Origin of the sequence: Myroides sp. C4067, from assembly GCF_038039665.1 — a bacterium.
Lineage (GTDB): Bacteria > Bacteroidota > Bacteroidia > Flavobacteriales > Flavobacteriaceae > Flavobacterium > Flavobacterium odoratimimum.
Genome location: NZ_JBBPHJ010000005.1, coordinates 115,344 through 173,014, shown reverse-complemented (window position 1 = coordinate 173,014; position 57,671 = coordinate 115,344). Strand labels below are relative to the sequence as shown.

The window sequence follows — 57,671 nt, the reverse complement described above, 5'->3', positions numbered from 1 at the left end:
ATACCAGTTTTAGTATAGAATACTAACTCTAAACCGTCTACTTTCTTAGCAGAAGCTAATGCAGATGCAGCAGCTGAGAAATCAGCAGAAGCACTTACTTTAGAGTTTGTTCCAACAACAGCAAAACCATCGTGTACTAATTGATTCCAAGTTTTATCAGCTACATAAGACTTACCTACATTCTTAACATAGTCATAGTATGCAGTATTGCTTCCTGACCATAATAACAATGAATCTTGTAATTGTCTAGTGTCAAATAATGGACGGATTGTAGGTTGAGTTACAGAGTAGTGACCTTTTCTAATCATTACATCTCCCCAAGATTCTAAGTAGTGTGGAGCTGCAGCAGCAACAGTAGAAAGTAAAGCTGTTTCATCTTCTTTCAATGAGAAAGAAACTGACGTTTTTACTTTTTTCAATCCTTCTACGAAAGCAGCAGAATCAGCTAAAGTATACACTGGGTTAACACCTGACATAATCAACGTGTGAACTTTACCAGCGTTCATATCTTTTACTAATTGTCCTACTTGAGTAGCATTACCTTGTCTAACATATTTTGTTTGCTCTGGTAAGAAAGCTTCAGATTGTAACGCTTCGTTGATTGCAAATACTAATAATTGAGCATTTACATCATCAAGACCTGTTACAACAACTCCTTTATTTCCAGCAGATTTAAGTTGACTAGCTGCTTTTTTAATAGCATCTTCATACTTATCTACAGCTGGAGCAGAAGCGCTTCCTCCTACGATAGCATTGTATAACTTAACTAATGCAGCTTTTTGATTAGCTACAGTTAATGGAATTCTCACGTCAGCATTAGCTCCTGATAAAGACATATTTGCCTCCATTTGGATATGCTTAGACATTTTTCCATTTTTAGGAATACGTTTTTGAGCGTAAGCTGAATCGTATCCTCCTCCTTGCCAATCTCCTAAGATATCAGCACCTACAGAAACGATTACATCAGCAGCACCGAAATCGTAATCTGCTAATCCACGTACACCATAAGCCTTCTCATAAGCATCTGCAGCAGCAGATGAAGATACAGCATCATATACAACGTGTTTAGCTGTTGGGTTAGCAGCGATAAACTCTGCTATAATTTTATCAGTAGATGGGCTAGCCATTGTATTCGTTAATAATACAACGTTTCCTCCATTTGCTTTTGCATCTTGTAGACTTGCTCTAACTTTTGCATCTACCTCATCCCATGAAGCACTTTTACCACTGATTTTAGATCCTTTCAAACGAAGGCTATCATACATTGATAAAACTGATGCGTTCACACGAGCGTTAGCTCCTGAGTAAGCATTAGCTAGTCTGTTATTATCAACTTTGATTGGACGCCCCTCACGAGTTTTGATCAGAACGTTTACAAAGTCAAATCCATCAGCAATAGTCGTTGCATAATAATCTGCAACACCAGGAATAATCTCTTCTGGCTGTACTACATACGGAATAGATTTCACAACAGGTCCCTCACATGCAGCTAAAGTTGCTGCTGCAGTAGAAAAACCTACATATTTCAAAAAGTCTCGACGAGTAGTTGATGAAGAAGACAATTTACTTTGATCTCCAAGAAATTCATCAGTAGGAATTTCTTCAACAAACTCATTGTTTCTTAGCGACTCAACAATAGAACTATTTTCATTCAGCTCCTCAACACTTTTCCAGTATTTTTTGTTTGATGCCATTGTATATATATATTAGCTTCTTATTCTTAATTTATTAATAGTGACATTTACCACACTCTAAACCTCCCATTTGAGCTACAGTCAATTTCTCAACTCCGTACTTCTCTGATAATTCTTTGTGAATTTTAGCGTAGTACTCATTGCTCTCTAACTTAACGTCAGTTTTTCTGTGACAGTCAATACACCATCCCATTGTTAATGGAGAGTGTTGTCTCATAATTTCCATTTCTTCAACTGGTCCGTGACAAGTTTGACATTCTAAACCTGCAACATTTACGTGTTGAGAGTGGTTGTAGTATGCGAAGTCAGGAAGATTGTGAATTCTAACCCACTTAACTGGCTTCTCTTTTCCAGTATATTTATTTGTCGAAGGATCCCATCCTACTGCATCATATAATTTTTGAATCTCTGCAGTATAGAACTCTGGAGTGTACTTACCGTAGTCTTTTCCAGCTTCACCTGTAAACTCATTGATATTCTCATGACAGTTCATACAAACGTTCAATGAAGGAATACCTGAAGTTTTACTAGATCTTGCAGCAGAGTGACAGTATTTACAGTCAATACCGTTATCTCCAGCGTGAATCTTGTGAGAGAAGTGAATTGGTTGTACTGGCTCATACCCTTGGTCAACACCTACTTGCATCATCCATCCATACGCGAAGTACGATCCGAATAACACTAATACGATAACAGAAACAATCACTAAAAATTTATTTTTAACGAATGCTGTACACAATGGAATTGATTTACGTACTTCAGGAGTTAATCCATTAACCTCTACTACTTTGTTTAATACTCTCTTAACGAAGAATAACATAGTTACTAGAAGCATCAATACAACAACTAAAGCTCCTAATACAATAATATTAGAAACACCATCATTGTTAGCTTGACTAGTAGCTCCACCTTGCCCATCAGTTGGAGGTGCAGGAGCAGCTTTCTCTTCTGAAGTATAAGCTAAGATATTATCAATGTCTTCGTCTGACAATCCAGGGAAGTCATTCATAACAACCTTATTCCAGTCGTTAAATAATTTAACAGCAGCAGCATCTCCAGATTTAATCAATGAAGAACTACTTTTAATCCACTTGTGTAGCCAAGCTACATCATGTCGTTCAACTACTCCACGAAGAGCTGGTCCAGTAGAATTTCCATCCAACTTGTGACATGCTGCACAGTTAGAGTTAAACAATTCCTTACCTTTTGCCACATCTTGAGCAAACGAAATTGTAGTAAACGATAGCATTAACGCTAAACAAAAGAATAAAATCTTTGAAAACGAATTATGGTTACCCACTTTTTTCATAGTTATAAAATGATTTTCAACTAAACTTGGTCTTATTTAACAGCCAATTAGACCGCTATCTTATACACCTTATTTACAAACTCCGACAAAAATACAATTTATGAGTTACTCTTAAAACCTTTACTATGCTTAAAATACAATTTATATACGTTCTAAATAACATACGATTACCTCATTATCAAGATAATTTGTAAATTTGCCATAAACATTATTCATTATGAGATTTTTAAGAAATTTTCTTGTCTTAATTCTAGTTCTATTTACTAATCACGTAATTATAGCTCAATCGTCTAAAACCACTTTAAACGAACCCTCAGCCATAAAAGAACTACTAAATAAGAAGAAAAACACAAATACGTCAACAACTGTTAACGATAAATACAAAATTCAGATTTTTTACGGCAAAAACGCAGAAGCGAGAGTTGCCTTAAACAACTTTAGAAGACTTTATCCAGATGTTAATGCTACGATAATTTATACCAATCCTTCTTACAAAGTTTTAGTAGGAAATTATAAAACTAGACTAGAAGCAGAACGCAACCTGAGAGCTATTCAAAAAGACTTTGAACTCTCACTTTTATTGCGCCCAGGCAAATAAATCACACCATATAATACAAAGGGTTATTAGTTAAATCTAATAACCTTTTTTTAATTAAAAAGAAAGCCCCAACATCACTGTTGAGGCTTTTTATTTATCTGTGATTCTAAGTACACTTTAAGACTTAAATCATTCCGTAATTTATCCAACTAAGTTAATAATCTTACCAGGAACAATAATTACTTTCTTAGGCTCTCTACCCTGAAGTTGAGCTACTGTTCTTTCGTCTGCTAAGATGATTGCTTTAATCTCTTCTTCTGATAAATCTAATGGTAACTCAATCTTAAATCTCATCTTTCCATTAAACGACACAGGATACTCTTTTGCACTCTCTACTAAGTAAGATGCATTGAATTCTGGGAACTCTGCATACGTCACAGATGTAGTATGTCCTAGCATAGACCATAATTCCTCTGCAATATGTGGAGCATAAGGAGATACCACAATTGCTAATGGTTCTAAAATAGCTCTGTGATTACATTTTAGCTGTGACAATTCATTTACACAAATCATAAACTGTGAAACTGAAGTATTGAAAGAGAAGTTCTCTATATCCTCAGTTACCTTCTTGATTGTTTTGTGAAGTGATTTATACATCTCTGCTGTTGGCTCATCATTTGTCACGATCACACCATTATCATCAGCATATAATCTCCACAATTTCTTTAAGAAACCGGCTACCCCAGAAATACCAGCTGTATTCCATGGTTTAGCTTGTTCTAATGGCCCTAAGAACATTTCGTATAGACGAAGTGTATCCGCTCCATACTCATCACAGATATCATCCGGATTCACCACGTTGAAGTAAGACTTAGACATCTTCTCAACTTCATGTCCTACGATATACTTACCATTGGCATTTAATACAAACTCTGCATTTGCATAATCAGGTCTCCATGCTTTAAATCCTTCTGTATCTAATTCTGATGAAGAATTAACTAATCCAACATAAGCATATAGCTGTTGAACCTTCTCATCCTTGATCATATCTTTAGAAATGAATTTATTTGTGCCCTCTATTCTATAAACAAAGGCAGAAGTACCTAAAATCATTCCTTGGTTAATCAATTTCTTGAAAGGCTCTTCTGTTGGAGCCACTCCCATATCTTTTAAGAATTTGTTCCAGAAACGGCTATATAATAAGTGTCCTGTAGCATGCTCACTACCTCCTATATATAAATCTACATTTTGCCAATACGCTAATGCTTCTGGAGAAGCGATATCTTCTGTATTCTGAGGATCCATATAACGCATCCAGTACCAAGAAGAACCAGCCCACCCAGGCATTGTGTTTAACTCTAGAGGGAATACCGTTACCCCATCTATCTTTTCGTTTTCTACTACTCTATTATTAATAGTATCCCACGCCCATACAGCTGCATTACCTAAAGGTGGTTGACCATCTTCTGTTGGTAAATACTTCTCTACTTCAGGAAGAACGATTGGCAAGTATTTTTTGTCAATCATCTTAGGAAGGTTGTTCACATAGTACACTGGGAATGGTTCACCCCAATAACGCTGACGTGAAAATACTGCGTCACGCAAACGGTAGTTTGTCTTTCCTTTTCCATGTCCTATTTTCTCTAATGCTTCGATAGCCTTAAGAGTAGCTTCTTTAAACCCTAATCCATTTAAGAAATCAGACTCTACTAATAAGAAACCTTCTTTCTCTGCATACGCCTCTTCTGAGATATCTTTGTCAAAGATATTTTTGATTGTAATACCGAAGTGTTTTGCAAAAGCATAGTCTCTTGTATCTCCAGCAGGAACAGCCATTACAGCTCCTGTACCGTATCCAGCTAACACATAATCACCTATCCAGATTTCAATAGATTCTTTTGTGAACGGGTGCTCCGCATACGCTCCCGTAAACACACCAGAGATAGTCTTCACATCAGCCATACGGTCACGCTCACTTCTCTTAGAAGTAGCATCTATATAAGCTTCTACAGCTTCTTTTTGTTCTGCTGTAGTAATCTTTCTTACTAAATCGTGCTCTGGAGCAAGAGTCATAAAACTCACCCCAAAGATAGTATCAGGTCTAGTAGTGAACACTTCTATCGTATCATCACTTTCTTTCAAGTTAAATACTACAGATGCTCCCACAGATTTCCCTATCCAGTTTCTTTGGCTCTCTTTAATACTCTCTGTCCAGTCGATATCTTCTAGCCCTTGAAGTAGACGCTCTGCATAAGCAGAAATACGCATACTCCATTGCTTCATTTTTTTTCTAACTACAGGGTGTCCTCCTCTTTCAGACAGACCATCTTTAATCTCATCATTCGCTAATACCGTTCCTAAAGCAGGACACCAGTTAACTTCAGTTTCTGCTAAGTAAGTCATTCTATATTTTAATAGAATCACCTCTTTCTCATCAGCTGATAACGCATTCCACTGAGCAGCGCTAAAGATCTCGATCGCATCATCAGACACAGCCTGTACATTTGCATTCCCCTCTTTTTCGAAGATAGCTACTAATGTATCTATAGATTCCGCTTTATCACTTACTTTATTATACCACGAATTGAACAATTGGATAAAGATCCATTGTGTGTGTTTATAATAATCCGCATTCGAAGTACGCACCTCTCTACTCCAGTCAAATGAAAAACCGATCTTATCTAATTGTTCTCTATAACGATCAATATTTACTTCTGTAGTCACAGCAGGATGTTGTCCTGTCTGGATAGCATATTGTTCAGCTGGCAACCCGAAGCTATCATATCCTTGTGGATGAAGAACATTAAAACCTTTTTGACGTTTATAACGAGTAAAAATATCCGAAGCTATGTATCCGAGTGGGTGCCCCACATGTAATCCTGCTCCAGATGGGTAAGGGAACATATCTAATACGTAATACTTAGGCTTGTCAACATTATTTTCTGTTTTGAAAGTTTGGTTTTCTTTCCAAAATTTCTGCCATTTAGCTTCAATTTCGTTTGGATAATACTTCATACTATTATATATATCAATTTTTATACTTTGGTTAGTTCTTCGATCACACTATAATAACCCAGAAAACTGATCTTGAATCTTAAGCAAACAAAACCATTTTTCTAACACCATTCTAAGTTTGACAAAAAAAACCGTCAATTCAGGCAAAAATAAACTATATTTATAACAATTAGAAAACTTTAATCGTTATTGTCTCAATAAAAACATTTTTGTTTGTTATTTTTACGCACTTAAAATTTGATATATGGCTAGCTCTTATGAAAAATATCAAAAGCGAAAACTAATTTCGTCTTATTTTTCAGTTATACTTAGTATTTTCTTGGTCCTATTCCTATTAGGATCGCTAAGTCTATTCGTTATTAATTCTAAAAAAATCTCTGACAACTTTAGAGAGAATATACCTATGACTATATTCTTTGAGAAGAATACTTCTAAAGCTGAATTAGAGAAATTTGGAAAGAAACTAGAAAAGCACACCTATATAAAGGAACATCGTTTCGTATCTAAAGAAGATGCTGCCAAAGAACACCAAGAGACATTAGGTGAAGACTTCGTCGATTACTTAGGATTCAACCCATTACAAGACTCTTACGATATCCACTTAAAAGGAGAATATGTTGTTAATGACAGTATAGATATAATCCTTAAAGAATTCAATGCTAATACAGCGATAAGCGATATTAAATATGACAAACAACTAGTAGATTTAGTCAATGAGAATGTAGATAAGATCACGAAGTGGGTGCTTATTATAGCAGCTTTTCTTACGGTTATATCTATGCTATTAATCAATAGTTCTCTACGTCTATTAATTTTCTCTAGTCGTTTTACGATTAAGACCATGCAAATGGTAGGAGCTACAAAGCGCTTCATCAGACGCCCATTTATCAGACATAGTATGAAGCTAGGGCTAATAGGTTCTATATTAGCTATCATTGCTATTACTGCCCTTACATTCTATGCAGACAGTAAACTACCTGATCTAAATATCAACCCTAAAGAAGATTATATGCCTCTAGTGATCGTATCCTGTGGAATATTAATCTTAGGAGGAATCATCACTAGTATCAGTACATTCTTTGCAACACAAAGATTCTTAAACCTAAAATCAGACGAACTTTATTAAATATGAAAGATCAAGATCAAAACCAGAACGTGCTTCTTTTTACGAAGAAGAACTATATTATACTACTGGTAAGTATAGCTTTAATCGCACTTAGTTTTTTCTTAATGGCTGGTGCTACTAACGATGTTCCTACAGAGTTTAATGAAGACATCTATAGCTTTAGACGTATTCACCTAGCTCCTACAGTATTCTTTATCGGGATAGGAGTAGCAGTTTATGCAATATTTAAAAAAGACAATAAATAATATAACTACATTAAATGGATTTAATACAAGCTATCCTCCTAGCCATAGTAGAGGGATTAACAGAGTATCTACCAGTATCTTCTACTGCACATATGATATTCGTAAGTTCTGCTTATGGTATTCAAGAAGACGAATTCGTAAAATTATTTCAAACAGCTATACAGTTTGGAGCTATTCTAGCCGTAGTGGCACTATACTGGAGAAAGTTCTTTGACTTCAGCAAACTGAACTTCTATAAAAAACTAGTCTTAGCAGTTATCCCTGCTCTAGTATTAGGTAAGCTATTTGACGAAGCCATTGACAAGGTATTAGGAGAGACTATCTATATCGCGATTATGTTGATTATTGGTGGTTTTGTATTAATCTTTATAGACAAATACTTTAAGAACCCTAAGACAGTTCGCGAAGAAGACATTACTGTTAAACAAGCTATTACTATTGGGTTTTGGCAGTGTCTTGCGATGATGCCAGGTACGAGCCGTTCTGCTGCATCTATCATTGGAGGTATGCAACAAGGACTTTCTAGACAAGTAGCTGCAGAGTTCTCATTCTTCTTAGCTGTGCCTACGATGGCAGCTGTGACTGTGTACTCTATTGTACTAAAAAAATATGAATCAGGAAGAATCGGATATGAGATACTACTTGACAATCCTGATAATATGAAGTTATTCTTATTAGGGAATGTTATTGCATTTATTGTATCAATTGTTGCTATTAAATTCTTCATCGGAATCATTAAAAAGTACGGTTTTAAACCTTGGGGATACTACAGAATTATAGCTGGAGCTATACTATTATTATACTTCGGATACCTTAAATAAGAATGATACAATACAATACAGAAGCCTTTCAGAGTGGGCAAATACTATTAATAGACAAACCGCTGCACTGGTCATCATTTCAGGCAGTAAACAAAATTAAATGGCTATTAAAAAAGCACTTTGACTTAAAAAAGATTAAAGTAGGACATGCAGGAACTTTAGATCCTTTAGCCTCAGGACTTCTTATCATCTGTACAGGTAAAGCCACAAAACAAATCAGTGAATTACAGGGACAAATAAAAGAATATACAGGGACCATCACACTAGGGGGTACTACCCCATCTTATGATTTAGAGACAGAGATAGACCAGACCTTCCCTACAGAGCATATTACAGAAGCTCTGCTAGAAGAAGCTAGACTATCCTTTATGGGAACTACAGAACAGCGTCCTCCTATCTTCTCTGCGCTTAAGAAAGATGGTAAACGCCTGTATGAGCACGCTCGTAAAGGAGAAGAAGTAGAGATAGCGACTAGACCTATCACCATAGAAGAGTTTGAATTAACCAAGACAGCTCTTCCGAATGTTGATTTTAGAGTCGTGTGTTCTAAAGGAACTTATATCCGCTCTCTAGCTTATGACTTTGGAAACAAAGTAAACTCTGGAGCACACCTAAGCGCCCTACGCAGAACCAAAATCGGAGACTTCGATGTCATCAACGCAGTCACTCCAGAAGAGTTCGAAGAACAGGTATTAAAAGCAATAGCTAACAATATATAATCAAAAAGCTACAAGATATCTTGTGGCTTTTTTGTTTTTCTGTGAAATCGTATTTCTGTAAAACTGTGAAATCGTTTTTTTTTATCGTTTAATCTACTATATTAATCATTTAAGTACATGATGCCCAAAGGGCAAAACTAATTACTGTTCTCTCTCTTAAAAACATCTTTAAATACTTCGATAATACACCAGCTTTTCACACAATCCAATTCACATTTATTACATCAAGGTACAGACGCATTATTATGCGTGTCACACAATACATTCATATCATCTATGTACATGGTCCTCCGAAAGACAAAACTGTGAACTATCTACCGTTAAGTATTAAACGAAAACTTAAAACACCAACCTAACTTTAGGTTTATTCAATCCTTCAACAGCTTTATTAATCTTAGCTTGATCTTCTTTAGATAAAAACCTAGGAACAAGCACACTTATATCTATCTGCAAAACCCTGTTGATTATAATCAAATCCTTCAAAGTAAAAGGTTTTATACCATTCATTAATTCTGACATATGCGTCTTACTCTTATGCCCTAGAACAAAACCTAAATTCTCTTGTGTCAAATCCAATTCCTTTAGCTTTTTTCTAATCAATTGCTTTCTTTCCTCAAAAAACATTCTCTCTACTTCAGCAATACGCTCTGCCTCATCACTCTCTCTCAATTTCTCAACAGTCAAAGTATCTACGTCACTCCATTCTTCTTTCTCATAACTCTCTATCAGCGCTCTAAGCTCCATACGCAACTTCTTTAGCTTACTATTGTCTTTAGCTAATATACGCAGTTTCCTATCTGCGATTAATGCACGCTCATACTCTAGCTCACTTCTAATCAAGCCTGACTCAACCAATGCGTCTATATCAAAATATGCCTTCATCTATTCAATGTAATTATTATTTCTCAACCACTTCTCTATTGTCTTTTTATTATTTTTAAACCCGAATTATGCAATAGACATATAAACGAAAAGTAATTATACAAAATAGGTCTGAATTAGTGATTAAAGCATACTATAGTATGGTTTTAGAGCTAATGAAAGAACTATGAAGTAGAATTGCTTTGTAGTATTTGGCTAATGCGTAATTTGGGTTAAAGATACTTTCATACTCTTGATGAGCACCAACCCATAATATAGTCGCCTCCCCTTCCTCATCAAACTCAATCAACACAAGAGCCCTATAGATATGAATATCGAAGAAATAGAACCCTTCACTGTGCACACAATCCATATCTGCTCTCAGCATATACATATCTTCTTTAGAAGAAACAAACCGTTCTAAATCCTCAATTAATTTATCAATTGCAAGGCAAAGTAATTTATTTCCAATATTCTTCTTTTTTGCTTTAAGAAGTAATTTCTTACCGATTAGCCTCATAGTTAACGATTACAAAGATACGTAAGTTCGGTTTATTACCGAACTAAAACAATTAATTATTTACTTAAAATACTAATATTAAATATTTTACAACCAAATAATCTTATCAATAATCACACCATAAAATCGTCTTTCGGTGAAACTGTGAAATCGTTTTTTTTTATCGTTTAATCTACTATATTAATCATTTAAGTACATAATGCCCAAAGGGCAAAACTGTAAACTGTAAACCCTCTACTGTAAACTGTCAACCAAAAAAACCTCACACTTTAAGTCCTCGATATTGGTTAGGTGTCATATCAGTATAACGTTTAAAATAACGACAAAACAAGGTAGTCTCCTTAAAGCCCAATTCTTCAGATATCTCATTAATACTCATCCTAGAAGACTTCAACAATGACTTCGCATATAATACAACAGCTTCACTTATCCAGTGAAGAATAGAATGCCCTGTCTGTTTGCGAATTGTGGTTGTCAAATAAGCAGTCGAAATACTTAATCTATCCGCATAAAAACTTACCGCCTTCTCCCTCTTATAGTGTTTATACAGCAACACAAAGAAATCCTCTGTAATACACTCTGCACGACTACTACTTTTTGCCTTAGATGTCAGGGTTTTCATTAATTGACTAATCTGAATAATCAATGCATAAAGCAAATGTTCTAACACATCATGCGGAGTAAAATTAACTGTGTCATAATAGCATTGGCTAATCAGCTTATAAAGTCTCTTTACAACACTATAATTTGCTTCATTTAAAGTAATCACTGGAGATTTATACAGCTGTAGATCAATACTAAAATCGTGTATCAAAGCGAGTGGAGCCACAAAGTCAAAAGTAAACATGATAGACTTCATCTTTAGATCTTCTGTAAAACTAATCGGCACCACTATAGCATTAGGCGGCAGTACGATTAGCATTCCTTTCTTTAGATGATATTCTCTCAAATTAATACTTACTTGTGCCTCACCAGCTGTCACTAATCCAATAACACAAGCATCAATACTATGAGGAATAAGCGCAAAATAGTCTTTTATATCTTCCTCTCCATTCGTTATAAAGACGCCAGACGCAGTTAGATCTGTATGATTCTTTATTATCGAATTAAAACTATATCTCTCTATTTTTTTCATCTTACTCAAATATAAATCCCATAACTACAAGATAACAAATTGCACATTATTAACCATTATATTGTGCATTTCTTTTCTAATTATCATCTTAATTTTGTATTACAAATCATTTAAACATATAGCTATGAACAACTTAAAGAAAAGAGGAAGAGTTATCCAAAAACAAAGGATAAAAGTCTACGAAATAGCAGATAATGTATTCGCTGCTATATCACCATACAGAGGAATAAGTTGGGCTAATGCTGGTTTCATTAACCGTGGAAAAGGTCTGGTATACGATACGTTCTTTGACCTATTTCATGCACAAGAAATGAAAGAGGCATATACCGAAATAAGTAATAATAAAACTCCTGCTTATGTAGTAAACTCTCACTACAATAGTGATCATACATGGGGAAACAAGGTATTTGAAGATTCGTGTATCATTATGCACCACAACGCAGTACAAGAGCGTCTCACAGAGAATATTCAATGGATGGATGCTGTCATTAAACGCGGTAAAGACTCATTAGAGTCTACTATTGGGGAGCGCTTCTTCGCTGCCGAATTTGAAGGTTTTGATTTGACAGGAGTTGAATGGATAAATCCAGACATACAAATAACTGATGACACGGTTATCAACCTTGGCAACACTGAGTTACAATTACTAAATGTAGCTCCATCCCACTCTAATAGTGATGTACTATTATGGATGCCAAAGGAGAAAGTACTCTTCGCAGGAGATGTGGTATTCAATGGCTGCTCTGCTTACAGTGAAAAAGGTATCCTAAACTGGGTAAAAGTATTAGATCGCATTATCAATGAGATCAAACCCGAAATAGTAGTTCCTGGTCATGGCGCTATATGTGGCGTAGACTTTGTACAAGAACAATACAGTTATCTCATGAATATTCTAGAGACCATAGATAAACACTACACGGAAGATATTGATGCTCTGACTATGTCTAAACTAATCGACATCACTCCTTTTACTCATTGGATACAGCCAGAGCGTATCTATGCTAGTGTAGATGCTATCTTAAAAGGCAAACGCAATCAATCTGCAATACCTAACTGGAATGAAATACCAGAAAAACTGAAACTAATGCAGGCGTATCAAAAAGAAAAATATGGAGACAGCCTAATAAACTGGAATCCTAAGTCTACATGGGAATGCGAGTATTATGAGATATAAAGTAGAATGGAGAACGCCTCACTTAATTAGGAATTAAGGATATTTATCTTCGCCATAATGTACTGAAATGACGAGACAGACTAACTATTGATATGATAGGCTAAGTGACTTATATCCGCTCTCTAGCTTATGACTTTGGAAACAAAGTAAACTCTGGAGCACACCTAAGCGCCCTACGCAGAACCAAAATCGGAGACTTCGATGTCATCAACGCAGTCACTCCAGAAGAGTTCGAAGAACAGGTATTAAAAGCAATCGCTGACAATATATAATCAAAAAGCTATAAGATATCTTGTGGCTTTTTTTGTATCGTATCGTTTACGCCTATTGTATTTCTGAGCCTGCGAAGAATCTCATTATACACATCCGTTCTCGTTGTCCTTCTGAGCTTGCGAAGAATCTCATTCTACATGATTGTAGAGTTACGTGTGTGACCCTTCCTATCGTCAGTGTGACATAGATAACGAATGAGTAACCTTAAATCCTTGACTTACAGAATTAACTCAATAGACTCGTTGGCGCGGATTTATAATCCGTGACATCACATTACCCAAAAATTTAAAAATACTTTTTTCTCTTTTCGCTCTGATTACAGTCAAAAAATAAGAATACCCTCACTAATTTCTCTTTTTTCCTTCACTTGTCTCCTCTTGAAGAAAACCAATCCTGCTAAAAGGTTCCTTTTTTCTAATTTTTTTTAATTGCATAAAAACATTACAAGCTGTATATCAATCATTTATTAAAAAACATAATTATACCAACCATTCGAAAAAGTCAGGAAAACTAAACCATAGGAGCCTTTCCTTGGACAATAATAGGACTATACTAGGATGATAACGGGGTTAAAGCAACTTTTGCCCAATAATACTCCTTTTATACTTTTTCTATTCTTCTTTTATGAAAACGATAGGTGATCATAAGATATTCAAAATACCCTCTATAGAAGGCGAAATCATTCGCTTTGATATTCTTCATTTTAGGTTCTCATTTTTATAAAGTGTGATGTACACTAGGACAACTTCTTTTATCGATTGTTTGAACAGTTAAATAATCATATATCAGTATTTTATACCTTGTAATAACCAAAAAACGAGATAATCATGGCAGAAATCAAAGAAGGAATATTAGGCGCTGTAGTAGGAAAGGTAGGAACCGTAGTGGGCGTACTCTGGAGAGGGAGAAATATACTCCGCGCTAAGCCGCTAAAATCAAGTAAAAAAGCGACAGAAGCTCAGCTAAAACAATGGGATAAGATGAGTCTCGTATCTACCTTTGCGAGTAAATTCAAGGATTTTGTCAATGCGCATTGCCCTGCGGTGTACAACGGAGAGAAATGGATGACAGGAAAAGAACAAATGATTTCTAGGCTGATGAAACAAGGTATCACAATGCATGAAGGGGAGCAATATGTGCAAATAGACAAGGTGCTACTCTCTATCGGAACTCTTGCTCCTGCTGTGATTAAGAAAATAAGTAGACTCAAAACTGGAAAGCTAAAAGTACAATGGGATAATCATCTGATCAATCCGCTAACGCTCGATACAGACGTACTAACAATCATGGCGTATCACGAAGAATTAGACCAATTCATGACTATCTCTACTATCGGACAACGCAAAGATAGATATGCTCACTTCGCTCTACCGAAAGAATGGCAAGAAGGAAGAGTCTATCTATGGAGTATGTGGAAAGCACAAGATGGTAGTGTACATAGTACAAGTTGCTTTCATGGAACATTAGAAATGGATATTGAGGGAACTGGGAACCGTGAAACAGGGAACGGGGGAACTGGATTTGAAGAAACGGGGAACGAGGGAACGGGAAACGAGGGAACGGGAAACGAGGGAACGGAGAGTATGGAAACTGGGAACCGTGGAACAAGTAACAAGGGAACAAGTAACAAGGGAACTAATAATAAGGAAACTGAAAACAGAGAAGCAGGTAACATAATAACTGAGAATAATCTTTTACTAGATAGTGTAAGTGAGTCTTCACCTCCTAGCTCTCCTATTCAAGAAGAGTCCACAACTAAAAAAGAACTACCACCTGGGCTCATCCGTCAAGTCAGAAAGAAAATCATAAAAGAAATAAAGTCAAGAGAGTATTCGCCTTCTAGTGATAATGCGGCTGAAGGGATCATTAATAGAGGGCAGTCTATCTTAGAAGCACTAAAGGCAGAGGAGAGATAGAGGGAGTGATAAAATGAATATTCTTACCTACTTTACTACGATCCTATAAGTTGTAATCATCTTACAGTTAAATCATCATGCCTTTTACTCTTCTCTTTTAAAAGCAAGTTGATAGACATTACCATTGGTATCCATGCCTAAAAGACCTCCTTCCTGAGAGCGTTCTATCTCGATATAAAATCGAATACCTAGACTGTCACTCGCTATATACCCAGCACCGACATCTCCTTTTAGTTTTACTTCACCACTATAATGCAAGCCTTCGCGATCCATCCCTTCCACAAGAAAGAATGATAATTCACTTTCTTTTTCATTTGGGGTATATTCCATTTTCTCTAACTTCTGGTAATCATCAATTCCTTTAGGATCCTCTTTTATTTTTTTGCAGCCTAATAAAAGAAAAAGCCCTAGTATAGATAAAACACACTTTTTATTATTTATAATCAACGACATAACATTTTTTTCTTAGCACGAAAATAGGCATACTAATACTCTTCACCCACCACAAATAAGTAAAGCATGGCTTTTTCTTAGTAAACCATTCATACTAATGGTTAAAACGATTTGAAAATCAGTAATGTTCCTCCTATCTTTGCCTAAAACCAAAATAAATAATAGATAAATAGCACTAACTAAGTATATTCTATCCTGCTTTTATCATCTCTAATATCACATTAGAGCAATGATAATAAATAGTGCATAGTTACACTTCTGCCTTTATTTACTATCTGTTTTGGGTTAAAAACATAACTTATGCGTAATATACTTTTCCTATTTATTTTTATCACACAACTATCTTGGGGACAAAAAACAGAATATCAAGAAGGTGACCTTATTTTTCAAAACATAGACTGTGGTCCCTTATGTGATGCTATTAATGAAGTAACTTTTGGTTATAATGATTTAAATTTTAATCATATGGGGATGGTAATAGAACACGAAGGTAGTCTACAAGTCATAGAAGCTACTTGGCCTGAAGTATGTATTACGCCGATGGAAGACTTCCTAAACAAAACAAAAGAACCTATGTACATAGGTCGTCTAAAAGGTAAACTGACTAAACTAATTCCTGCTGCAAAGGAATTTGCTATAAAACAAGTAGGTGTTCCTTATGATGTCAATTATCTATATGCTAATGGTAAATACTACTGTTCAGAACTTATCTATGAAGCCTTTAAAGCATCTAATAAGAATAAAAGTTTTTTCTATCTATACCCAATGACGTATAAGTCAAAGTACACTAAAGAAACATTCCCCGTATGGGCAACATACTTTGAAAAATTAGGACAGACTATACCTGAAGGAGCACCTGGATGTAATCCTGCTGGAATGTCATTAGACCCTAGGCTAAACATCATAGGCCCTATCATTAGATAGTTTTACACACTGTATTGATGACATTATATAATAGGCTATAGATAGCTTCTGTCATACTGAAATCAAACAAAAAACGCTCTTTCAAAAATTTGAAAGAGCGTTTTTTAGTTATAATTCAAAAGAAGTCATTAACTCGATTACTTCTTTTTGTACTTCATGTCCTTTATCTTTCGTGTACCACTTCTGTAGTTCTACCTTACCAGCTTCGTCTACTACACCATGAGCAGCTTTATAATCTGTCACTACTTTTTGTCCTAAAGCAGGTCTTGGCCCCCAGTGTCCTAATACTTTTAAAGTATCTTGTTCTACAATGATCATCTTTGGGATAGCTCTACCTCCATTCGTTAAGAATGCATCCATCAGTTCTAGATTCTTATCTCTCAATACTAATCTCATCTCAATATTAGGAGTTACTTCAGCCATCTTATTAAGAATAGGTACGATCTGAGCGGCATCTCCACACCAACATTCCGTTATCACTATCCAAGTGTACTTTTTCTTTAAGCTAATTAACTTATTAGCTACTTCTTCTTCTACCTTCATGGTCTTGTCTAAACGGTGAAGTCTAGCCTCATTCAGCTCTGCATAAGCTAAATAATCGTCGCTTAGCTCTAGAGAAGCTTTATCATTAGTCAGTGCATCAGTAACAAATTGTCTAAATTCAGTATAACTAAAACTTTTGTCAATGTATTTTGAATCAATGTTTATCATTTTGTGTACTTTTATTGTTTGTTATTACCAAAGATAAACCTTTTACAGCAAATAAAATGATGACAAAAGTCAGAGAGGTAATTTGTCCAAGCAAATTTAACACCTAAGCGACATGTTTAGACCGTTAATAGCTTAGGGTAACGTATTTCTTAATAGAATAGATCATTTTAGACGTGCTTAATAATTTAAATTATGATACATAAAACCAAAATCGGATTAGTGTTATCAGGTGGTGGTTATAAAGGAATAGCCCATGCAGGAGTATTACAGTTTTTAGACGAACAACATATCAAACCAGACTATCTAGCAGGTACTAGTGCAGGCTCTATTGTCTCATCCTTATACGCAAGAGGCATAGAACCTAAAGAGATATTAATGTTCTTTAAATCTGTCAATATCTTTAACTGGCAACACTTCACTCTAAAGAAAGCAGGGTTAATGGATGTAAACGCATTTGATAAATACCTAAACAAAGTATTTGGAGACTTAACCATTGGTGAATTAGACATTCCTGTATACATTAACGCTACTGATATCGTCAATGGAAAATTGCACATATTTAGCAAGAATACAAAGGTAGTGGATGCAATCCTTGCCTCTAGTGCATTTCCTGGAGTGTTCTCTCCTTATCAGATTGGCAATAAAATATATAGCGATGGAGGAATTATCAATAACTTCCCTATCGAGCTTCTAAAAGACAAATGTCATTATATCATCGGAAGTAATGTAACTCCTATTCAGCAAGTAAGTGCTGATAGTCTAACGTCTATACGATCTGTAACCTTCAGAGCATATGAACTGATGACAACGATCAATAATGCTAAGTTAGGCAAACTATGTGACTGGCTTATAGAGCCCAAAGAGCTTACACTCTACTCTACCTTCGAACGCAGTAAGAAGAAAATGGATGAGATTTATGACTTAGGATATCAAACAGCGAAAGAGACATTCGAAGAGAATCAACATATTTTTAAAAAAGCTATTCCATAGAAGCATATAATCTTTATATTTGCAAAACTTTAAAAATATCTTTCAATGAAGTACAAAAGAATTCTACTAAAATTAAGTGGAGAAGCCTTAATGGGAGATCAACAATATGGTATTGATCCTAAGAAATTAGCAGAGTATGCTGCTGAAGTAAAAAAAGTTCACGATTTAGGTGTTGAAATTGCGATTGTAATAGGTGGAGGAAATATTTTTAGAGGCGTTGCTGGAGCAAATGTAGGAATGGACCGAGTACAAGGTGACTACATGGGAATGCTTGCTACCATTATCAATGGTATGGCATTACAAGGAGCATTAGAAGCTGCTGGAATGTTAACTAGATTACAAACTGCCTTAAAAATAGAGGCTGTAGCAGAACCTTATATCAAGAGAAGAGCTGTTCGTCACTTAGAAAAAGGAAGAATCGTAATCTTCGGTGCTGGTACAGGTAACCCTTACTTCACTACTGATACAGCTGCTGTATTAAGAGGAGTAGAGATTAACGCTGATGTAATCTTAAAAGGAACAAGAGTGGATGGTGTATATACTGCAGATCCTGAAAAAGATCCTACAGCAGTTAAATTTGAAAAAATCTCTTTCAGCGAATGTTTGACAAAAGGACTAAATGTAATGGATACTACAGCATTTACTCTAAGTAGAGAGAATGAATTGCCTATCGTAGTATTCGATATGAATAAACAAGATAATTTATTAAAAGTTTGCCAAGGAGAAGATTCAGTAGGAACTACTGTATCCGTAAACGTTAATTAATCTATAGTTATGACAGAAGAAATCAATTTAATAATCGACGCTGCCAAAGAGTCTATGGACAATACTGTAGCTCACTTAGAAAAAACATTATTAAACATCCGTGCTGGGAAAGCATCTCCACAGATGTTAGGAGCAGTATTCGTAGACTACTACGGATCACAGACTCCACTATCTCAAGTAGCGAATGTAAATGCAGCTGATGCACGTACATTAACAGTTACTCCATGGGAGAAAAACATGTTACAACCTATCGAAAAAGCGATTATGATCGCTAATCTAGGGTTAAATCCGATGAATAACGGAGACAACATTATCATCAATATCCCTGCATTAACAGAGGAGAGACGTAAAGACTTAGCTAAACAAGCTAAATCTGAAGCAGATGATGCTAAAGTAGGTATCAGAAATGCTCGTAAAGACGCAAATAACGATATCAAAAAAGAAGAGAAAAACGGAACATCTGAAGATATCTGTAAAGATGCTGAAGAAAGAGTTCAGAAATTAACTGATGGTTTCGTAAAAAAAATAGATGATATTCTAGCTGTAAAAGAAGCAGAAATCATGAAAGTTTAAAAAAATCCGCAAGTATGCGGATTTTTTTTTGTCATATACTTTCTAATTAGAGAGTTGTTATTGCGATATCCTTATTTTTATCGGAAACAAAAGTTACCACACTCATAATCAACACATTTTACTTATCTTTATAGATAACTAACACCAAAATACATTGATTATGAATACAACAATCTATTCACCAGAAGAACTCAAAAAGATAGCACCTGTATTTGGTCAACTATCCTTTGATAATCACGAGCAAATCATGTTCTGCCATGATAAAGATTCTGGTTTAAAAGCAATCATCGGTATACACAACACTACATTAGGTCCTGCATTAGGTGGAACTAGAATGTGGAACTATGCATCAGAGTGGGAAGCACTAAATGATGTGCTACGCCTCTCTAGAGGAATGACTTATAAATCTGCTATCTCTGGACTAGACTTAGGAGGAGGAAAAGCTGTAATCATGGGAGATTCTAAAAAGGATAAAAGCCCAGAACTCATCAAAGCTTTTGCTCAATATGTCAACTCTCTTAGTGGTAGATATATCACAGCTGAAGACGTGGGGACTACTACTGCTGATATGGATCTAATCCATACCATCACACCTCATGTGACTGGTATATCAGAAAGTCTAGGAGGTTCAGGCAACCCATCACCAGTGACTGCTTATGGCGTATTTATGGGATTAAAGGCCGCAGTACATTATCAGTTCGGGTCAGATAACCTAGAAGGCAAAAAAGTACTAGTACAAGGAATAGGGAATGTCGGCGAGACATTAGTAAAACACTTAACTGCTAGTGGAGCTATAGTTACAATCACAGATATCAATGAAGAGAGAGTAGCTGAAGTTGCTAAAAAATACAATACTAAGATATTTACAGGTACAGACCTATACTCAGAAGAAGTAGATATTTATTCTCCTTGTGCCTTAGGAGCTACTATCAATGATGATACTATCGAAAAAATCAAAGCAAAAGTAATAGCAGGAGCAGCTAACAATCAATTGGCAGTAGAAGCTATACACGGCAAAAGACTACAAGAACGAGGTATCGTCTATGCTCCCGACTTTTTAATCAATGCAGGAGGAATTATTAATGTTTTTGGTGAGATCGTTCACTATGGGTTAGATGAAGCTTTAAAACGTACTGAAAACATCTATAACACCACGTTAGAAGTACTTAATTATGCTAAAGAACACAATATAACTTCTCAACAAGCTGCTATGAAAAAAGCGGAAGACAGAATCAACAAAAAGAAAAACGCTAAATAATCGTTTAAAAAGCAGTCTATGGTTAGGCTGCTTTTCTTTTGCATCTCCCTTCTAACACTCGTTCATTACATAGTTCTCTGCTCTTCATTACGATTAGAGCACTTCTATTCCTTATCTATAATCGACGAATTCTTTATTCTCTCATAATTATTACCTCATTATGACAATTTCTTTATTCCATAATACACAATATTTTACTATTTTTGCAAGTATTTGAAATTGTCTAAATAAGACACTGATTATTAAAATTATAAATCACGATGAAACATACGAAAATTAACGATCTACTGGCAGGCAAAGGTCTACTCCATGAAGTTAAAGCAAAAGGATGGGTAAAAACGTTTAGAAATAACCAATTTATCGCCTTGAATGATGGATCTACGATTAACAATATTCAATGTGTTGTTGATTTAGATAAGTTCCCAGCAGAGTTGTTAAAAAAGATTCACACAGGAGCTGCAATCTCAGTTAGAGGAACATTAGTAGAGAGCCAAGGGGCTGGTCAAACTGTAGAAATACAAGTTGAAAATCTTAAAGTATACGGAGAAGCAAATCCAGAAGAGTATCCGATACAACCTAAGAAACACTCTCTAGAGTTCTTACGTGAGAATGCTCACTTGAGAATCCGTACAAATGTATTTGGAGCGATTATGCGAGTGCGTAGTGTTTTATCTTATGCTGTACATAAATATTTCCAAGAAAATGGATTCTTCTATTTCAATGCACCTATCATTACAGGATCTGATGCAGAAGGAGCAGGAGAAATGTTCAGAGTAACGAACTTAGACTTAAATAATCTACCTCGTACAGAAGAAGGAAAGATAGACTTCTCACAAGACTTCTTTGGAAAGACTACTAACTTAACTGTATCTGGACAATTAGAAGCTGAAACTTATGCTATGGCATTAGGTTCAGTATATACATTCGGACCTACTTTCCGTGCTGAGAACTCAAATACATCTCGTCACTTAGCAGAGTTCTGGATGATCGAACCAGAAGTTGCGTTTAATAACTTAGACGACAATATGGACTTAGCAGAAGACTTTATCAAATATGTAATCAACTACGTATTAGATAAATGTGCTGATGACTTAGCTTTCTTAGACAAGCGTTTACAAGATGAGGAAAAAACAAAACCTCAAGCTGAACGCAGTGAAATGAGTCTATTAGAAAAACTTCGCTTCGTAGTAGATAACAACTTTAAACGTGTTAGTTATACTGAGGCTGTAGATATCTTAAGAAACTGTAAGCCTAATAAAAACAAGAAGTTTAAATATATCATCGATGGATGGGGTGCAGACTTACAAAGTGAGCACGAGCGTTACTTAGTAGAAAAACACTTTAAATGTCCAGTAATCTTATTCGACTACCCTGCTGAAATTAAAGCATTCTACATGAGAATGAATGAAGATGGAAAAACAGTAAGAGCAATGGATATCTTATTCCCTGGTATCGGAGAGATCGTAGGTGGTTCTCAAAGAGAAGAGCGCTACGATGTTCTTTTAGAGAAAATCGAAAGAATGGGAATTGACAAAGAAGAACTTTGGTGGTACCTAGATACAAGAAAATTTGGAACAGCTCCTCACAGTGGATTTGGACTTGGTTTTGAACGTCTTGTATTATTTGCGACAGGAATGACGAATATTAGAGACGTGATTCCTTTCCCTAGAACACCGCAGAACGCAGAGTTTTAATATAATAAGACCTTTATAAAAGTGTTTACTTTATCACATATTTTCATTAAATTTGAAAAAGAAAGTGTTTTAAAGTAAACATTTTTTATTTGTAATTAATATTCAAAAGAATGCTTAAACAAAGTTTACAACTCAAATTATCTCAAAAATTATCTCCTCAACAAATCCAGTTGATGAAGTTAATACAATTACCCACTTTGGCTTTTGAACAAAGGCTGAAGGAAGAGCTAATTGAGAATCCTGCGCTAGAGACTGGTAAAGAAAATGAGTCTACAGACGTGGATGAATTTGACAATGACTTTGAAGACTATGACAATGAACGCATAGAAGCAGAAGACATCAATATAGATGAATATCTAAGTGATGATGAAACTCCTGACTATAAATTACAAGCGAATAACTACAGTAAAGATGATGATGAGTACGAAATGCCTATCATCGCACATGAATCATTTCATCAAGATCTGTTAAATCAATTAAACACCTTCATGTTAAATGATGGTGACAGAAAGATTGCAGAGTTCTTAGTGGGAAGTATCGATGATATGGGATACTTAAGACGTGAAACTCAAGATCTAGTAGATGACTTAGCATTCACTCAAGGTATCTACACGGATGAAGAAACTGTAGAAAGAATACTACTAATCGTACAAGAACTAGACCCTGCTGGTGTAGGCGCTAGAGACTTACAAGAGTGTCTTCTGTTACAGTTAAAACATAAAACACAGTCAGATGCTGTAGATCTAGCTACAGAAATTATAGCAGATCAATTCGATGCTTTTACAAAAAAACATTATGATAAACTATTACAGAGATATGGTGTCTCAAAAGAAAAACTTAGAAACGCTATTGATGAAATAGAAAAACTAAATCCAAAACCAGGAGGAGCTTATATAGGTAATGAACGCACTATAGAACATGTAGTGCCTGACTTTACAATTAAGATTAATGAAGGTGAACTTGAACTTTTATTAAATGGAAGAAATGCACCTGAACTTCACGTCTCTAAAGATTATCAAGAGATGCTACAGTCGTATAAGGAATCTGCAAAATCTTCTAGTGCACAGAAAGATGCTGTACAATTTATCAAACAAAAACTAGATGGTGCTAAATGGTTTATCGACGCAATAAAACAGCGTCAAGAAACTTTATTTGTAACCATGCATGCTATCGTTGAATACCAAGAAGAATACTTTCTGACAGGAGATGAGACCAAACTAAAGCCAATGATCTTAAAAGACATTGCTGATTTAGTAGGACTAGATATCTCTACCGTGTCAAGGGTAGCTAACAGTAAATATGTAGATACACCTTATGGTACTAAATTAATCAAGAACTTCTTCTCTGAAGCAATGGTTAATGATCAAGGTGAGGAAGTCTCTACATTAGAAATTAAAAAGATACTACAAAATATCATCGGTGAAGAGGACAAGAAAAAACCTTATCCTGATGACAAGCTAGCAGAGTTACTTAAAGACAAAGGATACCCTATCGCTAGACGTACAGTAGCTAAATATAGAGAACAATTAGACATTCCTGTAGCGAGAATGCGTAAACGTATTTAATACTGATTATTAAATGAAAAAAACAGCGAAATTATTCTCTTATATTTTTCATCCAATAACAGTCCCTTTCTTAACGACTTTATTGTATTTTTCATTAGCTCATTTCTACTTTTCTTCAGTAGAAATGTCTATTATATTAGGGCAAGTTCTAATTACAACCTGCCTATTGCCTATATGTATTTACTTTTTGTTGAGATCTCTTAAGCTTGTCAATACTTCTGTTATGGTCAGTTCAAGAAAAGAGCGTATCATCCCTTTTATCATCAACATTGTTTTACTGTTTATGCTAAAGGATTATATTCTATATAACAATAGTGCTTATACAATACGCTTATATATTTGGGGGTTAATGAATAGTTATCTCCTACTTCTATTATTTGGGTTACTAAAACAGAAGTCAAGTGTCCATATCACTACATTAGTTACTAGTTTTATGTTTTACATTCATGTACTAGTGGAACTACAACAACCTAATATTATCGGGGTAATTCTTTTCGTCTTTTTAATCGGGATAGTTGCTTGTTCTAGATTACTACTTAGAGCACATACATCTAAAGAAATTATTCAAGGTTTTTGTATTGGGATTATACCTTCACTAGTCTATATTTTTATCAACTATAAAATATAGAACATTACTCCTACATTTAGAAGTCTTAGTTTATTAGAATCCCACTTCAATACCTCATCTTTATATACATTATTCAATCCATAATACATATAAACATTCCATGTATTAAATCCTGCTGATAGATAAACTCCATACAACCATTTATTCACATTAGGATCCCCCTTAAATGTAGCAGAGTAATCACCTGTAGTGGTTTTCGTACGATCTCCAAAAACATAACTAGCCTTAAATCCTAAATAAACACGCCAAAACTTATGACTATATGGTGTTGAGTTTCTCCAACGAAGCTCAATAGGAAAATCAATAGCATGCAATGATAAACTACTTTTCTTATAAGAGCCTAAAATAACATGTTCATTATCTGGTGTAATCCCAAGATTACCTCTTAAGTTCAGATACGAGTATCCTACTCCAGGTGCTATAGCCACTGTTCTAGATTTATTAATAGGAAAATCTCTTAAAAAACCTCCATTCATTCCTATAGATACAGAACTTGGAGAAAAACCAGCAGGTTTATCTTGCATTAAAGTATGTGTGATACCGAAGTAAAACTGATCTTCTCTATATTTAAAATCAACTGTTTTTAAAGAATCCTGAACAGTTTCATTTATATTTTCGTTTGACTCAATATATTCTTGTCCATAAGCGATAAAACTGCTCAACAATACAGTACCTATAACTAGTAATTTTCTCATAGCTTCTTAGAATTAAAACGCGTAAGTTAATCCTACTCCTAAAGTTTGTTTAAACTGCACCTTAGGGCCTTCCATAACCTGCACACCATCTCTCACAACTTTATTCTTTACATTATCATCATAAATCATATACGTTCCTACATTAGCACGTACATAATCATTAACCTTAAGGTCTAACTTCATCTCAAACATGACATTTACATTACCAAAGTTGTTTAGATAATCACTATACAAAGTTAGTTTATGTTGATAAAACATATTTTTAAATATCTCTCTCTTCCATTCACTACTCAATAAAAAACCTATCTCAGCTTTATACTTAGATCCACGTCTAATAATATTACCTAAGTCATCTTTCTCTGCTTTAGTCACACCGAATGCTCCTTGATCTGCTAATGTCTGATCTAAAACGAATGTTGCTTTATGTGTTAATGGTGAAATATAAAACTTCATCTCTGTCTTAGGGTCTATATACTCAGCTCCAACCCCGACAAATAAGTATGCAGGAGCAAACCAAGCTGATACAGGATTATCAGTATCAGGATAATTATATCCGTTGGTAAACTGCGTTTTGAAGTTTAGCTTCGCTACATAATACCAATCCGAAATTGCAGAAGACTTATACCCAAAAGCAGAATTTAATTCTAATACATCATCTGTCTTACGAGATTCTCTTCCAGACTGCTTATTAAGACCATATCTTAAATTTAATGTATTCTCCCATAATAAACGCCCCTTAATATACTTACGTCCAAATTCTCCTTTTAAAAGTCCTGAAATAGAATTATCTCCTCCAGCACTCCAATTGACAAAAGCAATCTGATTAAAGTCTAACCCTAAGCGATTTTCTTTTTCCCAATAACCAATTATCTCGTTGTTAATAGGTAAAAGACTCAAATTTATATTAGGATTATAATTGGTCTTTATCTTATTCATTTTAGGTTTCTTTCTCTCTACATACACTGCAGGTTTTAAGAAAGGTTCTCCTCTATCATTCTTATCGTATATAATCGTCCCTCCACTATAATCTTTATATGGAATCATTCCCATCAATGGATTATACGGGTTCTCTTCTATACGTAAAGTATCTTTCTTTACATTTTGAACTTTCTTATTTTCTGATTGTTTACTTTCTGTCGTTTCTTGTCCATACGTCTGTAAACAACTCCCTAATACAACTAAACCAAGTAAACCTTTCTTAATCTTTCCCAAAACTTAATTCTTTATTATTGCAACTATACTTTCTATATCTATTCCACATAACTGTTGTTGTTCTAACACAGTTGCATGTTCTATAAATGTATCTTTTATCCCTAATATTTCTAACACAATATGAGGATAATACTTGGTAACAAACTGACTCACTATACTACCAAAACCTCCTATTACAGTTCCATCCTCTATTGTCACTATCCTTTCATATTCTTGACAGATACGATGTAATGCCTCCTCATTTAATGGTTTTACAAACATAAAATGATAATGTGACCACTCAGTACTATCACAAAACTCTATTGCTCTAACTACATTATTACCAATAGTTCCTGTAGATATAAATGCAAATTTATTTCCTTTTTTGATTTGAGAAACACTTCCTACATTAATTTTCTCAAATGGCAATTTCCAAGAATATTCAATAACACCTTTTCCTCTAGGATAACGTATTGCTATCGGATGGTTTAGACCTAATTGAGCTGTGTACAATAAATTACGCAGTTCTAACTCATTTAAAGGTGCTGCAATAATCATATTAGGAATGCAATTTAAATAAGCAATATCATACACCCCCTGATGTGTAGCACCATCCTCACCCACTAATCCTGCCCTATCTAAACAAAATATAACAGGAAGATTTTGTAAAGCTACATCATGGATAACCTGATCATATGCACGTTGTAAAAAAGTAGAATATATAGCACAGAACGGTATTAGACCTTCTGTAGCCATACCTGCAGCTAATGTTACTGCATGCTGTTCTGCTATCCCAACATCTATTGCTCTATCTGGATAAGCGTCCATCATAAACTTTAATGAACTACCTGTAGGCATCGCAGGAGTAATACCTACTATCTTCTCATTAGCCTCTGCAAGCTCGACCAAAGTCAATCCAAAAACATCTTGAAACTTAGAAGGAAACTCACTTTCTTTTTTAGGTATTAACTCTCCTGTGTCTTTATTAAACTTACCAGGAGCGTGGTATTTCACCTGATCTTCTTCTGCTTGTTTTAGCCCTTTTCCTTTTGTTGTAATAACATGTAGAAACTTAGGCCCTTTTATATTCTTTAATCTTTCGAGTTCTTTTATCAATCTAGGTAAATCATGGCCATCTATTGGTCCGTGATAATCAAAGTTTAGAGACTTAATCATATTATTTGCCCGTGGATTACTTCCATCCTTTACTGCTGTCAAATAATCTTTTAATGCGCCTACACTAGGATCTATACCTATAGCATTATCATTAAGCACCACCAGCATATTAGTATCTGTCACACCAGCATGATTCAATCCTTCAAACGCCATTCCTGACGCAATAGACGCATCACCAACAACGGCAATATGACATCTATCTTCTTCCCCTTTTAACTTAGCTGCGATAGCCATACCTAAAATAGCAGAAATAGCAGTAGAAGAATGTCCTACTCCAAAAGCATCATAAACACTCTCCTCTCTTAAAGGGAATCCACTAATACCACCTTTTTGTCTATTGGTATGGAATGCTTGTTGTCTACCTGTTAGTAGTTTATGCCCATATGCTTGATGCCCAACATCCCAAACTAAATTATCGACAGGAGTATCAAATACATAATGTAGTGCAATCGTTAATTCTACCACTCCTAAGCTCGCTCCTAGATGCCCTTCTTTACTAGCAACTATATCAATAATAAATTCTCTCAACTCCACAGCTAATCCTTTCAATTCTTCAATTGTAAGTTTCTTTAAGTCAGCCGGAGTATTAATATGTTCAAGTAAGTTTTTAGACATTCTAAATAAAATAAAAACAAAATTACAATTTTGTTTTTACTTTTGAGTTTGCATTTATGTTAACACAAAAGAATGGATACATTTTTCAATGATGAATATTTTATGCGCATTGCTTTAAGCGAAGCAAAAGAAGCGTATGATAAGGGAGAAATTCCAGTAGGAGCAATCGTAGTTGCCAATAACCAAATTATAGCTAAAAGTCATAATTTGACAGAGCTATTACACGATGTAACTGCTCATGCAGAGATACAAGCTATCTCTTCTGCTGCTAATTACTTAAACGCTAAATATTTGAAAAACTGCACTTTATTCGTAACTTTAGAACCTTGCCAGATGTGTGCAGGAGCCCTTTATTGGAGTCAAATAACCAAAATTGTTTATGGTGCATCTGATGATAAAAGAGGATATAAAGCCATAGGAGGACAACTTCACCCTAGAACAGAAGTAGTCTCAGGTGTTCTTGAACAGGAATGCACTGCTTTAATGAAATCGTTTTTTGAAAATAAAAGAAAATAAAAAACTGCTTATAACTATGAAATTCAGAAATCTACTTATCCTCATCTGTTGTGCATTTATAGCGCTCCAGTCTTGTAAAAAGAATGGGGATTTAAATGTCAACTTATCCAACCCTAAGCTTTTTAGTGAATATATACTTGCTTTTACAGCAGGTGTTATCTCTACTAAAGATCCTATCGATATCAGTATCCCAAAAAACTGGAAAAACTGGGCTCCTAATGAGGAGTTGGACAGCGACCTATTTACAATCACTCCAGCTGTAAAAGGAAAAGTAGTCTACTTACCTACAGACGTGATCCGTTTTATCCCATCTGAGCGATTAAAACAAGATCAGAGGTATAATATTACTTTTCATTTAGACAAAGTTACAGAGACAGAAGATGCACTAAAGAACTTCTCTTTTATGGTGATGACTGTACCTCAGACATTCCATACACAGTTATTAGACCTTCAGAGCGTATCAGATACAGAATATGTACTTAATGGCGTACTGACTACAAGTGATTGGTTAACTACTGCTGATGCTAAAAAAGTATTAACAGCAATACAAGAAAAAAAGAACTTAGATCTAAAATTTGATAGTGATGATAAAACAGAAGCTAAAGAATTTAAGTTCACAATCAATAAGATTAAGAGAACCCCTTCAGAATCATCGATTGATATCGTTATCAATGGTAAACCTGTAAATAACGCGGCTAAAAGCACTGAAGTACACACGGTACCTCAACAGAATTACTTTGATCACTTTAAGGTTGAGCCTGTTGTAGATGACGCACAAGCTTTTTGGATTAACTTTTCGAACCCTCTTAAGAAAAATCAAGACTTTAATGGTTTAATAGACTTAGAGAATAACGATGCAAAACTAACTTTCTCAACAGATGGAAACGTCTTAAAAGTATTTGCAGACAAACCGTTACAAGACAAAATTAATATTAGAATCAGTTCAGGTATTGAAGATAACAAAGGAAATAAAACGCTGACTACAGAAGTAGTAGAGCTAAACTTCGGTATTCCTAAACCTGATGTACAACTGATCAACAGTGGTACAATATTACCTAGCTCAGAAAATTTAAAAATAAACTTTAGAGCTACTACACTAAAAGCTGTAGATGTAAAAGTTTACAAAATATACGAAAACAATATTCTTCAATTCTTACAAGAGAATAATATAGATGGGAAATACAGCCTTAACAGAGTGGCTGATCCTATCGCAAAAACTACGATTAAACTGACAAATGCGAATCCTAAAGCATTAATGCAGTACAATACTTATGCCTTAGACTTATCTACTCTTATTAGTCCTGATCCAGGAGCGATATACAGAGTGGAGTTCTCTTTTGATCGTTCGTATTCATTATATGGGTGTGCTGAGAGTCAAGACAGCGAGACTACAGATGAGGATATAGAAGAAAATACAGATGAGGAACTAAATCAAGATGATGAGTATTATGATGATGATTACTACTATTACTATAACTGGAGTGAGAAAGATGACCCATGTTCTAAATCTTACTACTACTATCACGAGAAAGCAGCTACTAATGTATTAGCTACTGACTTAGGTGTAATCATTAAAGGTGGTAATAATAACATCTATACAACGATTGTTACGAATCTGATTACAACAGATCCTGTTGCGGCAGCAACAGTAGAATTCTATACATATAGACAACAATTAATTACTTCTGCTAAGACTGATACTAACGGTATTCTTATTGTTAACCTAGAGAAAAAGAAACCTGCCTTTGCTATTATAAAAGATGATAGAAATACAACTTATGTAAAAATAGATGAGGCAAACTCTCTATCTATGAGTAACTATGATGTAGATGGTACTACGTTACAAAAAGGTATCAATGGATATATCTATACTGAAAGAGGAGTATGGAGACCAGGAGACAACATTTACCTAGATTTCATTCTTGATGATCTAGCTAATCCTCTACCTGCTAACCACCCGATCAAACTAACTTTCTCTGATCCTTACGGGAAAGTAGTAGATCAGATAGTACAGAAAAAGAATGCTAATAATCACTATGCTTATGTCTTAAAAACAAACCCTGAATCTCTTACAGGGAATTGGCAGGCAGTTGTAAGTGTAGGAGGTGCTAAATTTTACAAGCAAATTAAAATAGAAACGATAAAACCGAATCGTTTAAAGATTAAAAACACAATCGAAGGCAAAACTGTTTACAGCAATAGTAACAGTGCTAGAGTCGACTATAACGTACAGTGGTTACAAGGAAGTGTTGCTAAAAACTTAAAAGCTGAAGTAACCCTAAAGTTACTTCCTCAAACAACAACTTTCTCTAACTATAAAACATATTCGTTTAGTAACAGCTTGAGTTCTTATGGTTCTCAAGAGATAAATGCTTTCTCAGGATCAACAGACTTTGAAGGTGACTTTTCATTTTCTGTTAATCTAAATAATATACCAGAAAACACAGGAATGCTAAAAGCAATCTTTACTTCTAAGGTATACGAGAACGGAGGTGATGTATCTACTGATGTATCTACAGCTACGATCTCTCCATACAATACCTATGTAGGGATAAAGGCACCTGATGCTAATAAATACGGATATTATCAAACAGACGAACCACTTAAATTCTCTTTTGTTACTGTGAATGCACAAGGGGCTCCGAAGCCTCATGATATCAACGTAACTGTTTATAGAAAAAAAGGATACTGGTGGTGGAGCTCTAATAACAATGGAGCATCTAGTTATAGTAGTTCAGACTACTACTCTGTGTATAAAGATGCGGTAGATTACACGACATCTTCTAACGGTACAGCTACTATGTCTCTGACTATTCCAGAACAAGACTGGGGTACTTATGAGATTGTTGCACGTGATAAATACGGTAAACATATTGCCTCTTCTGTGGTATATGTAGACTACCCTTATTGGTCTGGTAAAACCAAACATTCACAAGGAAAAGAAGCTACGGTATTAGCCCTAGCTACAGATAAAAAAGATTATAATACAGGAGAGAAGATAAAGCTATCTTTCCCTTCTAGTGAAGGTGGTAGAGCATTAATCTCTATAGAGAATGGATCTACTGTATTAGAGACACATTGGGTGAAAACTCAAAAAGGAGAAACGACATTCGAAATCGCTACTACAGAAGCGATGTCGCCTAATGTATATATCAATGTATCTGCTATACAGCCACATGCTTCTACGTTAAATAACTCTCCTATACGTATGTATGGAGTAGCTCCTATCAATGTATACAATAAGAAGACTAAACTAGAGCCTGTTCTGACTATGCCTGACAAACTAAAGCCTGAACAAGAATTCACTGTTCAAGTAAAAGAAAAGGCAGGTCAAAAAATGACTTATACTATAGCCATAGTAGAGGACGGTCTACTAGATCTAACACGTTTTAAGACTCCTAATCCATGGGATAACTTCTATAGCAAAACTGCCTTAGGTGTGCGTACTTGGGATATCTATGACAACGTTATTGGAGCTTATGGTGGTGCTATTAATCAAGTATTCAGCATAGGGGGAGATGAAGACCTTGGAGCTGGTCAAGTGAAGAAAGCAAATAGGTTTAAACCGGTTGTTATCCACTTAGGACCATTCGTTCTTGATGGAGGCAAAACTGGAACTCATAAAGTAAAACTACCTAAGTACATAGGATCAGTTCGTACGATGGTAGTTGCTTCTAATGTAGCTACTAAAGCATACGGAAATGTAGAAAAAACGGTCAAAGTAAACAACCCTCTGATGATATTAGGTTCTCTTCCTAGAAGAGCTGTACCAGGAGAGAAAGTGACGCTACCGATCACAGTATTCGCTATGGAAAGTCATGTGAAAAATGTAACTGTGAAAGTAAAAACAGATGACAAGTTTAAGATTCAGAATAATGCTACACAGGAAATAACATTCAGTGAACCTGACGAAAAAGTAGTATACTGTGACTTAGAAGTACAACAAAAAACAGGTATTTCTAAGATAGAAATAGAAGCTATCTCTGGTAAAGAGAGAGCTACTTATGTAGTAGAGTTAGATGTACTAAATCCTAATCCTATCACTGTAAAAACAGAAGATATTGTATTAGAACCGAACAGTACAAATAAAATCGAATGGGAGAAGTTTGGGGTGACAGGTAGTAATAAAGCTACTCTAGAGCTATCTACTTTCCCTGGTATTAATCTAACATCTAGATTAAACTTCTTGATTAAATATCCTCACGGATGTAGTGAGCAGGTGACTTCTGGAGTATTCCCTCAGATCTTCTTAGAAGATTTAGTTTATGTAAGTAAGAGTAAAAAAGAAAGTCTACAACGCAATATCAACGAAGGGTTAAAGACATTAGCTCAACGTCAGATGGCAGATGGTAGCTTTAGATACTGGAGCAGTGATTCTTATTCTGATGACTGGACCACTTCATACATTTTACACTTCTTAATCGAAGCTGAGAAAAGAGGATATGCACTACCTATTGGAAGTAAAGCTAATGCAATCGCTTATCAACAAAAAGCAGTAAGATCATGGTCATACAGCAGTCGTTATAATAATGATATTGCGCAGGCTTATAGATTATACACATTAGCACTAGCAGGTAATGCTGACTTAGCCTCTATGAACAGACTAAGAGAAACTACAGGTATTTCTGCTGATACGAAGTTACGTCTAGCAGCAGCCTATGCTTTAGCGGGGCAAAAAGAAGCTGCTAATAAACTAATAGCAAGCTCACCTATTATAGAGAATAATCAATCTCAGTATTACTATTATGGTTCTTATGAGAGAAGATTAGCTATGGCATTAGAAACACTTATTCTGACTAAATCGAATAATAAGTTAATGCATGAGTATGCAAACACATTAGCAAAAAGATTAGGTTCTAATACATGGATGAGTACACAGAGTACAGCATTCGGACTAAACGTAATCTCAGCTTATGTAAAGAATAATAAATCAAAAGAAGGTATCAATGTAGACTTCACAAATAATGGAACAACTACAAATGCTACGACAAAAAACAATATGTATGAGTATGACTTTAAAACGATATCTTCTACTAATGAAGTTAGTTTAGTCAATAAGAACACCTCTACTGTTTATGCTCGTGTGGCTTATAGTGGTATCCTTCCTGTAGGAAAAGAATTGACAGACGAAAGTAATATCAGTATTCGCACCTCGTTTAGAGATGCAAGTCAGCAAGTAATTAACCCTACTCAGTTGAGCCAAGGAACAGAGTTCTCTGCTTATATTACGATTACGAATACTACTGTTAACAGCATTGATAATGTAGCATTGACACAGATTATCCCATCTGGATGGGAGATTGTAAACCTGAGATACACAGATGCTGGTGAAGTGAGTAATCCTGTACAACACACAGATATCAGAGATGACCGTTCTAACTTCTACTTCAGTCTTAATCCAAGAGAGACAAAGACATTAAGAGTAGTATTAAATGCATCTTACCTAGGTAAGTATTATATGCCAGGAGTCTATGCAGAAGCGATGTATGACAATTCATACAGATGCCGTACAGCAGGACAATGGATAGAAGTAGTAAAATAATAAATTGACAATCATTAAATAAATACAGGGAAACAAAATTCCCTGTATTTTTATTTTATATGAAATTGAAACCTAACTTGAATTGGAAAACATGGTCTTTAAAGAGAAAAGTGATGACGATCATCGCTTTTATTCTCTTAGTACTCTATTACTTTTCGCTACCTAGCGAATTGTTTACTAAGCCCTATTCCACCGTAATAGAAAGTAATGATAATAAACTTCTCGGTGCACAGATAGCCACTGATGGACAATGGCGTTTTCCAGAAGTAGACTCTGTACCTTATAAGTTTAAGGAGTGTATTATTACCTTCGAAGACGAATACTTTTACTATCACTGGGGAGTTAACCCCGTGTCAATGATAAAAGCCTTTAGAGCTAATCTTCAGTCTGACAAGGTAGTCAGAGGAGGAAGTACACTTACACAGCAGACTATTCGTCTATCTAGAGATGGTAAGAAACGAAGCTATTCAGAGAAACTTATTGAAGCGATACAAGCTACTCGCCTAGAGTTTAAGTATAGTAAGGATAGAATATTAAGCCTATACGCATCGCATGCCCCTTTTGGAGGTAATGTGGTAGGTATAGAAGTAGCTGCTTGGCGTTATTTTGGGACAACACCAGAACAGTTATCTTGGGCAGAAAGCGCTACATTAGCAGTGTTACCAAACGCTCCAAGCTTAATATACCCAGGAAAAAACCAAGAAACATTACTTAAAAAAAGAAATGCCTTACTGAAAAAGTTACTAGACAAAGGCACTTTTGATGAGAGCACCTATCTACTAGCATTAGAAGAGCCTCTACCTCAGAAGCCTCATGAGCTACCTCAGATAGCACCTCACCTATTACAGTATGTAGCTAAGACAAATAGTCAAGAGAGAAATCATACTACGATAGACTATAATATTCAACAACGTGTCAATGATATCGTGAAGGGGTATTATTTTAATTATAGTCAAACAGAAATCTATAATATGGCTGTTATCGTCATAGATGTAGAAACACGTGATATCATCAGCTATGTAGGAAATACCCCTACTACAGTACAACATAAAAAAGATGTAGACATCATCCATGCACAGCGCAGTACAGCGAGTATCATTAAACCCTTCTTGTACGCGAGTATGCTAGATGATGCAGAACTCCTACCCAAAACATTAGCTGCTGATATACCTGTAGTGATATCGGGCTATAAACCTGAGAACTTTAATAGCTCTTATGAAGGAGCAGTACCAGCAGACGAAGCCTTATTTAGATCACTAAATATTCCTTTTGTATTAATGCTTCAGAAATATGGTATCTATAGATTCTATAATCAATTGCAAAACTTGGGCTTTAAATCTATTTCTAAACACCCTAATCACTATGGTCTATCCCTGATATTAGGAGGAGCGGAGAGCAATCTATGGGAGATAACGAAAGCATATACAGGACTAGCTTCTACCCTTAACTATTACAATAGAACAAAAGGTCAATATAGAAGCAACGAAATACAAGACTTAAACTGGAATAAAAACATTCAGCTTGACTTTGGACAGGATAGCAAAGAGAAAGCACATCTTGGCGCAGGAGCTATTTACAACACTTTTAAAGCACTTACACAAGTTAATCGACCAGAAGGAGATGAAGCATGGAGATACTATGACTCATCGCTTAAAATAGCTTGGAAGACAGGTACAAGCTTTGGAGGTAGAGATGCATGGGCAGTCGGTGTTAATAAAAAGTATGTAGTAGGCATCTGGGTAGGGAATGCCTCAGGAGAAGGTCGTCCATCTATCAGTGGAGTGCGTATGGCTGGTCCTATACTATTTGACGTATTTAATTTATTACCACGTACGAGCTGGTTTGAACAACCGTTAAACGACATGGAAGAGATAGAAGTATGTACCCAATCAGGATACCTAGCTGGCCCATACTGTGACAAGAGAACAGAACTAGTACCTTATCGTGCTAAAAAGACGGAGCTATGCCCTTATCACAAACTTGTTCACCTAGATCAGTCAATGAGCTATCAGGTCAACAGTATGTGTGAACCCATTGACAATATCATGAATCAACCTTGGTTCATCTTACCTCCGACTATGGCTCACTTCTATAAGCGACATCACAGTGATTATAAAGACCTTCCTCCTTATAGACCAGACTGTATAGATTATAGCACACAGAATACGACAGAGTTTATCTATCCTAAGCACAATGATCTAATCTATCTAACTAAAGACTTCTATTCTAATGTGCAGCCCTTTATAGCTAAAGCAGCAACCAGCAACCCTGCTAAAACACTATACTGGTACCTAGATGAAGAATACTTAGGCGAGACCTCATTATTTCATGAGCAAGCTATACAGGCAGATCCAGGCATACACTATTTAACCATAGTAGATGCTGATGGAAATACTAAAACGATTCAAATCACATTAGAACTCAGTAGCCCTAAATAAAATAGAGGAGCTAAACATAGCTCCTCTACTCATCACTCGCACTCAAAACAGCTTCTCTTCTTCTTTTTCTATTTTATATCTGTATGCTTATTCAGGATGATAAAAATTTCTAAATCATACGAGTAAACGACAAACACTTATAGTAAAACCTTTGTATGACTAAATTACTTTTTTAAGAGTTTAAAAAATTATACAAAGCAAATCATAAGATAGAAAACACCACAAATAAACTACTAATAATAAACACAATAGCTAGAAAGCAAACATTCTTCTACACTCACTGACAAAAATTATTATTTAAAAAACTATACCTTATAAGTATAACGCTGGTATTAAAAAAGACAAAAAGTGACTTCGCACAGTTTTACACCACTTTTTTAAGAAAAGAATATTTGATTATTAAAAGGCTAGTGTCCCATAAAAAGGTTAGAAACAAAAAAACCACTAATCTCCGACTAGTGGTTTTTTTGTTATTCTGAAAGTTCATTTCCTTTATCATCTAAGAAATGGTATTCTAGATACGTGTAAGCGTCACGTGGAATTACTTTAACCCATTTTTTAAACTCTAAGTACCACTTAGCTCTAATAGATGGAATTCCTTTAGTTAAATAAGCAGCAACGAATGGATGCGTATTTAAGATAATTTTTTTCGACTTATCTTTCGAAATAATATTTTCTAGGTCAGCCTTTATTTTGTCAATAACAAGAATAGGAGCTTCGATTTCACCGTGTTCATTCGGATCTTCTTCTCTTGTTTCAATATTAACTTCAGGTCTAACACGTTGTCTAGTGATTTGAATTAATCCAAATTTACTAGGAGGCAAGATCTTGTGTTTTGCTTTATCATCACTCATTTCTTCTTTTAAGAAGTCGTATAGTGTCTTTCTATTCTCTGGGTTCCCCATGTCAATAAAATCCACTACGATAATCCCACCCATATCTCTTAATCTAAGCTGTCTAGCTATCTCAGCTGCAGCGATAAGGTTAACTTCAAGGGCAGTGTCTTCTTGAGACTGAGCTTTGTTTGAGCGATTTCCACTGTTTACATCTATGACGTGTAACGCCTCTGTATGTTCTATGATTAAATAAGCTCCCTTACTCATAGAAACAGTTCTACCAAAAGAAGTCTTGATCTGACGTTCGATATTATACTTTTCGAAAATCGGAACTTCTAATGATTGATAGTGCTTCACAATAGAAACTTTCGAAGGAGCTATCTCTTGCAAATAGTCTTTCGTTTGGTAATACATATCCTCATCATCAGTCATGATACCCGTGAAAGTATCATTAAACACATCCCTAAGAATAGATGATGCTTTATTAACCTCTCCTAATACTTTAGAAGGATGATGAGCTACGCTTAATTTTTTGCACATATTGTTCCAGCGAGTCATTAGGTTCTGCAGATCTTTTTCGATCTCAGCTACCTTCATTCCCTCTGCCACAGTACGTACTATTACTCCAAATCCCTTTGGTTTGATTGTTTGAAGAAGTTTCTTTAGACGTTCTTTTTCTTCTTTAGATTCTATCTTTTGAGAAATAGAGATTCTATTAGAGAAAGGAACTAAGACTACATAACGTCCTGCTATAGAAAGTTCAGAACTAATACGAGGTCCTTTAGTAGAAATAGGTTCTTTAACAATCTGAACTAATAAAGACTGATTAGCACTTAATACATCACTAACCACTCCATCTTTATCAATTTCTTCCTCAAAAGGAAAGTTCTTTAAGGAGTAATCTTTTAATTTACCTCCGCTTACAAGTTTAGTGAACTTCAGTAAAGTTCGAAGATTAGGACCTAGATCATGGTAATGCAAGAAAGCATCCTTCTCAAAGCCTACGTGAACGAATGCAGCATTAAGTCCTGCTACAGGTTTTCTAATCTTAGCGATAAAGATATCGCCAACTTGAAAACCATCATCTTCACTCTCTTCTCTCTCCCTGTGTAGTTCAATTAGTTTTCCATCTTTTAATAAGGCAAAATCTACTGTATCAGAATTCGACCTAACAATTAGCTCTTTATTCACACTGTACATTTTTATCCATACTCATCCATTACGATGTCTAAAAGACCAAATGAGTTTGTATAGATGGATTAAACATTAATACAGATATTTCTATCTGGAAAACTTACCTTTTGCAAGGCAAGTTTTTTCAGTATCTTTTTTCTACTAAAAGAAAAAAGTAGTTTTAAACTACTTTTTCTTTTTGTGACGGTTAGCTCTCGCTCTTTTTTTACGTTTGTGCGTCGCTACCTTATGTCTTTTTCTTTTTTTACCACTTGGCATAATGTGTGTAATTTAGAGATTAATAAATTATTTTACTTTTACTTCTGTGTTTGACTTTACGCCTTCTACAAACACCTTAGCTGGTTTGAATGCTGGGATATTGTGTGCAGGGATTCTGATAGTTGTGTTTTTAGAGATATTTCTTCCTGTTTTCTCAGCTCTAGTTTTAATAATAAAACTACCGAAACCTCTTAAATAAACATTTTCACCAGCTTCTAAAGATCCTTTTACTTCTTCCATAAAAGATTCTACTGTTGCCTGTACTTCACCTTTTTCAAGCCCTAATTTTTCTGAAATTTTAGCTACAATGTCTGCTTTCGTCATTTTAGATATAAATTATTTTGTTGTTGTCTGATATTTTTAGAGTGTGCAAATATATTAATTTATATCCCAATAATTCAACCTTAATTGATTAAAATTTAAATATATAAAGTTTTAAGTTTGCGTTCAATACTTTTTACAATGATTTTTTCTAATAAACTCATTACTTGGTACTTAGAAAACAAACGTTTTTTACCTTGGAGAGAAACTAAAAACCCTTACGCCATTTGGTTATCAGAAATAATACTGCAACAAACGCGAGTAGCGCAAGGTTTACCCTATTTTGAAGCCTTTTTAACCACTTATCCTACTGTAAAAGATCTAGCAGATGCACCCGAAGATGATGTAATGCGCTTATGGCAAGGACTTGGCTACTACAGTAGAGCTAGAAACCTTCATGCAACAGCAAAAAAGGTAGCCTATGAACTAAATGGAGTATTTCCTCCTAATTATAAAGAACTACTTACATTAAAAGGTGTAGGAGAATATACTGCTGCTGCCATAGCCTCTATCGCTTATGATGAAGTAGTACCTGTAGTAGACGGCAATGTATTCAGAGTATTATCACGTGTGTACGGTATCACTTCTGATATCTCTACCAATACTACTAAAAAAGAATTTCAAGCACTAGCGGCTACTCTAATTCCTCAGCATGATCCTGCGACCTTTAATCAAGCGATCATGGACTTCGGTGCGATACAATGCACCCCGAAGAGTCCTGACTGTCCATCATGCCCTTTTATTAAAGAGTGTGTAGCCTATCAGACTAATCAGGTGGCTGTACTCCCTATCAAACTAAGCAAGGTAAAGGTAAAAAAACGCTATTTAGACTTCATCATCTTCATTGATAAAGATGGTAATACACATATAGAACAACGCACAGCTAAAGATATCTGGCAACAACTATACCAATTTCCAGTATTTGACAGTTTCACTCATCATATAGAAGACATAGACTCTGCACTGAGAGAGCGATACGACACCTTATATATAAAGGAGATAAAAGAACTGACGACTGACGCTATCACACACCAGCTATCACATCAGAAGTTACACATCAAGTTCTGGTGCGTACAAATAGAAGCAACACCTTCTGTACAAACGAGTTGGGAGGATTTAAATAAATTTGGTTTTCCGATTGTAATTCATAACTTTATTACATCCTTAGATTTAAAAACACTAATATCCTAACACTATGAACGGTACCCTTAACAAAGTTACATTAATAGGTCACTTAGGTGATAACGTCAAGATGCATTACTTCGAAAATGGTAATTGTATAGGTCGTTTTCCGATTGCGACTAACGAAGTTTATGTCAATAAAACATCCGGAGAAAAATATACTTCTACAGAATGGCATAATCTAGTCGTCAAAAACAAAGCTGCTGAAGTGTGTGAGAAATATCTATCTAAGGGAGATCGCATCTATGTAGAAGGGAGAATACGCACCCGTCAATGGCAAGGAGAAGATGGCATGAATAGACAGACAGTAGAGATTATGGTAACAGAGTTTATGTTCTTAGATACCAAAAAAGAAAATGACTACAGACAAAAAACATCTTTTGAAGAAGAAAAAAAAGAGGCTGTAGACAATTTTAATATCCCTAAAGAGACTAATAATGACAATTTGCCGTTTTAAGTAGGTTACTACTTTGTAAACCTTAATCGAAATAAGAAAGATGAAATTCCAATATATAAGCACTTTACTATTATCTGTAGCCTTCTTCGCTGCCTGCAAAGAGGATACTACTCCTAAGCCAAATGCTTTCTTAGCTCTAGACTATCCTAATCAGGAATATAAGACTTATCAAAACGAAAACGGTTTTGAGTTTAGTCAAAATCAATGGTCTACTATTAAAGAGGCTAAAAAGAATTCACTAGAAATACATTATCCACAGATGAAGGCTACCATCTTCATCAACTATAAGCCTGTAGAAAACAACTTAAATCTACTGCTAAAAGACGCACAGAAGCTTACTTATGAGCACTTCGTGAAGGCTGATGAGATTATAGAACAACCTTATATCAACTCTGATGACAGAGTATATGGTATGCTATATGATGTACAGGGAAATGCTGCTACGAATGTACAGTTCTACGCTACAGATAGTATAAAAAACTTTATCGTAGCCTCTCTATACTTCTATGCTAAACCAAACTATGACTCTATCTTACCCGCTACAGAATATGTAAAGAAAGATATGAGAACACTACTAGAGACACTTAAATGGACTAGTAAACAGGATGCAAACACACCTATTATAAAATAGAATACATCTCGATTTTTATATTCCGATGGAGCTAGTCTGTATAGATTAGTTCCATTTTGTTTTTATAGGAGTCTTCTGCGTCATGCGAACTATATTTCTACATCATCAGTACATCATGACTCCGTTAAATCATCCAAAATAACGGACTCACTACGGACTCATAACGGACTCACAACGGACTCACTCGCATTAAAACCAATAAAAAAAGCGAGTATGTATCAACACACTCGCTTTAGATCAAATATTTAAACAGATGAGGAATGCCCCTACTCTTATATTGTTCTTATTATTTAGTAGCACTAACGCTCTCTACCTTATAAATCCCATTAGCGATCTTCTCTACAGTACCTACTAATGACTCTACACTCTGCTTAGATTCATCAAAGTCTATCTCTGCAGTCTTAGTATCAAAGTCCACTTTAGCTAACTTCACTCCGTCTAGCCCTGCTAACTTACCTTCTATAAGCTTGGCGCATCCTATCTCACACGTCATTCCATCGATCTTAAATGTAGTGTGCTCCACATTACCAGCTACTTCTGTAGATGCAGTAGATACTGACGCATCAGCCGTCTTCTCTTCATTCTTACACGATACTACTAATATAGCTCCTAACATCATGAAGCCTATTGACTTTACTATTTTCATCTTTGTGGTATTTTAAAATTACATTCTTGATGGTACAAAAATAAAAAAAGCAACCGATAAATCAGTTGCTTTTTCAATTCTATTATTTAGATAATCAATTATTTAAAATCCTCGTCAGTAACTCCTTCGTTGATTTTAACATCTGTAACGATATTAACAATCTCTATTCCTACATTTAATACTTGTTTAAAAGGTATTTTTACCCCTTTCACTTCTTTATAATCCTCATACTTAGTAGTCATATTCATTACTTGGCCACCTTGCTCTTGAGTCATTACAGCACCTACTTTAAGTCCAGTAGTCAAGTCATAATAGTAAACAGACTTACCAACTTTAACACCTACAGCATCTTTACCATTAAAAGACTCTACACCAGTAACAATAGCACTTTTATTAGCTTTCATTTTTAACTCAGGAAAAATTGTTGCTTCACTTTGTACTTCAGCTAATTTATCACCTGTAAGTTCCAGTTTTTGGCCTTGTTGCATTACATAACCAGCTTTTGGAGTCACTACTTGCTTAGATAAAGTATTCCCCATCATCTTCTGCTCTACTAAGATATATCCCTCTTTCATTTTAGATATAGATTCTAGTTTCATCCCTTGTACTTCAGCAGTACTAGTTATGGCAACAGATTTGATCTCTGCTACTTTCTTCTCTCCACCGATAGCGTTCAAATATTTATCTACTACAGAATTAACAGTTACTCCAGCAGGTACTGCTTTACTAAAGCCTGGCTTACTAGCTTCATCAGCCTCTTTAGTATAGTACTTAATAGGATAGCCTAATTTCTCTAATCCTGATAATACGTCGCTACCTTTACCTACGATAACGATACGCATATTATCCTTAAGGAAATACTTCTGAGCAGCTTTCTGTACATCTGCTATCGTTACAGCATTGATATTCTTAATGTAGTTCTCATAAAAATCTACTGGAAGCTTATACAGCTCTTTATTAAGAGCATATCTAGCTACAGTAGCAGGTTTCTGGATTTCCATCACGAAGTCCCCTACATATTTAGCTTTCGCTAACTTCAGTTCATCTTCTTTAACAGGAGTCGTACGGATAAGGTCTATCTCTTTTATAAACTCTGTTACAGCGCTATCTGTAACCACGTTACGCACTGCAGCTGTGGCTCTAAATTTACCAGGATACTTACGAGATGGACTTATAGAAGAGTACGCTCCATACGTCCAACCATGTGCTTCACGCAAGTTTAAGAAAAGACGACCTTCTCCTCCTCCTCCAAGAATTTGGTTAGCCAAAATAACAGCAAAATAATCTTTGTCAGTCATTTTTAATTCCACCTCATTCACTAGCGCTATTTCTGACTGAACAGCGTTAGGCATATCTACGAAGTTAATCTCTGTAGCGCCAACGTTCCCTTTATAAACAACATCTTTATACTGTGTATTCGATTTATTCCAAGCCTCAAAAAGCCCCTTAATAGACTTCTCTGTCTTTTTATAATCAATATCTCCTACCACTACTAAGTATGCGTTCTCAGGAGAGTAATACTTCTTAAAGTATGCTTGAACATCAGCAAAAGTTACATTACTTAATGTCTTCTCCGTTTCGAATTCTCCTACTGGAGTATTCTTCCCGTATAGCACAGCGTCTTCTACTCTACGAGCAATATTAGTCACACTGTTCTCACCAGCCTTTACTCCTTCAATAGCTTTTGCCTTTGCCTTGTCGAATTCTTCTTGTGTCAGCACAGAGTTGATTACTCCATCAGCTAGTAAGTTTAGAATAGTCTCATTGTGTTTAGACAACCCATTCGCTGAAGCACCACCTGTATGGAAATTAATTCTAGCTCCTAAGAAGTCTATTTCTTCTAAGAACTGATCTTTATTCATCTTCTTCGTCTCATTCCCCAACATTTCAGATAAGATAGAAGCTACTCCTGCTTTCTCCCCATCATAGATTAACGGATTATCAATACTCAATGTATAAGATACTCGAGGTAACTTCGTATTCTGAACAACCATCACCTTCATCCCATTCTTTAATACAAAAGAGGTAGGCTGTCCTACATGTACTACTGGCGCAGGCCCCGCTACAGGCTGTTTTCTATCTTGAGCTTGTACTTCTAAAGCTGCCAAAGCAAACACTACACTTGCAGCATAAATATATATTTTTTTCATTTCTAGTCTACAGTTAAAATTAGTTATTAGCTTTCTTTGTAGGGATATAATCCAAAATTAACCTTTGATTTTTATTCAGGTATTTTTTAGCTACATCGCGAATCTCTTCTCTAGTGATACTTCTATAGATATCTATATTCGTATTAATTAGATTAACATCACCGTACAATAGGTAATAAGAAGCAAGATTCTCAGCTAATCCTTCTACATTAGAGTTAGAATCAACATATTGCTTTTCGAAAACGTTCTGAAGTTTCTGGAAGTCACGCTCTGAAATCAACTCAGTCTGTAATTTCTCGATTTCTTCATCAATCTCTTTAATTAAATCAGCCGAAGCAAAACCTTGCATCGGAATACCGTAAATAAAGTAGATTCCATAATCTTCTTGACTTAAGTTAAATGAAGCCATTTCTAAAGCCATCTTCTTTTGGTCAACTACTTTTTTATACAATCTAGAACTTTTCCCTCCTGATAAAATAGACGAGATCATATCTAACACACGAGCATCACGAGTCTTCATAGATGGTGTACGATATGCTTCTACTAACATTGGAAGTTGAATATTCGGATCTTGAAACTCAGCGTGAATTTCTTTTGTTATAGGAGCTTCCTCAAATTTGTTTTTTACAACAGGACTTCCTTTAGCAATAGGTCCAAAATATTGTTTAATCCACGTTTTTGCTTGATCTTTCTCAAAATCACCAGCTACAACTAAAACAGCGTTATTTGGTAAATAAAACTTCTTGTTAAAAGCTAAGAACTCATCTAAAGTAGCAGCATCTAAATGTTCCATAGATCCAATAGGTGCCCAGCGATAAGGGTGCTTAACGAATAGATTTTTCTTCACCTCTGAGAATAATTGACCATAAGGCTGATTATCTACACGTAGTCTCTTTTCTTCTTTTACTACTTCATTCTGAGTAGTTACACCTATCTGATTAATGATAGGGTGCATCAGACGCTCAGACTCCATCCAAAGTCCAAGCTCTAAATTATTAGAAGGGAATACTTCATAATAATAAGTACGGTCATCAGAAGTATTAGCATTATTATTCCCCCCATTAGCAGTTACTATCTTAAACCACTCACCGCGCTCGATATTCTTCGTTCCTTCAAACAATAAGTGTTCAAAAAAGTGAGCAAATCCTGTTCTATCAGGGTTTTCATCTTTAGCCCCTACGTGATACATCACTGATGTCACTACTACAGGAGCCGATTTGTCTTGATGTAAGATAACGTGTAATCCGTTATCTAAAGTGTACTGCTCGAATTCCACTTTTTGAGCTAAGGCAGATATTCCGAAGAATAATGAGCCTAAAACCAATAAAGATTTTTTCATTCTACAATATTTTGAAATTAGGTTATAACCTAATAAGTAGCCATATTTTAAATTATGTTACACTATTTCTAAAATATTTTTATATTTTATTAAATAAACAGTCCAATACACCACCAAATTGACATTCATCGACAGTACTAAATAAACTTCATCAAACAGATAACACCGCCATCAAAGGCATAGATCTACTACTAATGATCTATCACACCTCGCCTTAAGCAAACTTTATAAGATAATGAAGTATAACAGAACTAACTCATTTACACCAAAATAGAAATAAAAAATATTCTAAATGGGAGGTGTAAAACTTTTGTAAATAAGAAATTAAATGTATATTTGCACCCTTAATAAACATTTTAATTTTTTGTTATGTACGCAATCGTAGAGATAGCAGGGCAACAATTCAAAGTTAGCAAAGACCAAAAAGTGTATGTACACCGTTTAGCAACTGAAGAAGGATCAAAAGTTACTTTTGACAAAGTTCTTTTAGTTGATGACAACAACAACATCACTCTAGGCGCCCCAGCTATAGAAGGTGCTTCTGTGGAAGCTAAAGTTTTACAACACCTACAAGGTGACAAAGTAATCGTTTTCAAAAAGAAAAGAAGAAAAGGTTACAAAAAGAAAAACGGACACAGACAAGCTTTAACTCAAATTGTTATTGAGGGAATCAATGCAGGAGGAGCTAAAAAGAAAGCAACTAAAAAAGAAACTGCTGAAGCAGCTGAGTAATTAACAAACTAAATTTAAAACGTCATGGCACACAAAAAAGGTGTAGGTAGTTCTAAGAATGGTAGAGAATCAGAATCGAAACGTTTAGGCGTTAAGATTTATGGTGGTCAAGCAGCTATCGCTGGAAATATCATCGTTAGACAAAGAGGTTCTAAGCACAATGCTGGTGAAAACGTTTACATGGGGAAAGATCATACTTTACATGCAAAAGTTGACGGTGTTGTTAAATTCCAAAAGAAAAAAGACAACAAGTCTTACGTTTCTATTTTACCATTTGAAGCTTAAGAATCAAACTTATTTATTTGTTTAAGACAAATAAATAGAAAACATAGAGAAGGCGCTATAATTAATTATAGCGCCTTTTTTTGTGCACTATAGTCTCGCATCTCACCTCCTTACTTTCTTTGCTCTTCAAAAAAACTAATAAAGCTCTTTAGATTATCTATTTTATTTAGATTCATTACAATAAACACCATCCACTAAAACAACATAACAAACTATAAATCAGTACTTAATATTAATTATTTAGACAAAATAAAAATAACTATTGTAGAATTAGATATTTTATTTACATTTGTTCTAAATAATTAAACAATCTAACTTATTAAAAATGAAGATTAAAAAAGTACTTTCGTTATTTGCAATCACTGCATTTTTGTTGACGAGTTGTTCTAGTGATGATAACGAAATCATCAGACCAGAACAAAAAGATCAAGTAGAGGTTGGTACATCATTACCTATCACTGGTTATTATGTATTCCCACATACACCAACAATGCCATTGCCATTTAAATTTGAATCAGATAAGATTACTATATTCTTTGCTGATAATGATCAGGCAACAAATGAAGTTTATAATGTAGTAAAAGTTTATAAAAACACTGCTAATGTTATCAAAGCTGTAACTACTCCTAAAGATGGTAAAGGATATAAAACATTCTTCTTTAGAGAACAAACAGAAAATGGTGTACAAATCCATATGGATTACACTTTTGATACTGAAAGTGAAGCAGTAAATACTGCATATCCAACTGATAAGAAAACTACAACTAGAAATGTTACAATTAAAGCTGACAATCCTCATGGAAGTATGAAGTTTGGTTGGTTACAATTAAACAAAGAGCAAGAGAAAGTACAGAACATGGATAAACTAAAAGGAGTTTATGGTTCTGAAGTTATCTTAGACAAAGACAACAAACCACAAGCTCAGTATGTATTCAAACTAAATGATAAAGATGAGGCTTTCCTTTTTAGAGCAAATATGGGGAATGGTTTCGGTGATTCAGCGTCATTTACACTTAAAAAAGTAGCTACAGACGAAACTAAAGGACAAATAATCTATGAAGTAACTGGTTCTACTGGTTATTATTCAGGAAGAACTGGACAATTCCTTACTGTATACGTAAAAGATATTACTACAGATGGTTCTAAAGCAACTTTTGCCATTGCTACTAAAGACGGAGGTAATTCTGTAGCTGGTAGTAAAGGTGATATCGTAGGTAAGACTATAGAAGAAGCTAAAGAAATCAAAGCTCCTGAAGCTGATAAAGTTTGGGAAAAAGATATGATGAAATACGCACATCTTTGGATACCTACTACAAGAGAGTAATTTAATTTCACTGATATTTTAAGCTAAAAAAAGAGGTAATAGTTAAATACTATTACCTCTTTTTGATTGTATTATAAAAGATATGATTTTATCTATCGTTTCCCTTGATCATATTATACAACTCTAAAGCTTTACCATCAGTCAGCATAGAGATAAAGTGACATATATTCATTAAGCGCACATACACACTATCATTCTCTATTCTATACTTATCTGGTAATAGAGACATAATCAATAGATCATACTGGCTCTCCTCTCCGTAATAGACGTTATTTACAGCTGATGTAAACGCTTCTAACAGAGCATTGATTACCTTATACCCTACTATCTCTTTCTCTATCACTTCACGGCTCTGGTATACTTTATTAATACTCACAGAAAGAATATCTTTCATCTGAGCGATATAACTACACTTCTCCGTTAAGGCATAAGGATACTCACCTGCTAATATCTTATCTTCATTCTCTAAGAACACTCTACACACATCCTGTATCAAGCTACCAATAGCTAAAGCCCTTAAATAACTTACTCTATCCTCCTTAGAAGCTAACTGAGCATAAGTCTGGGGGTTAATACTGTTCTGAACAATCTTGATTAAAAACTCTAGAGCGTGCTCTTCTGGTATCCATCCGAGATTAATACCGTCTTCGAAGTCTGTTATAGTATAACATATATCGTCTGCTGCTTCAACCAAGAAAGCCAATGGATGTCTAAAATATGCTGCTTCAGTACGATCGTCTTTAGATATAAGACCTAGTTCATTCGCTACATCAATAAATGCCTCTTTATCCTCTTGAAAGAAGCCATATTTCTTATCTGAGATATCTCTAGTCAATTTCTTAGGCAAACTCTCTTTAGGATACTTCATAAAGGCTCCAAGAGTAGCATAAGAGATTCTCAAACCACCTGCCATACCAGGACGACTCTTCGTCAGTATAGCAAAACCATTTGCATTACCTTCAAAGTCAATCAAGTCTTGCCATTCCTTATCTGTTACCTGATCTCTATACTTAGCTCCTAGTCCTCGTTTAAAGAAGTCCCCTATCGCACGTTCACCAGAGTGCCCAAATGGAGGATTACCAATATCGTGTGCTAATGAAGCCGCTGCTACTATAGCCCCGAAGTCATTTACTGTATATCCGTATTCTTCTGCTAAATAAGTATATTTATTTAAAAGACTAGAACCTACTATTCTACCTAAAGAACGTCCTACCACAGACACTTCTAAACTATGTGTCAATCTAGTGTGAACAAAGTTCGTCTTAGACAGAGGGATTACTTGTGTTTTATCTTGTAAACTTCTAAATGGTGATGAAAAGATGATTCTATCATAGTCCACCTCAAACCCTATACGAGTCTCTAGTTCATCTAATCTATTTCTAACAAAAGTGTCACCATACTTCTTTAGTGATAGTAACTTTTCCCATTTCATCATAAGCAAATGTTCAACTAGTTATTTTGATCAGCCTCTAATAATAATTGGCTATTTATAATATTATCTTTTACTGTTTTGAATACATGATTCTTTGCCTCTGCATAAGAAACGTCATATATTCTCGTTAATGTTCTATACTCTTCTGGATATTCCTTTAGCAACTTATCGTAATAGAAGTCAAGAGCCTCTTTATTCGGAGCTGTATATTCTAACTGTAACTCAAAGCGTCTAACTAAAGCTTCATCGATCATGTGTATCTGATTCGTAGCTGCCATAAGAATAGACTTCTGTGGTAGATTATCTATCAACTGTAAGATAGCATTCACTACACGTTTCATCTCACTGTTATCCTTATTGTCATAATCTCTAATCTGGCCTAATGAGTCAAACTCATCAAAGAATAGGACAGAACTCTCGTATTGAATTTCTTTAAATAAACTCTCAATATTCTTAGCCGTTTCTCCTAGCTTGGAAGAAACAATAGTAGCAAGATTAACAATGATAAGTTTCTTATCTAAATGTTTAGCAATAGCCTTAGCTGTCATGGTCTTACCACATCCTGTCTTACCATAAAGTAATATCTTATTACTAACAGGGAGATTATACTTCATCAGTATATCACGGTATTTATACTCTTTTAGAAATTGAGTAATCTCAGCTTTTACGTTGTCATTAAACATGACATCATCTAAAGAAATTTTAGTGCGATCTATATAATATAAAGAACTCATATTAAACAATAAATTTGTTGTGTGTTAAACCACAAATATACTGCTTATATTCCTCGATTAACTCCTCCAGAAAAGAGAAAAAAAGAACATTTTAGTATATTTACAACTAATCCCCTAAATAAAACCATTCCGCCTTGATTAGAAATAATGAGCGCGAATAGTAATCTGATAAAGCGTCATTCCGCCTTCTTTATTTCTATAGAAATCAAAGTGATTAGATCTCGTCTGCTTACCTTTAACTTCCTTTATATTTACACTAAACGCAGGAAACTCAGCACTTCTCCATTTGCCTTCGTCATCTAAATATAATTGTCTGTCTTGCTCAGATGTGATTTCTGTATCATCAGTTATCACTCCATCTTCTATATAATAATCTATGTGATAACGACTGCTATCTCCGTTTCTTATTAAGTCAAATGCTTGAGTTATTAGTTCCCTCTTATCTTCTAACAATTCCTTTTTATCGATAACTATATAATCACCTATATTATCATTATCTATTTCTAAGTTCACTTTCAGATTATCTGATAGATACTTCTCCCATTTACTTCCTTCTGTACTTGGTAAGAATACCTGTTCTGTGAAATACTGTAAATACTTCTCTAATTGAACGAAGTTATAATACTTACCATTCATCCCCTTTAAGCTAACATAATAACTATCTTCTAAAGGTTCATCAGTAATTTTTAAGCTAAACATATCCAAATCAATATGAGGTTCAAGCATATCTTCAATTAATACCTCCCCTTTAGTATTTAAAAGATAGGTATCTCCTCCTAGAAGTACATTATGTCTATCACCATTCCTCCCTATATTATCTTTTACAGCACCTTTTAGAGCATATAGCATACCATTATGTACTTTGGTTAATCCCGAATATATAGGTTCTATGACCACTTGTCCTTTATCATTATATAGACCAACTAACTCTCTGTCTTTATCTGTAAAACGAATGTAATTCTCACTAGAATAATCAGGAGCGACTACGTCATAATAATATACATGATCTATTCTTATATCTTCTCCATTATCTTGTTTGATTAGATAATATATATCTAATCCTATATCTTTCTCATCTATTATAGTGCGGATACGATTACTATTTTTTACAACTTTAGGTTTAGAAGGGTAGTTGTTCTCCTGATAATAATTCTGATACACAAAAACACCAATCCCCAATAATAACAATCCTCCTACAATAGAGAATATCTTTCTCATAGCTTATTTCTTTAACAGTAAATATAACGATTATCTTACAGAACATGAACAAAAAAAGGAGTGACTATTCATCACTCCTTACCTATTCTTATCTATAGTTCTGGTATAACTCCGTCTCTATAATCTTATTCTTCACCTGCTAAGAAGAACTTCATTGACTTCATTGGGTAGTCTTCTCTACTCATATTACTAGGGTTAGCAATAGCTTTCTTAATGCTAATCACATCACCTACTTTGAAGTTTGCTTCTGTATATTGGTAATCTAATAAATAAGGCCCACAGAAATAATTTCCTTTAGCATCTTTCTCTATCGCTCCTTTAAAAATACCTTTTTTAGTTTCTTTAGACATAGTATATAACTGTTAATGGTACAAAGATACAACAAAAAAGGTAGCTCAGAGAACTACCTTTTAATATCAATAAAGTATGTTCTTTAAGAACCACACATTTCACAATCTTCATCATTATTAGCAGCCATTCTAGCACGCTGTAACATCGCTTGATAGTCTTCTACAGACACCTGCTCTACTTCTTCTATAGCATTTGGATTAGCTTTCTTCTCATTATTTAAAGTAAACTTGATCGCATCTACAGCAGACTTCGTACGCAAGTAATACATTCCTGTCTTTAACCCTGACTTCCAAGCATAGAAATGCATAGAGGTTAACTTAGCATAGTTCGCTCCTTCCATAAACAAGTTTAGAGATTGAGACTGATCAATAAAATATCCACGTTGACGAGACATATCAATGATATCTTTCATACTAAGTTCCCATACCGTTTTATACAACTCTCTAATATCAGCAGGTATAAAGTCAATATGTTGAATAGAACCATTCGCACGCATGATCTCTTGTTTTAAATCTTCATTCCAAAGACCTAACTCTACAAGGTCTTTCAATAAATGTTTATTTACAACAATAAACTCTCCTGATAACACACGTCTAGTATAAATATTCGATGTATAAGGTTCGAATGCCTCATTATTTCCTAAGATTTGAGAAGTAGATGCAGTAGGCATAGGAGCTAATAATAAAGAGTTTCTCACTCCATTAGCCATTACTTCTTTTCTCAAAGAAGCCCAATCCCATCTTCCACTTAATTCTTCATCTTTCACACCCCACATATTGTATTGGAACTCTCCTTTAGAAATAGGTGATCCCTCAAACGTAGAATATGCTCCTTCCTCTTTAGCCATCTCCATAGAGGCAGTTAAAGCTGCGAAGTATATCGTTTCGAATATCTCTTGGTTTAATTGCTTTGCTTCTGGACTAGTGAACGGCATTCTCATCATGATAAATGCATCTGCTAATCCTTGTACTCCTAACCCTACAGGTCTATGACGCATATTAGAATTATACGCCTCTTCTACAGGATAGTAGTTTCTATCGATAACACGGTTTAAGTTACGTGTAATACGCTTCGTTACATCAAATAAAAACTGATGATTAAATTGACCATCTTCTACGAACATTGGCAATGAGATAGATGCCAAATTACATACCGCTACTTCATCAGGAGAAGTGTACTCCATAATCTCAGTACATAAATTAGATGATCTAATCACACCTAGATTCTTCTGATTTGACTTCGCATTAGCCGCATCTTTATAAAGCATATAAGGTGTTCCTGTCTCTATCTGAGCCTCTAGAACAGCTTCCCATAACTCACGTGCCTTGATTGTACGTCTACCTTTACCTTCATTCTCATACTTCAGATAAAGTTGCTCAAACTCCTCTCCATATACATCACAAAGACCAGGGCACTCATTAGGACACATTAGAGTCCATTTCTCATCAGCCTCTACACGTTGCATGAATAAGTCATTGATCCATAAAGCAAGGAACAAATCACGTGCACGCATTTCTTCTTTACCGTGGTTTTTTCTCAATTCGATAAAGTCAAATACATCTGCATGCCATGGCTCTAAGTAAATAGCAAAACTACCTTTGCGCTTACCACCACCTTGATCTACATATCTAGCCGTATCATTATACACACGTAGCATAGGCACGATACCATTAGAAGTACCATTCGTCCCTCTGATATAAGATCCTGTCGCACGTACATTGTGAATAGATAGACCTATACCTCCAGCCGATTGAGAAATCTTAGCAGTTTGTTTTAAGGTATCATATATTCCCTCAATACTATCATCTTTCATTGTTAATAAGAAACAAGATGACATCTGAGGCTTAGGTGTTCCAGAATTAAATAACGTTGGCGTAGCATGTGTAAAATACTTCTTAGACATCAATTCGTATGTTTCTATAACAGAATCAATATCATCTAAGTGTATCCCTACCGCTACACGCATAAGCATATGTTGAGGACGCTCTACTATCTTACCATTAAGCTTTAATAAATAAGAACGCTCTAGTGTCTTAAACCCAAAGTAATCATAGTTAAAATCACGTTGATAAATAATAGTTGAATCTAATCTCTCACTGTGCTTTTTAATCACCTCATACACATCGTCAGCGATAAGTGGAGCTTCCTGTCCTGTACGAGGGTTGACATATCTATATAAATCTTCTACTGTTTCTGAGAAGACTTTTTTAGTATTCTTATGTAAATTAGATACTGCTATTCTAGCTGCTAACAGCGCATAGTCAGGATGCGTCACAGTCATAGAAGCCGCAGTCTCTGCTGCCAGATTATCTAATTCAGAAGTAGCTACTCCATCGTATAATCCTTCGATAACTCTCATCGCTACCTTTACAGGATCTACGAACTCATTTAGCTCATAACACAGTATTCTAATTCGGTCTGTAATCTTGTCAAAACTTACAGGCTCTCTTCTTCCGTCTCTTTTTATTACGTACATCTACTCTTTTTCCTTTTTAAGTTAACAATTAAAAATCTGCGTCGAAGCTAATCTTATTACCTCCTTCTTCTTTAGAAATAACCCCAGCTTTTTGATATTCAGACACACGCTTTTCGAAGAAGTTTGTCTTACCTTGTAGAGAGATCATATCCATAAAGTCAAAAGGATTACCTACATTATATTCTTTCGCACATCCTAACTCCACTAATAATCTATCTGTCACAAACTCTAAATACTGAGTCATCAACGTAGAGTTCATACCAATCAAACTAACAGGTAAAGACTCTGTAATAAACTCTCTTTCTATATTTAAAGCATCCACTAATATTTCTCTAATGCGCTCTTTAGGAACTTTATTAATCAAGTGGTGATTATGTAAGTGTACAGCGAAGTCACAGTGTACTCCTTCATCTCTAGATATTAACTCATTTGAGAAGGTAAGTCCTGGCATAAGCCCTCTTTTCTTTAACCAGAAGATAGAACAGAACGCTCCTGAGAAGAAGATACCTTCTACAGCTGCAAAAGCAATTAAACGCTCTGCAAACGAATCAGACTCTATCCACTTCAGCGCCCATTCAGCTTTTTTCATAATAGCAGGGAATACCTCTATAGCTCTGAATAATCTATCTTTTTCTTCCTCATTCTTCACATACGTATCGATAAGTAGAGAATAAGTTTCACTGTGAATATTCTCCATCATAATCTGGAATCCATAGAAGAACTTTGCCTCAGCGTATTGTACCTCATTCACGAAGTTCTCTGCTAAGTTTTCATTCACTATACCATCAGATGCGGCGAAGAAAGCAAGAATATGTTTGATAAAATAACGTTCATCTTCATTTAGCTTATTGTTCCAATCAGATAAATCTTGATGCAAATCAATCTCTTCTGCTGTCCAAAAGCTAGCTTCCATCTTCTTATACCAATCCCAAATATCATGATGTTTGATAGGAAATATTACGAATCTATTTTTGTTTTCAGTTAAAATTGGTTCTTGAACAGCCATACTATATTGAATATAAAAGATTAAAATATCACGAGAGAATTCTCCCTCTCTTTTACAAATATGATGTTTTTTTTGCTCTATAAAAAATTAGTGTACAACCTAGTTATTCACAAATGGTACAAGTTATTAACAATGACTAACAATCAACAACTTACACAAATAACTAATTTACAACATCTTACAAAAAAAATATTACTACACCAAACAGCCTCACCCTACTACCATTAAGGGATGAGAGACCTAATCCACTTAGTTAATTCATACATTACTTACTGTAAAATGTAGATTAAGTATTTTGCACAAAAAGTCATACTATCTAAAAATATAATATAAAAAAACGGCAACTATTTATAGTTGCCGTTTCATATATTTCAAAAGTTTCTAACTACTAAAGTTCGAAAGCTTTTTTAGGATTATTACCTAATAATAATTCAGTTGGGTTCTCTAAAGCCTCTTTAATAGCTACTAAGAAACCTACTGACTCACGTCCGTCGATGATTCTGTGGTCATAAGATAACGCCACATACATCATTGGGTGAATCTCAACTTTTCCATCTACAGCGATAGGACGCTCAATGATATTGTGCATACCTAAGATAGCAGACTGTGGAGGGTTGATAATTGGAGTAGATAACATAGATCCGAATACACCACCATTAGTAATAGTGAATGTACCACCTGTCATCTCATCTACAGTGATTTGTCCATCACGAGCTCTGATAGCTAAACGCTTGATTTCAGCCTCAACACCACGGAAAGATAATAACTCAGCATTTCTCACTACTGGCACCATTAGACCTTTAGGTCCTGATACAGCGATAGAGATATCAGCGAAGTCAAACTTGATTTGGTCTTGACCATCGATCATAGAGTTCACGTCTGGATATAATTCTAATGCACGAGTAACCGCTTTAGTGAAGAAAGACATAAATCCTAATCCTACACCATGCTTAGCTTTGAAAGCATCTTTATACTCAGCTCTTAATTTGTTTACGTTAGTTAAGTTAACTTCGTTGAAAGTAGTTAACATAGCAGTCGTGTTTTTAGCTTCCACTAGACGCTCAGCTACTTTACGACGTAACATAGACATTTTTTTACGCTCTTCTCCTCTAGGTCCTCCAGTTGGTGTACCCATAGAAGCTTTTGCGTTTACTGCATCTTCTTTAGTGATTCTACCATCTTTACCAGTACCAGTTACAGTAGCAGGATTGATGCTTTTCTCATCTAAAATTTTCTTAGCAGCTGGAGATGCACTTCCAGTAGCATAAGTAGTAGCTGCAGCTTGCACAGGTTCAGCTTTAGGAGCTTCTGCTTTAGGAGCCTCTTGAGCTGGTTTAGCTTCTGTAGAAGCACCTCCTGCAGGTTTTGCAGCACTCATATCGATTAAACAAACTACTTGCCCTACAGCAACAGCGTCACCTTCTTCTGCTTTTAAAGTGATAATACCACTTTCTTCAGCTGGTAATTCTAAAGTTGCTTTATCTGAATCTACTTCAGCAATAGCTTGGTCTTTTTCAACGTAATCTCCATCTTTTACTAACCATGTAGCGATTTCAACTTCAGTAATTGATTCACCTGGCGAAGGAACTTTCATTTCTAAGATGCTCATCTGTATATGCTTTAATTAAATATTGTTATGTAAAAATACGTTTTTTTCTATTATAAATTCTTGTCGAACACTTTAGCGATAGCTTCTGCATAACGTTTTTTAGAACGTACAGAACTTCCTGAAGCTGGTGCACTAAATGCTTGGTTACCTGCATAACGCAATGGTTTCAAGTCAAAGTTCATTAACATATGCCCATAAGCACCCATGTTACGTGGCTCTTCTTGACCCCATACGAAGTCGTCTGCATTAGTATACTTCGCTAATACCTCAGCAATTTGCTCGATTGGTAATGGGAATAATTGTTCGATACGAACAAATGCAATATCCTTTCTACCTAATTCTTCACGCTTAGCTACTAAGTCGTAGTAGAACTTACCACTACACAATACTACTGATTTTACATCTGCAGC

48 protein-coding genes and 1 pseudogene (2 of these 49 cut by a window edge) are annotated in these 57,671 nt (G+C 35.1%); 25 read left to right on the top strand and 24 right to left on the bottom strand.

The genetic code is table 11. The features are described from left to right. Together AABL87_RS05380 and AABL87_RS05375 are read right to left on the bottom strand one after the other, a co-directional pair. Nucleotides 1-1,694: the 5' portion of a TAT-variant-translocated molybdopterin oxidoreductase gene (locus AABL87_RS05380; RefSeq protein ID WP_341277058.1), read on the bottom strand. Its footprint begins 1,360 nt before the window's first position; only the first 1,694 of its 3,054 coding nucleotides appear in the window; its start codon is at nt 1,692-1,694; the stop codon falls past the left edge of the window. Between the two features lie 34 nt (nt 1,695-1,728). Beyond that, a complete protein-coding gene (locus AABL87_RS05375; protein WP_058699267.1) occupies nt 1,729-3,003 on the bottom strand; it encodes a cytochrome c3 family protein in 1,275 nt (424 codons plus the stop codon). A gap of 217 nt (nt 3,004-3,220) precedes the next feature. Here AABL87_RS05375 and AABL87_RS05370 point away from each other — a divergent pair, with 217 nt between their 5' ends. Beyond that, complete coding sequence (locus AABL87_RS05370) at nt 3,221-3,601, top strand: SPOR domain-containing protein (RefSeq protein ID WP_006257366.1); 381 nt, start codon at nt 3,221-3,223, stop codon at nt 3,599-3,601. A gap of 141 nt (nt 3,602-3,742) precedes the next feature. On the opposite strand, the gene leuS is transcribed toward AABL87_RS05370, so the two are convergent. Next, nucleotides 3,743-6,556, bottom strand: coding sequence for a leucine--tRNA ligase (gene leuS, locus AABL87_RS05365; RefSeq protein ID WP_341277057.1), 2,814 nt, complete (start codon nt 6,554-6,556; stop codon nt 3,743-3,745). A 244-nt stretch (nt 6,557-6,800) separates the two neighbouring features. Here leuS and AABL87_RS05360 point away from each other — a divergent pair, with 244 nt between their 5' ends. The 4 genes from AABL87_RS05360 to truB are packed head-to-tail and all read left to right on the top strand — an operon-like array spanning nt 6,801 to nt 9,467. Further along, nucleotides 6,801-7,682 (top strand): cell division protein FtsX, encoded by an 882-nt coding sequence (locus AABL87_RS05360; protein ID WP_341277056.1) that lies wholly within the window; start codon nt 6,801-6,803, stop codon nt 7,680-7,682. 2 nt (nt 7,683-7,684) lie between these two features. Continuing rightward, on the top strand, nt 7,685-7,927 hold the full coding sequence (locus AABL87_RS05355) for a DUF3098 domain-containing protein (RefSeq protein ID WP_006257370.1): 243 nt from the start codon (nt 7,685-7,687) through the stop codon (nt 7,925-7,927). Nucleotides 7,928-7,941: 14 nt separating this feature from the next. Next, nucleotides 7,942-8,748: an undecaprenyl-diphosphate phosphatase gene (locus AABL87_RS05350; protein ID WP_006257371.1), complete on the top strand. Its 807-nt coding sequence runs from the start codon at nt 7,942-7,944 to the stop codon at nt 8,746-8,748. Between the two features lie 2 nt (nt 8,749-8,750). Then, nucleotides 8,751-9,467: a tRNA pseudouridine(55) synthase TruB gene (truB, locus tag AABL87_RS05345; protein WP_341277055.1), complete on the top strand. Its 717-nt coding sequence runs from the start codon at nt 8,751-8,753 to the stop codon at nt 9,465-9,467. Between the two features lie 339 nt (nt 9,468-9,806). Here the strand turns inward: truB and AABL87_RS05340 are convergent, their stop codons facing one another. The 3 genes from AABL87_RS05340 to AABL87_RS05330 form a co-directional block, all read right to left on the bottom strand. Beyond that, complete coding sequence (locus AABL87_RS05340; RefSeq protein ID WP_006257373.1) at nt 9,807-10,349, bottom strand: helix-turn-helix domain-containing protein; 543 nt, start codon at nt 10,347-10,349, stop codon at nt 9,807-9,809. A gap of 133 nt (nt 10,350-10,482) precedes the next feature. Beyond that, on the bottom strand, nt 10,483-10,848 hold the full coding sequence (locus AABL87_RS05335) for a type II toxin-antitoxin system HigB family toxin (protein ID WP_341277054.1): 366 nt from the start codon (nt 10,846-10,848) through the stop codon (nt 10,483-10,485). Between the two features lie 262 nt (nt 10,849-11,110). Then, on the bottom strand, nt 11,111-11,983 hold the full coding sequence (locus tag AABL87_RS05330) for an AraC family transcriptional regulator (protein ID WP_341277053.1): 873 nt from the start codon (nt 11,981-11,983) through the stop codon (nt 11,111-11,113). 124 nt (nt 11,984-12,107) lie between these two features. On the opposite strand from AABL87_RS05330, the gene AABL87_RS05325 reads away from it, so the two are divergent. From AABL87_RS05325 to AABL87_RS05315, 3 genes and pseudogenes are all read left to right on the top strand, one after another. Further along, on the top strand, nt 12,108-13,157 hold the full coding sequence (locus tag AABL87_RS05325; RefSeq protein ID WP_286383774.1) for an MBL fold metallo-hydrolase: 1,050 nt from the start codon (nt 12,108-12,110) through the stop codon (nt 13,155-13,157). A 107-nt stretch (nt 13,158-13,264) separates the two neighbouring features. Continuing rightward, nucleotides 13,265-13,429, top strand: a pseudogene (locus tag AABL87_RS05320) (tRNA pseudouridine(55) synthase TruB); the annotation flags it as partial. Between the two features lie 828 nt (nt 13,430-14,257). Then, nucleotides 14,258-15,346 carry a DUF6266 family protein gene (locus AABL87_RS05315; RefSeq protein WP_341277052.1) on the top strand — a complete coding sequence of 363 codons (1,089 nt, stop codon included), beginning with the start codon at nt 14,258-14,260 and terminating at the stop codon, nt 15,344-15,346. Between the two features lie 84 nt (nt 15,347-15,430). Here AABL87_RS05315 and AABL87_RS05310 read toward each other — a convergent pair whose 3' ends face one another. Further along, entirely contained in the window at nt 15,431-15,799 is a 369-nt protein-coding gene (locus tag AABL87_RS05310; protein WP_016650159.1) for a hypothetical protein, read from the bottom strand. A gap of 300 nt (nt 15,800-16,099) precedes the next feature. On the opposite strand from AABL87_RS05310, the gene AABL87_RS05305 reads away from it, so the two are divergent. Continuing rightward, nucleotides 16,100-16,723: a YiiX/YebB-like N1pC/P60 family cysteine hydrolase gene (locus tag AABL87_RS05305; RefSeq protein ID WP_025125397.1), complete on the top strand. Its 624-nt coding sequence runs from the start codon at nt 16,100-16,102 to the stop codon at nt 16,721-16,723. A gap of 108 nt (nt 16,724-16,831) precedes the next feature. Here AABL87_RS05305 and AABL87_RS05300 read toward each other — a convergent pair whose 3' ends face one another. Next, the gene (locus AABL87_RS05300; protein WP_341277051.1) at nt 16,832-17,434 is read right to left on the bottom strand and encodes a thioredoxin family protein; all 603 of its coding nucleotides are present in this window, start codon (nt 17,432-17,434) and stop codon (nt 16,832-16,834) included. 192 nt (nt 17,435-17,626) lie between these two features. Here AABL87_RS05300 and AABL87_RS05295 point away from each other — a divergent pair, with 192 nt between their 5' ends. The 7 genes from AABL87_RS05295 (at nt 17,627) to AABL87_RS05265 (ending at nt 24,907) form a co-directional block, all read left to right on the top strand. After that, a complete protein-coding gene (locus tag AABL87_RS05295; protein WP_341277050.1) occupies nt 17,627-18,424 on the top strand; it encodes a patatin-like phospholipase family protein in 798 nt (265 codons plus the stop codon). 45 nt (nt 18,425-18,469) lie between these two features. Further along, nucleotides 18,470-19,189, top strand: a complete 720-nt coding sequence (gene pyrH, locus AABL87_RS05290) for a UMP kinase (RefSeq protein WP_025125399.1) — start codon at nt 18,470-18,472, stop codon at nt 19,187-19,189. Nucleotides 19,190-19,198: 9 nt separating this feature from the next. Beyond that, on the top strand, nt 19,199-19,762 hold the full coding sequence (frr, locus tag AABL87_RS05285) for a ribosome recycling factor (protein WP_006257386.1): 564 nt from the start codon (nt 19,199-19,201) through the stop codon (nt 19,760-19,762). 160 nt (nt 19,763-19,922) lie between these two features. Continuing rightward, nucleotides 19,923-21,020 (top strand): Glu/Leu/Phe/Val dehydrogenase dimerization domain-containing protein, encoded by a 1,098-nt coding sequence (locus AABL87_RS05280; RefSeq protein ID WP_006262789.1) that lies wholly within the window; start codon nt 19,923-19,925, stop codon nt 21,018-21,020. A gap of 260 nt (nt 21,021-21,280) precedes the next feature. Then, nucleotides 21,281-22,714 carry an asparagine--tRNA ligase gene (gene asnS / locus AABL87_RS05275; protein ID WP_253113105.1) on the top strand — a complete coding sequence of 478 codons (1,434 nt, stop codon included), beginning with the start codon at nt 21,281-21,283 and terminating at the stop codon, nt 22,712-22,714. A gap of 110 nt (nt 22,715-22,824) precedes the next feature. Then, nucleotides 22,825-24,279 (top strand): RNA polymerase factor sigma-54, encoded by a 1,455-nt coding sequence (rpoN, locus tag AABL87_RS05270; protein WP_006262788.1) that lies wholly within the window; start codon nt 22,825-22,827, stop codon nt 24,277-24,279. Between the two features lie 13 nt (nt 24,280-24,292). After that, a complete protein-coding gene (locus AABL87_RS05265) occupies nt 24,293-24,907 on the top strand; it encodes a hypothetical protein (RefSeq protein ID WP_006257390.1) in 615 nt (204 codons plus the stop codon). Here the strand turns inward: AABL87_RS05265 and AABL87_RS05260 are convergent. The 3 genes from AABL87_RS05260 to AABL87_RS05250 are packed head-to-tail and all read right to left on the bottom strand — an operon-like array spanning nt 24,895 to nt 28,584. Next, nucleotides 24,895-25,602, bottom strand: coding sequence for a porin family protein (locus tag AABL87_RS05260; protein ID WP_341277049.1), 708 nt, complete (start codon nt 25,600-25,602; stop codon nt 24,895-24,897). The two genes, AABL87_RS05265 and AABL87_RS05260, sit on opposite strands and share 13 nt — an antisense overlap. A 12-nt stretch (nt 25,603-25,614) precedes the next feature. Next, entirely contained in the window at nt 25,615-26,814 is a 1,200-nt protein-coding gene (locus tag AABL87_RS05255) for a DUF3078 domain-containing protein (RefSeq protein WP_341277048.1), read from the bottom strand. Nucleotides 26,815-26,817: 3 nt separating this feature from the next. After that, nucleotides 26,818-28,584: a 1-deoxy-D-xylulose-5-phosphate synthase gene (locus tag AABL87_RS05250; protein ID WP_341277047.1), complete on the bottom strand. Its 1,767-nt coding sequence runs from the start codon at nt 28,582-28,584 to the stop codon at nt 26,818-26,820. 72 nt (nt 28,585-28,656) lie between these two features. Here AABL87_RS05250 and AABL87_RS05245 point away from each other — a divergent pair, with 72 nt between their 5' ends. Genes AABL87_RS05245 through pbpC form a run of 3 tightly spaced genes read left to right on the top strand, consistent with a single transcriptional unit; the run spans nt 28,657 to nt 37,080 of the window. After that, nucleotides 28,657-29,100 carry a nucleoside deaminase gene (locus tag AABL87_RS05245; protein WP_006257394.1) on the top strand — a complete coding sequence of 148 codons (444 nt, stop codon included), beginning with the start codon at nt 28,657-28,659 and terminating at the stop codon, nt 29,098-29,100. Between the two features lie 16 nt (nt 29,101-29,116). After that, a complete protein-coding gene (locus tag AABL87_RS05240; RefSeq protein ID WP_341277046.1) occupies nt 29,117-34,642 on the top strand; it encodes an alpha-2-macroglobulin family protein in 5,526 nt (1,841 codons plus the stop codon). Between the two features lie 59 nt (nt 34,643-34,701). After that, nucleotides 34,702-37,080, top strand: a complete 2,379-nt coding sequence (pbpC, locus tag AABL87_RS05235) for a penicillin-binding protein 1C (protein WP_341277045.1) — start codon at nt 34,702-34,704, stop codon at nt 37,078-37,080. A gap of 470 nt (nt 37,081-37,550) precedes the next feature. Here the strand turns inward: pbpC and AABL87_RS05230 are convergent, their stop codons facing one another. Together AABL87_RS05230 and AABL87_RS05225 are read right to left on the bottom strand one after the other, a co-directional pair. Further along, nucleotides 37,551-39,107 (bottom strand): Rne/Rng family ribonuclease, encoded by a 1,557-nt coding sequence (locus tag AABL87_RS05230; protein ID WP_006257397.1) that lies wholly within the window; start codon nt 39,105-39,107, stop codon nt 37,551-37,553. 288 nt (nt 39,108-39,395) lie between these two features. Further along, nucleotides 39,396-39,692 carry an HU family DNA-binding protein gene (locus AABL87_RS05225; protein ID WP_006257401.1) on the bottom strand — a complete coding sequence of 99 codons (297 nt, stop codon included), beginning with the start codon at nt 39,690-39,692 and terminating at the stop codon, nt 39,396-39,398. Between the two features lie 117 nt (nt 39,693-39,809). Between AABL87_RS05225 and mutY the strand changes: the two genes are divergently transcribed. From mutY to gldD, 3 genes are read left to right on the top strand one after another with little or no spacing between them, the layout of a single operon-like run. After that, entirely contained in the window at nt 39,810-40,880 is a 1,071-nt protein-coding gene (gene mutY, locus AABL87_RS05220) for an A/G-specific adenine glycosylase (protein ID WP_081048722.1), read from the top strand. Between the two features lie 4 nt (nt 40,881-40,884). Further along, nucleotides 40,885-41,328 carry a single-stranded DNA-binding protein gene (locus AABL87_RS05215; RefSeq protein WP_006260551.1) on the top strand — a complete coding sequence of 148 codons (444 nt, stop codon included), beginning with the start codon at nt 40,885-40,887 and terminating at the stop codon, nt 41,326-41,328. Between the two features lie 40 nt (nt 41,329-41,368). Then, on the top strand, nt 41,369-41,959 hold the full coding sequence (gldD, locus tag AABL87_RS05210) for a gliding motility lipoprotein GldD (protein WP_058699258.1): 591 nt from the start codon (nt 41,369-41,371) through the stop codon (nt 41,957-41,959). A gap of 286 nt (nt 41,960-42,245) precedes the next feature. Here gldD and AABL87_RS05205 read toward each other — a convergent pair whose 3' ends face one another. From AABL87_RS05205 to AABL87_RS05195, 3 genes are all read right to left on the bottom strand, one after another. Continuing rightward, complete coding sequence (locus tag AABL87_RS05205) at nt 42,246-42,605, bottom strand: heavy-metal-associated domain-containing protein (RefSeq protein WP_006262778.1); 360 nt, start codon at nt 42,603-42,605, stop codon at nt 42,246-42,248. A gap of 98 nt (nt 42,606-42,703) precedes the next feature. After that, nucleotides 42,704-44,755, bottom strand: coding sequence for a M16 family metallopeptidase (locus AABL87_RS05200; protein WP_058699257.1), 2,052 nt, complete (start codon nt 44,753-44,755; stop codon nt 42,704-42,706). Nucleotides 44,756-44,774: 19 nt separating this feature from the next. Next, the gene (locus tag AABL87_RS05195; RefSeq protein WP_006257407.1) at nt 44,775-46,094 is read right to left on the bottom strand and encodes a M16 family metallopeptidase; all 1,320 of its coding nucleotides are present in this window, start codon (nt 46,092-46,094) and stop codon (nt 44,775-44,777) included. 369 nt (nt 46,095-46,463) lie between these two features. On the opposite strand from AABL87_RS05195, the gene rplU reads away from it, so the two are divergent. From rplU to AABL87_RS05180, 3 genes are all read left to right on the top strand, one after another. Then, on the top strand, nt 46,464-46,826 hold the full coding sequence (rplU, locus tag AABL87_RS05190) for a 50S ribosomal protein L21 (protein WP_006257408.1): 363 nt from the start codon (nt 46,464-46,466) through the stop codon (nt 46,824-46,826). Between the two features lie 24 nt (nt 46,827-46,850). Beyond that, nucleotides 46,851-47,111: a 50S ribosomal protein L27 gene (gene rpmA / locus AABL87_RS05185; protein WP_006257409.1), complete on the top strand. Its 261-nt coding sequence runs from the start codon at nt 46,851-46,853 to the stop codon at nt 47,109-47,111. Nucleotides 47,112-47,436: 325 nt separating this feature from the next. Next, on the top strand, nt 47,437-48,435 hold the full coding sequence (locus AABL87_RS05180; RefSeq protein WP_006266284.1) for a hypothetical protein: 999 nt from the start codon (nt 47,437-47,439) through the stop codon (nt 48,433-48,435). A gap of 88 nt (nt 48,436-48,523) precedes the next feature. Here AABL87_RS05180 and dgt read toward each other — a convergent pair whose 3' ends face one another. The 8 genes from dgt to AABL87_RS05140 form a co-directional block, all read right to left on the bottom strand. After that, nucleotides 48,524-49,870: a dGTP triphosphohydrolase gene (dgt, locus tag AABL87_RS05175; protein ID WP_036474401.1), complete on the bottom strand. Its 1,347-nt coding sequence runs from the start codon at nt 49,868-49,870 to the stop codon at nt 48,524-48,526. Between the two features lie 14 nt (nt 49,871-49,884). After that, nucleotides 49,885-50,601 (bottom strand): AAA family ATPase, encoded by a 717-nt coding sequence (locus AABL87_RS05170; protein WP_006257413.1) that lies wholly within the window; start codon nt 50,599-50,601, stop codon nt 49,885-49,887. A 138-nt stretch (nt 50,602-50,739) separates the two neighbouring features. After that, on the bottom strand, nt 50,740-51,819 hold the full coding sequence (locus AABL87_RS05165; protein WP_006266281.1) for a hypothetical protein: 1,080 nt from the start codon (nt 51,817-51,819) through the stop codon (nt 50,740-50,742). 125 nt (nt 51,820-51,944) lie between these two features. Beyond that, nucleotides 51,945-52,169: a hypothetical protein gene (locus tag AABL87_RS05160; RefSeq protein WP_006257415.1), complete on the bottom strand. Its 225-nt coding sequence runs from the start codon at nt 52,167-52,169 to the stop codon at nt 51,945-51,947. Between the two features lie 83 nt (nt 52,170-52,252). Then, entirely contained in the window at nt 52,253-54,646 is a 2,394-nt protein-coding gene (locus AABL87_RS05155; protein WP_071307200.1) for a ribonucleoside-diphosphate reductase subunit alpha, read from the bottom strand. Between the two features lie 28 nt (nt 54,647-54,674). Then, the gene (locus AABL87_RS05150) at nt 54,675-55,652 is read right to left on the bottom strand and encodes a ribonucleotide-diphosphate reductase subunit beta (protein WP_006257417.1); all 978 of its coding nucleotides are present in this window, start codon (nt 55,650-55,652) and stop codon (nt 54,675-54,677) included. Between the two features lie 388 nt (nt 55,653-56,040). Continuing rightward, entirely contained in the window at nt 56,041-57,261 is a 1,221-nt protein-coding gene (gene odhB, locus AABL87_RS05145) for a 2-oxoglutarate dehydrogenase complex dihydrolipoyllysine-residue succinyltransferase (protein WP_006257418.1), read from the bottom strand. A gap of 50 nt (nt 57,262-57,311) precedes the next feature. Beyond that, on the bottom strand, nt 57,312-57,671 hold the end of the coding sequence (locus tag AABL87_RS05140) for a 2-oxoglutarate dehydrogenase E1 component (protein ID WP_006257419.1). It continues 2,412 nt past the right edge of the window; 360 of the gene's 2,772 nt are visible here — the last part of the coding sequence; the start codon falls outside the window, past its right edge; it ends in the stop codon at nt 57,312-57,314.

Excerpts from the sequence above, each read along its gene's own strand:
- AABL87_RS05375 (WP_058699267.1), bottom strand. The coding sequence starts at position 3,003 with ATGAAAAAAGTGGGTAACCATAATTCGTTTTCAAAGATTTTATTCTTT.
- AABL87_RS05370 (WP_006257366.1), top strand. The coding sequence starts at position 3,221 with ATGAGATTTTTAAGAAATTTTCTTGTCTTAATTCTAGTTCTATTTACT.
- leuS (WP_341277057.1), bottom strand. The coding sequence starts at position 6,556 with ATGAAGTATTATCCAAACGAAATTGAAGCTAAATGGCAGAAATTTTGG.
- AABL87_RS05360 (WP_341277056.1), top strand. The coding sequence starts at position 6,801 with ATGGCTAGCTCTTATGAAAAATATCAAAAGCGAAAACTAATTTCGTCT.
- AABL87_RS05355 (WP_006257370.1), top strand. The coding sequence starts at position 7,685 with ATGAAAGATCAAGATCAAAACCAGAACGTGCTTCTTTTTACGAAGAAG.
- AABL87_RS05350 (WP_006257371.1), top strand. The coding sequence starts at position 7,942 with ATGGATTTAATACAAGCTATCCTCCTAGCCATAGTAGAGGGATTAACA.
- truB (WP_341277055.1), top strand. The coding sequence starts at position 8,751 with ATGATACAATACAATACAGAAGCCTTTCAGAGTGGGCAAATACTATTA.
- AABL87_RS05340 (WP_006257373.1), bottom strand. The coding sequence starts at position 10,349 with ATGAAGGCATATTTTGATATAGACGCATTGGTTGAGTCAGGCTTGATT.
- AABL87_RS05335 (WP_341277054.1), bottom strand. The coding sequence starts at position 10,848 with ATGAGGCTAATCGGTAAGAAATTACTTCTTAAAGCAAAAAAGAAGAAT.
- AABL87_RS05330 (WP_341277053.1), bottom strand. The coding sequence starts at position 11,983 with ATGAAAAAAATAGAGAGATATAGTTTTAATTCGATAATAAAGAATCAT.
- AABL87_RS05325 (WP_286383774.1), top strand. The coding sequence starts at position 12,108 with ATGAACAACTTAAAGAAAAGAGGAAGAGTTATCCAAAAACAAAGGATA.
- AABL87_RS05315 (WP_341277052.1), top strand. The coding sequence starts at position 14,258 with ATGGCAGAAATCAAAGAAGGAATATTAGGCGCTGTAGTAGGAAAGGTA.
- AABL87_RS05310 (WP_016650159.1), bottom strand. The coding sequence starts at position 15,799 with ATGTCGTTGATTATAAATAATAAAAAGTGTGTTTTATCTATACTAGGG.
- AABL87_RS05305 (WP_025125397.1), top strand. The coding sequence starts at position 16,100 with ATGCGTAATATACTTTTCCTATTTATTTTTATCACACAACTATCTTGG.
- AABL87_RS05300 (WP_341277051.1), bottom strand. The coding sequence starts at position 17,434 with ATGATAAACATTGATTCAAAATACATTGACAAAAGTTTTAGTTATACT.
- AABL87_RS05295 (WP_341277050.1), top strand. The coding sequence starts at position 17,627 with ATGATACATAAAACCAAAATCGGATTAGTGTTATCAGGTGGTGGTTAT.
- pyrH (WP_025125399.1), top strand. The coding sequence starts at position 18,470 with ATGAAGTACAAAAGAATTCTACTAAAATTAAGTGGAGAAGCCTTAATG.
- frr (WP_006257386.1), top strand. The coding sequence starts at position 19,199 with ATGACAGAAGAAATCAATTTAATAATCGACGCTGCCAAAGAGTCTATG.
- AABL87_RS05280 (WP_006262789.1), top strand. The coding sequence starts at position 19,923 with ATGAATACAACAATCTATTCACCAGAAGAACTCAAAAAGATAGCACCT.
- asnS (WP_253113105.1), top strand. The coding sequence starts at position 21,281 with ATGAAACATACGAAAATTAACGATCTACTGGCAGGCAAAGGTCTACTC.
- rpoN (WP_006262788.1), top strand. The coding sequence starts at position 22,825 with ATGCTTAAACAAAGTTTACAACTCAAATTATCTCAAAAATTATCTCCT.
- AABL87_RS05265 (WP_006257390.1), top strand. The coding sequence starts at position 24,293 with ATGAAAAAAACAGCGAAATTATTCTCTTATATTTTTCATCCAATAACA.
- AABL87_RS05260 (WP_341277049.1), bottom strand. The coding sequence starts at position 25,602 with ATGAGAAAATTACTAGTTATAGGTACTGTATTGTTGAGCAGTTTTATC.
- AABL87_RS05250 (WP_341277047.1), bottom strand. The coding sequence starts at position 28,584 with ATGTCTAAAAACTTACTTGAACATATTAATACTCCGGCTGACTTAAAG.
- AABL87_RS05245 (WP_006257394.1), top strand. The coding sequence starts at position 28,657 with ATGGATACATTTTTCAATGATGAATATTTTATGCGCATTGCTTTAAGC.
- AABL87_RS05240 (WP_341277046.1), top strand. The coding sequence starts at position 29,117 with ATGAAATTCAGAAATCTACTTATCCTCATCTGTTGTGCATTTATAGCG.
- pbpC (WP_341277045.1), top strand. The coding sequence starts at position 34,702 with ATGAAATTGAAACCTAACTTGAATTGGAAAACATGGTCTTTAAAGAGA.
- AABL87_RS05225 (WP_006257401.1), bottom strand. The coding sequence starts at position 39,692 with ATGACGAAAGCAGACATTGTAGCTAAAATTTCAGAAAAATTAGGGCTT.
- AABL87_RS05215 (WP_006260551.1), top strand. The coding sequence starts at position 40,885 with ATGAACGGTACCCTTAACAAAGTTACATTAATAGGTCACTTAGGTGAT.
- gldD (WP_058699258.1), top strand. The coding sequence starts at position 41,369 with ATGAAATTCCAATATATAAGCACTTTACTATTATCTGTAGCCTTCTTC.
- AABL87_RS05205 (WP_006262778.1), bottom strand. The coding sequence starts at position 42,605 with ATGAAAATAGTAAAGTCAATAGGCTTCATGATGTTAGGAGCTATATTA.
- AABL87_RS05200 (WP_058699257.1), bottom strand. The coding sequence starts at position 44,755 with ATGAAAAAAATATATATTTATGCTGCAAGTGTAGTGTTTGCTTTGGCA.
- AABL87_RS05195 (WP_006257407.1), bottom strand. The coding sequence starts at position 46,094 with ATGAAAAAATCTTTATTGGTTTTAGGCTCATTATTCTTCGGAATATCT.
- rplU (WP_006257408.1), top strand. The coding sequence starts at position 46,464 with ATGTACGCAATCGTAGAGATAGCAGGGCAACAATTCAAAGTTAGCAAA.
- rpmA (WP_006257409.1), top strand. The coding sequence starts at position 46,851 with ATGGCACACAAAAAAGGTGTAGGTAGTTCTAAGAATGGTAGAGAATCA.
- AABL87_RS05180 (WP_006266284.1), top strand. The coding sequence starts at position 47,437 with ATGAAGATTAAAAAAGTACTTTCGTTATTTGCAATCACTGCATTTTTG.
- dgt (WP_036474401.1), bottom strand. The coding sequence starts at position 49,870 with ATGATGAAATGGGAAAAGTTACTATCACTAAAGAAGTATGGTGACACT.
- AABL87_RS05170 (WP_006257413.1), bottom strand. The coding sequence starts at position 50,601 with ATGAGTTCTTTATATTATATAGATCGCACTAAAATTTCTTTAGATGAT.
- AABL87_RS05165 (WP_006266281.1), bottom strand. The coding sequence starts at position 51,819 with ATGAGAAAGATATTCTCTATTGTAGGAGGATTGTTATTATTGGGGATT.
- AABL87_RS05160 (WP_006257415.1), bottom strand. The coding sequence starts at position 52,169 with ATGTCTAAAGAAACTAAAAAAGGTATTTTTAAAGGAGCGATAGAGAAA.
- AABL87_RS05155 (WP_071307200.1), bottom strand. The coding sequence starts at position 54,646 with ATGTACGTAATAAAAAGAGACGGAAGAAGAGAGCCTGTAAGTTTTGAC.
- AABL87_RS05150 (WP_006257417.1), bottom strand. The coding sequence starts at position 55,652 with ATGGCTGTTCAAGAACCAATTTTAACTGAAAACAAAAATAGATTCGTA.
- odhB (WP_006257418.1), bottom strand. The coding sequence starts at position 57,261 with ATGAGCATCTTAGAAATGAAAGTTCCTTCGCCAGGTGAATCAATTACT.